Source organism: Streptomyces sp. NPDC090798, assembly GCF_044768965.1.
Taxonomy (GTDB): Bacteria; Actinomycetota; Actinomycetes; order Streptomycetales; family Streptomycetaceae; genus Streptomyces.
This window is the reverse complement of sequence record NZ_JBIVXA010000006.1, coordinates 226,472-283,388: the sequence shown is the minus strand read 5'-3', so window position 1 is coordinate 283,388 and position 56,917 is coordinate 226,472. Positions and strand designations below refer to the sequence as shown.

Annotated in this window: 47 protein-coding genes (1 of these 47 only partly in view); 18 read left to right on the top strand and 29 right to left on the bottom strand. The window is 71.3% G+C overall.

The window, feature by feature from the left end:
- The first annotated feature begins 213 nt into the window (after window positions 1–213).
- Complete coding sequence (locus ACIQTP_RS15950) at window positions 214–1,395, top strand: TOMM precursor leader peptide-binding protein (protein ID WP_403400217.1); 1,182 nt, start codon at window positions 214–216, stop codon at window positions 1,393–1,395.
- Window positions 1,388–2,764: an ABC1 kinase family protein gene (locus ACIQTP_RS15945; RefSeq protein WP_403400215.1), complete on the top strand. Its 1,377-nt coding sequence runs from the start codon at window positions 1,388–1,390 to the stop codon at window positions 2,762–2,764. Before ACIQTP_RS15950 ends, ACIQTP_RS15945 begins: the two co-directional genes overlap by 8 nt.
- Before the next feature lie 39 nt (window positions 2,765–2,803).
- On the opposite strand, the gene ACIQTP_RS15940 is transcribed toward ACIQTP_RS15945, so the two are convergent.
- The 5 genes from ACIQTP_RS15940 to ACIQTP_RS15920 all read right to left on the bottom strand — a co-directional run bounded on the left by ACIQTP_RS15940 (window position 2,804) and on the right by ACIQTP_RS15920 (window position 6,694).
- Window positions 2,804–3,028 (bottom strand): hypothetical protein, encoded by a 225-nt coding sequence (locus ACIQTP_RS15940; protein WP_403400213.1) that lies wholly within the window; start codon window positions 3,026–3,028, stop codon window positions 2,804–2,806.
- A 118-nt stretch (window positions 3,029–3,146) separates the two neighbouring features.
- Window positions 3,147–3,470 carry a hypothetical protein gene (locus tag ACIQTP_RS15935; RefSeq protein ID WP_101400540.1) on the bottom strand — a complete coding sequence of 108 codons (324 nt, stop codon included), beginning with the start codon at window positions 3,468–3,470 and terminating at the stop codon, window positions 3,147–3,149.
- Window positions 3,467–3,835, bottom strand: coding sequence for a WhiB family transcriptional regulator (locus tag ACIQTP_RS15930; RefSeq protein WP_054228178.1), 369 nt, complete (start codon window positions 3,833–3,835; stop codon window positions 3,467–3,469). The genes ACIQTP_RS15935 and ACIQTP_RS15930 overlap by 4 nt, the downstream gene beginning before the upstream one ends.
- A 175-nt stretch (window positions 3,836–4,010) precedes the next feature.
- Window positions 4,011–4,334 (bottom strand): hypothetical protein, encoded by a 324-nt coding sequence (locus ACIQTP_RS15925; protein ID WP_402035540.1) that lies wholly within the window; start codon window positions 4,332–4,334, stop codon window positions 4,011–4,013.
- 164 nt (window positions 4,335–4,498) lie between these two features.
- Window positions 4,499–6,694, bottom strand: a complete 2,196-nt coding sequence (locus tag ACIQTP_RS15920) for an ATP-dependent DNA helicase UvrD2 (protein ID WP_403400210.1) — start codon at window positions 6,692–6,694, stop codon at window positions 4,499–4,501.
- A gap of 226 nt (window positions 6,695–6,920) precedes the next feature.
- Between ACIQTP_RS15920 and ACIQTP_RS15915 the strand changes: the two genes are divergently transcribed.
- Window positions 6,921–7,163 carry a mycoredoxin gene (locus tag ACIQTP_RS15915; RefSeq protein WP_054228181.1) on the top strand — a complete coding sequence of 81 codons (243 nt, stop codon included), beginning with the start codon at window positions 6,921–6,923 and terminating at the stop codon, window positions 7,161–7,163.
- Between the two features lie 129 nt (window positions 7,164–7,292).
- Here the strand turns inward: ACIQTP_RS15915 and nudC are convergent, their stop codons facing one another.
- From nudC to ACIQTP_RS15890, 5 genes are all read right to left on the bottom strand, one after another.
- On the bottom strand, window positions 7,293–8,243 hold the full coding sequence (nudC, locus tag ACIQTP_RS15910) for an NAD(+) diphosphatase (protein WP_402035536.1): 951 nt from the start codon (window positions 8,241–8,243) through the stop codon (window positions 7,293–7,295).
- Window positions 8,244–8,362: 119 nt separating this feature from the next.
- The gene (locus tag ACIQTP_RS15905) at window positions 8,363–9,775 is read right to left on the bottom strand and encodes a dipeptidase (protein WP_403400208.1); all 1,413 of its coding nucleotides are present in this window, start codon (window positions 9,773–9,775) and stop codon (window positions 8,363–8,365) included.
- Between the two features lie 10 nt (window positions 9,776–9,785).
- Complete coding sequence (locus tag ACIQTP_RS15900; protein ID WP_403400206.1) at window positions 9,786–13,391, bottom strand: ATP-dependent helicase; 3,606 nt, start codon at window positions 13,389–13,391, stop codon at window positions 9,786–9,788.
- A 121-nt stretch (window positions 13,392–13,512) separates the two neighbouring features.
- Window positions 13,513–16,944 (bottom strand): ATP-dependent helicase, encoded by a 3,432-nt coding sequence (locus ACIQTP_RS15895; protein ID WP_403400204.1) that lies wholly within the window; start codon window positions 16,942–16,944, stop codon window positions 13,513–13,515.
- Window positions 16,945–17,192: 248 nt separating this feature from the next.
- The gene (locus tag ACIQTP_RS15890) at window positions 17,193–17,558 is read right to left on the bottom strand and encodes an MGMT family protein (protein WP_402035529.1); all 366 of its coding nucleotides are present in this window, start codon (window positions 17,556–17,558) and stop codon (window positions 17,193–17,195) included.
- Between the two features lie 186 nt (window positions 17,559–17,744).
- Between ACIQTP_RS15890 and ACIQTP_RS15885 the strand changes: the two genes are divergently transcribed.
- From ACIQTP_RS15885 to ACIQTP_RS15875, 3 genes are all read left to right on the top strand, one after another.
- Window positions 17,745–20,543, top strand: coding sequence for a YbhN family protein (locus ACIQTP_RS15885; RefSeq protein ID WP_403400202.1), 2,799 nt, complete (start codon window positions 17,745–17,747; stop codon window positions 20,541–20,543).
- 98 nt (window positions 20,544–20,641) lie between these two features.
- On the top strand, window positions 20,642–22,186 hold the full coding sequence (locus ACIQTP_RS15880) for an alpha/beta hydrolase (protein WP_403400200.1): 1,545 nt from the start codon (window positions 20,642–20,644) through the stop codon (window positions 22,184–22,186).
- 137 nt (window positions 22,187–22,323) lie between these two features.
- The gene (locus ACIQTP_RS15875; RefSeq protein WP_403400198.1) at window positions 22,324–23,871 is read left to right on the top strand and encodes an alpha/beta hydrolase; all 1,548 of its coding nucleotides are present in this window, start codon (window positions 22,324–22,326) and stop codon (window positions 23,869–23,871) included.
- Window positions 23,872–24,095: 224 nt separating this feature from the next.
- Here ACIQTP_RS15875 and moeZ read toward each other — a convergent pair whose 3' ends face one another.
- From moeZ to ACIQTP_RS15815, 12 genes are all read right to left on the bottom strand, one after another.
- Window positions 24,096–25,274, bottom strand: a complete 1,179-nt coding sequence (gene moeZ / locus ACIQTP_RS15870; protein WP_095852712.1) for an adenylyltransferase/sulfurtransferase MoeZ — start codon at window positions 25,272–25,274, stop codon at window positions 24,096–24,098.
- A gap of 63 nt (window positions 25,275–25,337) precedes the next feature.
- Window positions 25,338–26,087 carry a spherulation-specific family 4 protein gene (locus ACIQTP_RS15865; protein ID WP_403400196.1) on the bottom strand — a complete coding sequence of 250 codons (750 nt, stop codon included), beginning with the start codon at window positions 26,085–26,087 and terminating at the stop codon, window positions 25,338–25,340.
- Entirely contained in the window at window positions 26,075–27,034 is a 960-nt protein-coding gene (locus ACIQTP_RS15860; protein ID WP_168495319.1) for an NAD(P)-dependent oxidoreductase, read from the bottom strand. Before ACIQTP_RS15860 ends, ACIQTP_RS15865 begins: the two co-directional genes overlap by 13 nt.
- A 156-nt stretch (window positions 27,035–27,190) precedes the next feature.
- Window positions 27,191–28,432, bottom strand: a complete 1,242-nt coding sequence (locus ACIQTP_RS15855; RefSeq protein WP_403400194.1) for a hypothetical protein — start codon at window positions 28,430–28,432, stop codon at window positions 27,191–27,193.
- Window positions 28,432–30,174 (bottom strand): DUF3492 domain-containing protein, encoded by a 1,743-nt coding sequence (locus tag ACIQTP_RS15850; protein ID WP_403400192.1) that lies wholly within the window; start codon window positions 30,172–30,174, stop codon window positions 28,432–28,434. The genes ACIQTP_RS15855 and ACIQTP_RS15850 overlap by 1 nt, the downstream gene beginning before the upstream one ends.
- A 189-nt stretch (window positions 30,175–30,363) precedes the next feature.
- A complete protein-coding gene (locus ACIQTP_RS15845) occupies window positions 30,364–31,944 on the bottom strand; it encodes a dipeptide ABC transporter ATP-binding protein (RefSeq protein WP_403400191.1) in 1,581 nt (526 codons plus the stop codon).
- On the bottom strand, window positions 31,941–32,939 hold the full coding sequence (locus ACIQTP_RS15840) for an ABC transporter permease (RefSeq protein WP_402035511.1): 999 nt from the start codon (window positions 32,937–32,939) through the stop codon (window positions 31,941–31,943). Before ACIQTP_RS15840 ends, ACIQTP_RS15845 begins: the two co-directional genes overlap by 4 nt.
- On the bottom strand, window positions 32,936–34,015 hold the full coding sequence (locus tag ACIQTP_RS15835) for an ABC transporter permease (RefSeq protein WP_403400189.1): 1,080 nt from the start codon (window positions 34,013–34,015) through the stop codon (window positions 32,936–32,938). Before ACIQTP_RS15835 ends, ACIQTP_RS15840 begins: the two co-directional genes overlap by 4 nt.
- Before the next feature lie 4 nt (window positions 34,016–34,019).
- Entirely contained in the window at window positions 34,020–35,738 is a 1,719-nt protein-coding gene (locus ACIQTP_RS15830) for an ABC transporter substrate-binding protein (protein ID WP_403400187.1), read from the bottom strand.
- Between the two features lie 178 nt (window positions 35,739–35,916).
- Entirely contained in the window at window positions 35,917–36,009 is a 93-nt protein-coding gene (locus ACIQTP_RS15825; RefSeq protein WP_312639156.1) for an Ms4533A family Cys-rich leader peptide, read from the bottom strand.
- Window positions 36,010–36,077: 68 nt separating this feature from the next.
- On the bottom strand, window positions 36,078–37,712 hold the full coding sequence (locus ACIQTP_RS15820; RefSeq protein WP_403400184.1) for a DUF3152 domain-containing protein: 1,635 nt from the start codon (window positions 37,710–37,712) through the stop codon (window positions 36,078–36,080).
- An 8-nt stretch (window positions 37,713–37,720) separates the two neighbouring features.
- Entirely contained in the window at window positions 37,721–38,710 is a 990-nt protein-coding gene (locus tag ACIQTP_RS15815; protein WP_403400182.1) for an alpha/beta fold hydrolase, read from the bottom strand.
- Between the two features lie 187 nt (window positions 38,711–38,897).
- Here ACIQTP_RS15815 and ACIQTP_RS15810 point away from each other — a divergent pair, with 187 nt between their 5' ends.
- The 4 genes from ACIQTP_RS15810 (at window position 38,898) to ACIQTP_RS15795 (ending at window position 40,870) form a co-directional block, all read left to right on the top strand.
- The gene (locus ACIQTP_RS15810) at window positions 38,898–39,116 is read left to right on the top strand and encodes a hypothetical protein (protein ID WP_403400180.1); all 219 of its coding nucleotides are present in this window, start codon (window positions 38,898–38,900) and stop codon (window positions 39,114–39,116) included.
- A 198-nt stretch (window positions 39,117–39,314) separates the two neighbouring features.
- Window positions 39,315–39,956, top strand: a complete 642-nt coding sequence (locus ACIQTP_RS15805; protein WP_168495305.1) for a TetR/AcrR family transcriptional regulator — start codon at window positions 39,315–39,317, stop codon at window positions 39,954–39,956.
- Between the two features lie 146 nt (window positions 39,957–40,102).
- Window positions 40,103–40,330, top strand: coding sequence for a DUF3107 domain-containing protein (locus ACIQTP_RS15800; protein ID WP_028801993.1), 228 nt, complete (start codon window positions 40,103–40,105; stop codon window positions 40,328–40,330).
- 270 nt (window positions 40,331–40,600) lie between these two features.
- Window positions 40,601–40,870, top strand: a complete 270-nt coding sequence (locus tag ACIQTP_RS15795; protein ID WP_402035495.1) for a hypothetical protein — start codon at window positions 40,601–40,603, stop codon at window positions 40,868–40,870.
- Window positions 40,871–40,961: 91 nt separating this feature from the next.
- Here ACIQTP_RS15795 and ACIQTP_RS15790 read toward each other — a convergent pair whose 3' ends face one another.
- Window positions 40,962–41,723, bottom strand: coding sequence for a ferritin-like fold-containing protein (locus tag ACIQTP_RS15790; RefSeq protein ID WP_403400178.1), 762 nt, complete (start codon window positions 41,721–41,723; stop codon window positions 40,962–40,964).
- A gap of 472 nt (window positions 41,724–42,195) precedes the next feature.
- On the opposite strand from ACIQTP_RS15790, the gene ACIQTP_RS15785 reads away from it, so the two are divergent.
- Both ACIQTP_RS15785 and ACIQTP_RS15780 read left to right on the top strand, forming a co-directional pair.
- The gene (locus ACIQTP_RS15785; RefSeq protein ID WP_403400176.1) at window positions 42,196–44,622 is read left to right on the top strand and encodes a DEAD/DEAH box helicase; all 2,427 of its coding nucleotides are present in this window, start codon (window positions 42,196–42,198) and stop codon (window positions 44,620–44,622) included.
- A 129-nt stretch (window positions 44,623–44,751) separates the two neighbouring features.
- A complete protein-coding gene (locus ACIQTP_RS15780; protein ID WP_403400174.1) occupies window positions 44,752–45,621 on the top strand; it encodes an alpha/beta fold hydrolase in 870 nt (289 codons plus the stop codon).
- Between the two features lie 42 nt (window positions 45,622–45,663).
- On the opposite strand, the gene ACIQTP_RS15775 is transcribed toward ACIQTP_RS15780, so the two are convergent.
- Window positions 45,664–46,560, bottom strand: coding sequence for an NYN domain-containing protein (locus ACIQTP_RS15775; RefSeq protein WP_403400172.1), 897 nt, complete (start codon window positions 46,558–46,560; stop codon window positions 45,664–45,666).
- Between the two features lie 226 nt (window positions 46,561–46,786).
- Here ACIQTP_RS15775 and ACIQTP_RS15770 point away from each other — a divergent pair, with 226 nt between their 5' ends.
- Window positions 46,787–46,939, top strand: a complete 153-nt coding sequence (locus tag ACIQTP_RS15770) for a hypothetical protein (protein WP_095852725.1) — start codon at window positions 46,787–46,789, stop codon at window positions 46,937–46,939.
- Between the two features lie 120 nt (window positions 46,940–47,059).
- Here ACIQTP_RS15770 and ACIQTP_RS15765 read toward each other — a convergent pair whose 3' ends face one another.
- From ACIQTP_RS15765 to ACIQTP_RS15755, 3 genes are all read right to left on the bottom strand, one after another.
- Entirely contained in the window at window positions 47,060–47,665 is a 606-nt protein-coding gene (locus ACIQTP_RS15765) for a MarC family protein (RefSeq protein WP_075028797.1), read from the bottom strand.
- Window positions 47,666–47,865: 200 nt separating this feature from the next.
- Complete coding sequence (locus ACIQTP_RS15760) at window positions 47,866–48,723, bottom strand: PHP domain-containing protein (RefSeq protein WP_403400169.1); 858 nt, start codon at window positions 48,721–48,723, stop codon at window positions 47,866–47,868.
- Between the two features lie 255 nt (window positions 48,724–48,978).
- Window positions 48,979–49,620 carry a DUF6758 family protein gene (locus ACIQTP_RS15755; RefSeq protein WP_402035481.1) on the bottom strand — a complete coding sequence of 214 codons (642 nt, stop codon included), beginning with the start codon at window positions 49,618–49,620 and terminating at the stop codon, window positions 48,979–48,981.
- Between the two features lie 188 nt (window positions 49,621–49,808).
- Here ACIQTP_RS15755 and ACIQTP_RS15750 point away from each other — a divergent pair, with 188 nt between their 5' ends.
- Window positions 49,809–51,062: an MFS transporter gene (locus ACIQTP_RS15750; protein WP_403400167.1), complete on the top strand. Its 1,254-nt coding sequence runs from the start codon at window positions 49,809–49,811 to the stop codon at window positions 51,060–51,062.
- A 63-nt stretch (window positions 51,063–51,125) separates the two neighbouring features.
- On the opposite strand, the gene ACIQTP_RS15745 is transcribed toward ACIQTP_RS15750, so the two are convergent.
- Window positions 51,126–51,710 carry a suppressor of fused domain protein gene (locus tag ACIQTP_RS15745; protein WP_067368516.1) on the bottom strand — a complete coding sequence of 195 codons (585 nt, stop codon included), beginning with the start codon at window positions 51,708–51,710 and terminating at the stop codon, window positions 51,126–51,128.
- Between the two features lie 583 nt (window positions 51,711–52,293).
- Between ACIQTP_RS15745 and ACIQTP_RS15740 the strand changes: the two genes are divergently transcribed.
- Both ACIQTP_RS15740 and ACIQTP_RS15735 read left to right on the top strand, forming a co-directional pair.
- Window positions 52,294–53,406, top strand: coding sequence for a magnesium and cobalt transport protein CorA (locus tag ACIQTP_RS15740; protein ID WP_403400165.1), 1,113 nt, complete (start codon window positions 52,294–52,296; stop codon window positions 53,404–53,406).
- A gap of 43 nt (window positions 53,407–53,449) precedes the next feature.
- A complete protein-coding gene (locus ACIQTP_RS15735; RefSeq protein WP_402035471.1) occupies window positions 53,450–53,995 on the top strand; it encodes a hypothetical protein in 546 nt (181 codons plus the stop codon).
- A gap of 25 nt (window positions 53,996–54,020) precedes the next feature.
- On the opposite strand, the gene ACIQTP_RS15730 is transcribed toward ACIQTP_RS15735, so the two are convergent.
- Window positions 54,021–54,779 (bottom strand): hypothetical protein, encoded by a 759-nt coding sequence (locus tag ACIQTP_RS15730; protein ID WP_403400163.1) that lies wholly within the window; start codon window positions 54,777–54,779, stop codon window positions 54,021–54,023.
- A 320-nt stretch (window positions 54,780–55,099) separates the two neighbouring features.
- Between ACIQTP_RS15730 and ACIQTP_RS15725 the strand changes: the two genes are divergently transcribed.
- Window positions 55,100–56,497: a magnesium transporter MgtE N-terminal domain-containing protein gene (locus ACIQTP_RS15725; protein WP_403400161.1), complete on the top strand. Its 1,398-nt coding sequence runs from the start codon at window positions 55,100–55,102 to the stop codon at window positions 56,495–56,497.
- Window positions 56,487–56,917: the 5' portion of a DUF1003 domain-containing protein gene (locus ACIQTP_RS15720; protein WP_403400159.1), read on the top strand. It continues 154 nt past the right edge of the window; 431 of the gene's 585 nt are visible here — the first part of the coding sequence; the start codon lies at window positions 56,487–56,489; its stop codon lies off the right edge, out of view. The genes ACIQTP_RS15725 and ACIQTP_RS15720 overlap by 11 nt, the downstream gene beginning before the upstream one ends.

Sequence of the window (56,917 nt, the reverse complement as noted above, 5' to 3'; positions counted from 1 at the left end):
CGACGTTACCCGCTGCACATGGGGGAAGTCCCGTCCCCTGGACGGTTCGATGCCGATCCGCACCCCGTGCGCTTAATTTATACGACGAACACCACCGCCTGTGGACAACTTTCGGCACGGTTCGGCCGGGCCGGGCATGCTGGCATTCGATCGGCGGGCCCGGGACGGACCCCGCCGACACACGGGGATGCTCTACGGGTACGGGGGTCGGTCATGCATCCGATGGTGAAGCCCGCGCTGCGGCGCGGCTGGCGGGATCTCAACACCGTGCAGTTCGGAATGGCGCCCGCGCACGCGATGGTGCTGGGCCCGGTGGACACGGCGACAGGCAGCTTTCTCGACCTGCTGAACGGAACACGCGGGCTGCCGCTCCTTCGCGACCTGGGACGCGCGATGGGCCTGCCCGACGGTCATGTCGACGCACTCGTGGAGCGGCTGGCCCGCTCCGGTCTGCTGGACGACGCGACGGGCGGCGGCCGGGCCGCGGACGCCCTGCGCGAGAAGAAGGCGGTCCTGGACCGGCTCCGCCCCGACCTCGCGGCCCTGTCCCTCGTCGCCCGCGCGCCGGGCGACGCCATGAAGCATCTGGCCGCCCGCGGCTCCCTGCGCGTGCAGGTGCGGGGCGCCGGCCGGGTGGGAGTCGTCCTGGCCTCCCTCCTGGCCGGCGCGGGTGTCGGCCAGGTCGAGGTGCGCGACATCGGCAGCGTCGAACCCTGGGACGTGGCACCGGGCGGACTGCCCCCGGCGTCCATCGGCGAGCGCCGGGAGGAAGCCGCCCGGCGCGCGGTGCGCCGAGCGGCACCGGATAGACCACCACGGCCCGCCGGCGAAGGAGAGGAACTCGGTCTTTCCCTGGTGATCCTCGCGCCCCGGGACGGCCTGGCGGTGCACGCCCCCGATCCCGCCGTCGCCGAGCCCCTCATCACCTCCGGCACACCCCATCTGTACGCGGGAGTCGTGGAGGGAACGGGTGTCGTCGGCCCCCTGGTGCTGCCCGGCGACACCGGCTGCGCGGGCTGCCTGGACCAGCAGCGCGTCGACCGGGACCCGACCTGGCCACGCCTGATCGCCCAGTGGCGCTCCGGCACCTCGCACCAGGTCCCGGCGTGCGACCTCGCGCTGGCGACCGGCGTCGCCGGACTCGCGGCAGGACACGCCCTCGCCTTCCTCGACGGAAGGCTGCCTTCCAGCGCCGGGGCACGCTGGGAGACCTCCGTGCCGGGCTTCGACTGGCATGCGAAGCCGGTGTCCTCGCATCCCGCATGCCCGTGCGGCGCAGCGGAGAAAAGTAAGAAGGGGGAGCGCGCCGCCGAGGACGGGCAGCCGCACGAGACAATGGCGGGGCAACAGCCGCACGCGGCACGGCTGTCTGGGACTTGGAGGGCGCATGTCTGATCTTCCCCGGAAGGCGGTCACCCGTACTGCCAAACTCGCCGCTCTACCGCTCGGCTTCGCCGGGCGAGCGACCTGGGGGCTGGGCAAGAGGATCGGCGGGAAGTCCGCGGAGATCGTCGGCCGCGAGCTGCAGCAGCGCACGGCGGAGCAGCTCTTCAAGGTCCTCGGCGAGTTGAAGGGGGGTGCCATGAAGTTCGGACAGGCGCTGTCCGTCTTCGAGTCGGCGCTGCCCGAGGAGGTCGCGGGACCCTATCGCGCGGCGCTGACGAAGCTCCAGGAGGCGGCGCCGCCGATGCCGACGCGCACGGTGCACTCCGTTCTGCGGGAGCGTCTCGGCGAGGACTGGTCCGAGCTGTTCCAGAAGTTCGAGGACAAGCCGTCCGCGGCGGCCTCGATCGGCCAGGTGCACCGGGCGGTGTGGCACGACGGACGCGAGGTCGCCGTCAAGGTGCAGTACCCGGGAGCGGGCGAGGCCCTGCTGTCCGATCTGACCCAGCTCAGCCGATTCGCCAGGCTCCTGGGTCCCCTGATCCCCGGCATGGACATCAAGCCGCTCATCGCGGAGCTGCGCGACCGGGTGTCCGAGGAGCTCGACTACGCGCTGGAGGCAGAGGCCCAGGAGACGCATGCCACGGAGTTCGCGGGCGATCCGGACGTGCTCGTCCCGGCGGTGGTCCACCAGTGCGACCAGGTCCTGGTGACCGAGTGGATCGACGGGATACCGCTGTCGGAGGTGATCGCCGAGGGCACCCAGGAGCAGCGGGACCGTGCGGGCCAGCTGCTGGCCCGGTTCCTCTTCTCGGGTCCCGCCCGCACCGGACTGCTGCACGCCGATCCGCACCCGGGCAACTTCCGCCTCCTGCCGGACGAGAAGAGCGGCTGGCGGCTGGGCGTCCTGGACTTCGGCACGGTCGACCGTCTTCCCGGCGGTCTGCCCGCCACGATCGGCTACTCCCTCCGGATGACTCTCGAGGGCGAGGCCGAAGCGGTCTACGAGCTGCTGTGCGAGGAGGGCTTCGTCAAGGAGTCCATAGAGCTCGAACCCGACGCGGTTCTGGACTATCTCCTGCCGATCATCGAACCGGCCCAGGCCGACGAGTTCACGTTCACCCGCGGCTGGATGCGCAGTCAGGCCGCCCGCATCGCCGACCCCCGCTCCCCCGCACACCAGTTGGGCAGGCTTCTCAACCTGCCACCGTCGTATCTCCTGATACACCGTGTGACCTTGAGCACCATCGGAGTCCTGTGCCAACTGGGCGCGACGGTCCGGCTGCGCGACGAACTGGAGGAGTGGCTGCCGGGTTTCGTACCGGGAGAGGACCCGACGGAGGAGCTGCTGGACGAGGAGGGATCGGCGGCCGGAGCATGACTCGGACCGCCTTCGACCAGCGGGCCGGCCCGGGCGGGCCTACCACCAGGCCGAGTCCAGCCGTCCCTCGATCGCCCTGAGGTTGCTGCGGGCACAGTTGTCGCAGAAGTAGTGGCGGGTGCCGTTCTCCATGGAGCAGGTCCACGTCAGCGGAGGACCGTCGGCCGGGGCGCCGCAGCGGGCGCACGCGATGTGCCGGGCTTCGGCCGTGTCGGGCCGCGGCATGGAGCCGGTGCTGTCACTGTCCCCGGGAAGACTCGTCACTCGGCGACGATAGCGCCGTGGTCGGCGTAACGCCCGGCACAACGCACCGCGGGGGCCGGTCCGTTCGGACCGACCCCCGCGAGGAGCTGCTTACTGGTAATGCAGCGACTGCTTTCGGCTAGTGCATGACCGCCATGGCCAGCGCGCGCCGGGCGCGCATGGAGGCGCGCTCGGCCCGACGCTGCATCCGACGGGCGGAGGCCAGGCGCACGGCCAGGCGTTCCCGCTCGGCCTCGTGCAGTCGCTCGTGCATATGCGCACGAGCCAGGGCTTCTGGGATGAGTTGCATCTCGCGGGTCCTGTTCTGACGCGAGTCGTTCGCGCCGGTGGTGGTGAAGTCTGGGATGGCGGAGCCTGCGGGCTCGCTGGCGGACGGCTTCATCGGGGCCTGTTTCTTGGGGTCGTGCGTCAGGGGGCGATCGATCGTTCCTACGGTGTTCATGCCGCAACCGGGTTCTTGCGCGGGCGGCCACGCGGCCGCTTGCGGGCCACGACAACACCCTGGACGAAGAGCTCGCCGCCCCAGACACCCCAGGGCTCGCGCCGCTCCTTGGCGCCGGCGAGGCAGGCCTCGATCAGCGGGCAGGTGCGGCAGAGGGACTTGGCGTACTCGACGTCGGCCGGCGACTCGGCGAAGAAGACCTCCGGGTCGTAGGAGCGGCAGGGGACGGGTACGCCGAGGTTCTCGATGGCGTCGTCGAGCGCGGTGAGCGCAGTGAGCGGGATCAAGGTGGAGTCCTCCGTGAGGCCGGGCGGGGGGATCGTTTCGGAAGGCGGTACGGACGGGGCGTGCGCTTCGAGTTGCACGGTTGGTCTTCCTCGTCTGGTCGTGCCGGCCGGGTTGGCCGGTTGGCGGCTGGTACCGGGTTCTTGTCTTGTCCCGAGGCCCCTTCGCTCTGCCGTCCCCGGTCGGGGACAAACAGAAGGGCCGCGGATCCCGGGTGGGGTTCCGCGGCCCTGAAGGCGCCGGCCTGATCGAAGATCAGGCTGGATCACTCCAGGGTTCAGGCCCACGGAAGGCCCACATCGTGTGGTGCTGCTTCGTCTGCTTCAGGGATCCGGCACCGGCTGCCGCAAAGGCATAGGCCTGGGCCTCTGCCACTACTGCCGCTTCCAGTGCCTTCATCGGTCGCTCATTGCGCTCACGGATGGGAAGAACCGCGAGAGACAGAGGGGACGCCGGCCGGACGGCAGCGATGCCGGACAGACCGGTGCCCAGGTTCGAGACGCCGAGCGGGCACGTGGAGACGACCGAGCGATCGGTCATTTTGGCGGTGCTGATGAAGCTGGTGTCGATGCTGATCACTGGAATCGCCTCCTCTCGGCGTCTTGGGGGACTGGGGTGAGCCAGTCCGACGGCTATTAAGTACAGCACGGAACCAGGGCCTCGGAGAAGGCCGCTGCTGCCGTGGTTAAGAACCTATGGGGATTGCTGGGGCATGCGCAAACTATTTTTTCGACGAGTTTGCATCAGTCACCCTCGGCGCCCCCCGCAGGTTCTTGACCAGCACAGATGGCCAGAACATCGGCCCCGAACCGGTTGAACTTGCGGACGCCGACCCCGGGGATCCGCGCCAACTCGCCCTCGTCGTCCGGCGCGGCCTCGGCGATCGCCATGAGTGTCTTGTCGGTGAAGACGCAGAACGCGGGCTGCCCACTGCGCTGCGCCTGTACCGCCCGCCACTCCCGCAGCCGCTCGTAGAGGCCTTCGTCCATGTCGGAGGGGCAGTCCTCACAGCGCATCAGTTTCATCTCGCCGGCGTCGGTCAGCGTGCGCCCACAGACCCGGCAGCGGGCCGGGGTCCGGCTCGTCCGCCGTACGACCGTGCCTCCGCTGCTCCCGATACCGCGCTCGATGCCTCCTGGACCGCCGCCGGCGCTGCGGCCCGCGGTGGCGACGGAGCCGGGGCGCAGCCCGTCGAGGAAGCGGCTGGGCCGGCGGTTGGGCCTGCCGCCGGGTGAGCGGGACAGGGCCCAGGAGACGAGGAGGTGCTCTCTGGCGCGGGTGACTCCGACGTAGAGGAGACGGCGTTCTTCCTCGATCTGCTCGTCGGTCTTTGCGTAGGTGATCGGCATCATGCCCTCCGCGACGCCGACCAGGAAGACGACGTCCCACTCCAGTCCCTTGGCGGAGTGCAGGGAGGCGAGGGTGACGCCCTGGACGGTCGGGGCGTGCTGGGCACTCGCGCGCTCGTCGAGCTCGGCCACCAGGTCGCCGAGGGTGGCGCCCTGTTTGGCGGCGGCGAAGTCCTGGGCCAGATGGACGAGGGCGGCCAGTGACTCCCAGCGCTCTCTGACGGCGCCGGATCCGGCCGGGGGTTGGCTGGTCCAGCCCTCGCCGGAGAGCACCGCGCGGACCTGGGAGGGCAGGTCGACGGCGTCGTCGAGGAGGGAGTCGTTGGCGCCGAAGCGGGCGGCCGCGCGCAGGGCGGCGCCTGCTTTGCGCACCTCAGGGCGGTCGAAGAACCGCTCGGCGCCGCGCAGCTGGTAGGGCACTGCGGCGTCGGCGAGGGCCTGTTCGTAGATCTCGGACTGGGAGTTCGTGCGGAAGAGGATGGCGATCTCACCCGCGGGGATGCCGGAGGCGATGAGGTCACGGATGCGGCGGGCGGCACCCTCGGCCTCGGTGGGTTCGTCCGTGTATTCGGCGTAGACGGGCTCGGGGCCCGGGGCACGCTGGGAGATCAGTTCCAGGCGGTGGTCGGCGGCCCGGCCGCGGGCCTGGGAGAGCAGGCCGTTGGCGAGCTGCACCACTTGGGGTGAGGAGCGGTAGTCGCGGACGAGCTTGACGACGGTGGCCCCGGGGTGGCGGGTGCGGAAGTCGAGCAGGTGGTCGGGAGTTGCACCGGTGAACGAATAGATCGTCTGGCTGGCGTCGCCGACGACGCAGAGGCTGTCGCGCTCGCCGAGCCACAGTTCCAGGAGGCGCTGCTGGAGGGGACTGACGTCCTGGTACTCGTCGACCACGAAGTGCTGGTACTGGGAGCGGACCTGTTCTGCGATGTCGTGCCGGTCCTGGAGGATCGCGACGGTCAGCAGCAGGACGTCCTCGAAGTCGATGACGGCGCGGTCGCGCTTGAGGTCCTCGTACGTGGCGTAGAGCTGCGCGATCTCGGCCGGGTCGCGGGGCGACTGACGGCCGGTCTTGGCCGCGGCGGCCGCGTAGTCGGCGGGGATGGTCTGGGTGACCTTGGACCATTCGATCTCGGCCGTGACGTCGCGCAGCTCGCCCCGGTCGAGGCGGATGCGGCAGGCGGCTGCCGCGTCGGCGACGAGCTGGATCTTGCGGTCGATGAGCCGGGGCAGGCCGCCACCGACCGCTTTCGGCCAGAAGTACTGGAGTTGGCGCAGCGCGGCGGAGTGAAAGGTGCGGGCCTGGACGCCACCGGCGCCGAGCTGGCGGAGCCGGCCGCGCATCTCGCCTGCGGCCCTGTTGGTGAAGGTGACGGCGAGCACGCTGGAGGGCTGGAGGATCCCGGCACGCACCCCGTAGGCGATGCGGTGGGTGATCGCTCGTGTCTTGCCCGTGCCGGCGCCTGCCAGCACGCACACCGGACCGTGCAGGGCGGTGGCGACCTCGCGCTGCTCGGGGTCGAGCCCGTCGAGCACCGCGTCGGCCGTGTCCGGTGCCTGCGGGAAGAGGGTGGAGTGCGTTGCTGCTGTCACCCCGCCATGCTGCCAGGTCGGCGGAGACGCATGAGCCGGTTGTCCACAGGGAGGCCCTTGCAGTCGTACTAATGCGGCAGGCGCTGGGCGTGCTGTTGCTCACCCGTCTGCCGTCAGGTGCCCTCGTGTACCGGGCCGGGGTACCCGGGCACGGGAATGGTGGCCCGCTCGCGTACGTTCCACCTCTGCGACGACGCACCCCCAGCAGCAAAGGAGCGCGAGAGACATGCCGGGCACTGTGACGATGTACAGCACCACGTGGTGCGGTTACTGCACGCGACTGAAGGGCCAGATGGACCGCGCGGGCATCGCGTACAACGAGATCAACATCGAGCAGGACCCGGAGTCCGCGGCCTTCGTGGAGAAGGCGAACGGCGGGAACCAAACGGTTCCGACCGTTCTGTTCGCGGACGGCTCGACGCTCACCAACCCTTCGCTGGCGCAGGTCAAGCAGAAGATCGGCGCGTAAGCGGTTCACCGTTGGTGCGCCCCCGGCGGTTGCCGCGGGCAGTGACAGGGGCGGTCCTTGAATCTGACTCAAGGACCGCCCCTGCTGTGTGACTTGCGTCACTCATGCGAGTGGTGTGGTGTGTGTCGGTCAGGCGGCTGCCGCTCCCGGGCGCGGCAGGGGCTTGCCGTACCAGAGTTCGATCAGGCGGGCGGCGATGGAGATGCCGAACGGAGGCAGCACCTCGCCGGACTCGAAGGCGGTGCGCAGGTCCTCGCGGGAGAACCAGCGGGCCTCGTGGATCTCCTCGCCGTCGACGTTGATCTCGGACGAGGTGGCGCGGGCCATGAAGCCGAGCATGAGGCTGGAGGGGAACGGCCAGGGCTGGCTGGCGACGTACTCGACCTCGCCGACCGTGACGCCCGCCTCCTCGAAGACCTCGCGGCGCACGGACTGCTCGATGGACTCGCCGGGTTCGACGAAGCCGGCGAGCGTGGAGAAGCGGCCCTCGGGCCAGTGCACCTGGCGGCCGAGCAGAATGCGGTCCTCGTCGTCCGTCACCGCCATGATCACGGCCGGGTCGGTGCGCGGGTAGTGCTCGGCGCCGCAGGCGGGGCAGCGGCGGATGTGTCCGGCCGCCGCGATCACGGTGCGCTCGCCGCAGCGTGAGCAGAAGCGGTGCAGCCGCTGCCAGTTCTCCAGAGCGACGGCGTGCACCATCAGGCCCGCGTCGCGGGGTGAGAGCAAAAGTCCCGCTTCGCGCAGTCCCGCCGGGCGGGCCGACTGGTCGATGCGGCCGGGCAGTGCGTCCTTCTGGAGTGCGAAATAGCTCACACCGTCGTCGTCCGTGCCGAGGAAGTAGCGGTGTGCCTCGGTGAGCGGGGCCTCGAAGGAGGGGGTCATGACGAGTTCGGTGGTGCCGTCCGCCGTCTCGTCGATGAGCACCTGACCGCCGGAGACCACGAAGACGCGGGTGGTGGGGTGGCTCCAGGCCGCCGCGAGCCAGGCCTCGTCGAGCCGGTGGTGGGCGGCCCGGTCGATGCCGCTCGGGGCGGTGAGCGAGATGGGACGGTCGGCGGTTCGGTCGGTCCAGGTGGTCACGGGTGCTTCCAACTCCCCCGGTGGAACGGTTATTTCGGCGGGCGGTTCAGCAGGGCGGGTGCGAAGGGCGCTGATCGGGGTGGGGACGGACTTTTCAGGAAGGGTGGAGACGGGCTTCTTCAGTGTGCCTCGTGCCAGTTCTCGGCCAGGTCGCCCCACAGGTAGGCGCTGGTTTCGACGCCCTTCATGAGGAGGTCGAGTTCGACCTTCTCGTTGGGGGCGTGCCAGCCGTCGGAGGGGACGGAGATGCCCAGGAAGAGCACGGGGGCGCCGAGGACTTCCTGGAGGTCGGCCGCGGGGCCCGAGCCACCCTCGCGGGTGAAGCGGATCGGCTGTTCGAAGGCGCGGCCCATGGCGCGTACGACGGACTGCAGGGCGGGGTGGTCCAGCGGTGTGAGGCAGGGACGCGTGGCGGCGCCGAACGTGATCTCGTGCCGGATGCCGGCGGGCAGCCGGTCGGCGGCCCAGGCGCGGACCGCCTTCTCGATGTGGTCCGGGTCCTGGCCCGCCACCAGCCGGAACGAGAGTTTCACGGTGGCCGAGGACGGGATGATCGTCTTGCTGCCGGGGCCTTGGTAGCCGCCGCCGATGCCGTTGACCTCGGCGGTGGGGCGGGCCCAGATGCGCTCCAGGGTGGTGTGTCCGGCCTCTCCGTAGGTGGCCGTCGACTTGGCCGTGCTCAGCCAGCGCTCTTCGTCGAAGGGCAGTTCGGCGAAGAGCTCACGCTCGCGTTCGCTGAGTTCGGTGATGCCTTCGTAGAAGCCGGGGACGGCCACGCGCGCGTGCTCGTCGTGGAGGGCCGCGACGAGGCGGGCGGCGGCGGTGGCCGGGTTGGGCACGGCGCCGCCGAAGGAGCCGGAGTGGATGTCCTGCTGCGGCCCGTACAGCTCGATCTCGCACTCGGCGAGGCCGCGCATGCCGGTGCACACGGTGGGGGTGTCCTCGGACCACATGCCGGTGTCGGAGACGATCACCGCGTCGGCGGTGAGCCGGTCGGCGTGGCTTTCGACGAGGCCGCGGAAGTGCGGGGAGCCGGACTCCTCCTCGCCCTCGATCAGGAGCTTGAGGTTCACGGCCGGTGCGCTGCGTCCGGTGGCGGCGAGGTGGGCACGGACGCCGAGTGTGTGGAAGAACACTTGGCCCTTGTCGTCGGCGGCACCGCGCGCGTGGAGGCGGTTTCCGCGGATCACCGGTTCGAAGGGGTCGGTGTCCCAGCCGTCCTCGCGGGCTGCGGGCTGCACGTCGTGGTGTCCGTAGACGAGAACCGTGGGGGCCCCGGGGTCCTCTGCGGGCCATTCGGCGAAGACGGCGGGGGCGCCCTCGGTCGCCCAGACCTCGGCGGTCGGGAAGCCGGTCTCCAGCAGCTTGGCGGCAAGCCAGTCGGCGCTGCGCGCCACGTCCGCGGCGTGGTCGGGCTGGGCCGACACCGAGGGGATGCGCAGCCACTCCGCGAGGTCGTCGAGGAAGGCCGTGCGGTGGTTCTGGATGTACGTGCGGACGGTGCTGACGGCGTTGTCAACGGGCTTGCTCATGCTCACGAGCCTATCCGCCCACGGAGGCGTGTTCGTCCGGCGGATCTCCGGCAGACGCTTCCTGTGGGTCCGCCGGGTCATGTGTGAGCAGTCGTTCCAGCGCCGCGCGGTCCGGGAGCCCGTCCGGGTGGACCACCTCACCGCTGCGGACGTACAGGAACGCGGCCTTGACGGACTCCAGGGGCACGCCTTGCTGCTCGGCCCAGGCGAGGCGGTACAGGGCGAGCTGGAGGGGGTCGGCCGTGCCGGTGCGGCTGGTCTTCCAGTCGACGATCTCGTACGTCGCCCCGGCGCCGTCCTGAGCCCGGTAGACGGCGTCGATCCGGCCCCGTACGACGCGTCCCGCGATGGTGAGCTGGAACGGTGCCTCGACGCGGTGGGGGGTGCGGTGCGCGTAGGGGGTGCGTTCGAAGGCGTCCTTGAGTTCCTCCAGGTCGCGTTCGTCGGCGATCTCGGCGTCGCTGCCGGGCAACTCCTCCGGTTCCAGCATCGGCAGCCGCAGCTCTTCGAAGCGGGACTCCAGCCAGGCGTGGAAGCGTGTGCCGCGGCGCGCTGCGGGCTGTGGGGGGCGTGGCATGGGGCGCGCGAGTTCCTGTGCGAAGCCGTCCGGGTCGGCGGCCAGGCGCATGAGCTGCGTCACGGTGAGCGAGGCCGGCAGGGGGACGTCGGTGACGCTCGCGCGGGCGCGCAGGAGCTCTCCGGTCAGGGCGTCGAGGTCGCGGTCCCAGGAGACGAGGGTGCGGGCCTCCTCCGGGGTGAGGCGCGCGGGTTCCTCAGGGTGCGGTTTCGCAGGGTGCAGTTTCGCAGGGTGCGGTTTCGCAGAGTGCGGGCGAGCCTCCGGAGCCGGTGCCTGGTGCGGGACCGTCGGACGGTCCTGCGGGTGTCGCGTCGGCCGGTCCTCGGGGCGGTCGGTCGACCAGGAGTCCCAGTCGGAGTCGTCCCCGTCGGGGAAGCCGTCTCCGGGGAAGTCGTCGTCCCCGTAGGGCACGTCGTCGTACGCGGGGTCGTCGTCCTCGGGCGGGGTCGGCCAGTCCGGATCGTCGTACGAGGTGGGGTCGTGTTCGGCCGCGTGCCGGTCTCCCTCCGCCCCGGGGTGGGGCTCTTCGTGGGACGCCACACGCTCCAGGTGGGCGAGTACGGTCTCGGCGGCGGCGCGACGGCGGGCCAGTGCCGCGTCGTCGAGCGGGAGCGGCCACGCGTGGTCGGCGGCCGCCTCGCGCAGGGCGGGGTTCTCCTCGTCCTCGGCGGGCTCCTCGGCCCAGACCTCGATCTCGCCGTGTCCGGCGGCACAGTGTTCGTAGAGGGCGTGCAGGAAGTCCGAGGGGCCGCGCGGCTTCTTCTGGGAGGGACCCCACCAGTGGCCGGAACCGAGCAGGAGCGAGCGGGGGCGGGTGAAGGTGACGTAGCCGAGGCGCAGCTCTTCGGTGTGCTGGTGGTCCTTCATGGCCTCGTGGAAGGCCTTGATGCCCTTGGCGTCCCAGGTGGCGATCTCGGGGAGCGTGTCGGCGTCACCACGCAGCTCGTGCGGCAGCACCTTGCCCTGGGCGGTCCACTTCTCGCGGCCCTGGCCGCTGGGGAAGGTGCCGGTGACGAGCCCGGGGACCGCGACGACGTCCCACTCCAGGCCCTTGGACTTGTGCGCGGTGAGCACCTTGACGGTGTTCTCGCCGCCGGGCAGGGCGTTGTCGAGGCCCTTCTCGTACTGGGCGGCGGTGCGCAGGAAGCCGAGGAAGGCCAGCAGGGTGGCCTCGCCGTCGCCCGCGGCGAAGGACGCGGCGACGTCGAGGAAGTTCGACAGGGTCTCTCGGCGGCGGGCCGCCAGCGCGTGCGGGGACGCGGAGAGCTCGACCTCGAGGCCGGTGACGGCGAGCACCCGGTGCAGGACGTCCATCAGGGGGTCGGCGAGCGAGCGGCGCAGGTCGCGCAGCTCGGCCGCGAGCCGCGCGAACCGCACCCGCGCGTCCGACGAGAAGGGCAGCCCGTCGTCGTCCCCTTCGGCCTCGATGGGCATCTCCAGGAACGTGTCGAGGGCGTCGGCGAGCGATATCACCTCGGCCGGGTCGACCCCCTCGACGGCCGCGGCGAGCCGGCGGTCCGTGTCCTCGTCGGCGCCCACGCGCGCGTGGGACACGAGCAGGCGGGCGCGCCTGCCCAGGAGGGCGAGGTCGCGCGGGCCGATCCGCCAGCGGGGGCCGGTGAGCAGGCGGACCAGGGAGGCGTTCGCCCCGGGGTCCTGGAGGACTTCGCAGACGGCGACGAGGTCGGCGACCTCGGGCAGGTGCAGCAGCCCGGAGAGGCCCACCACCTCGACCGGGATGTCCCGGGCGACGAGCGCGCCCTGGATCTCGGCGAAGTCGCCCGCCGTACGGCACAGCACGGCGATCTCGCCGGGTGCCTTTCCGGTGCGTACGAGGTGGGCGATCGAATCGGCGAGCCACTCGATCTCCTCGGCGTGGGTGCACAGCAGCGCGCAGCGGACCTGGCCGTCGTGCTCGGCCCCTGGGGCCGGGCGAAGGGCCTCCACGCCCTCGTGCATGGCGCGCAGGGGCTCCGCGAGCCCGTTGGCGAGGTCGAGGAGGCGGCCGCCGCTGCGGCGGTTCTCGCTGAGCGCCTGGCGGGCCGCGGGCCGGCCGTCGGCGTGTGCGAAGTGTTCGGGGAAGTCGTCGAGGTTGGCGACGGAGGCGCCGCGCCAGCCGTAGATGGCCTGGCAGGGGTCGCCGACCGCGGTCACGGGATGGCCGGTGCCGCCGCCGAAGAGTCCGGCGAGCAGGATGCGCTGGGCCACCGAGGTGTCCTGGTACTCGTCCAGCAGCACGACCCGGAACTCGTCGCGGAGGATTTCCCCGACCTCGGGGCGAGTGCGGGCCAGGGTGGCCGAGAGGGCGATCTGGTCACCGAAGTCGAGGAGATCGCGCTCGCGCTTGGCCGACCGGTAGCGGCCCACCAGTTCGGCCAGTTCACGCCGGGCCGCGGCCGCCTCGGGGACCTTCCGCAGGTCGGCGTTGGTGAGTTTGGCGCCCTCCAGGGAGCGCAGCAGCTCGGCGTCGTAGGCGCGCAGGTCCTCGGGCCGCACGAGGTGTTCGGCGAGCTCGGAGTCGAGTGTGAGGAGGTCGCCGACGAGGTCCGGGAAGGAGCGGGTCAGCGCCGGGTACGGTCCCGGGGCCTCGCGCAGTACGCGGGCGGCGAGCTGGTAGCGGGTGGCGTCGGCGAGCAGGCGGGAGGTCGGTTCGAGTCCGATGCGCAGGCCGTGGTCGGTCAGCAGACGGCCCGCGAAGGCGTGGTAGGTGGAGATCACCGGCTCGCCCGGCGGGTTGTCGGGGTCGATCACGTCCGGGTCGGTGACTCCGGCCTTGATCAGGGCCTTGCGGACGCGCTCGGCGAGTTCGCCCGCCGCCTTGTTGGTGAACGTGAGACCGAGGACCTGCTCGGGGGCGACCTGTCCGGTGCCGACGAGCCACACCACGCGTGCCGCCATCACCGTGGTCTTGCCCGATCCGGCTCCGGCCACGATCACCTGCGGGGCGGGCGGTGCGGTGATGCAGACCGTCTGCTCCGGGGTGAACGGGATGCCGAGGAGCTCTTTGAGCTGCTCGGGGTCGGTGATACGGGCGGGCATGTCGGAGAGGCTAGCGGCGCCCACTGACAGCGGAGGCCACATCGGCCGCCGGGACGAAAGAAGTGCTGGTCAACACGTGTGGTGCCGTACGTCACTCGCTGACGTGACGTCCTTGGGCTCCTCACTCGACCACGTGACGTCCCTCGGGCCGAGCGCTGCACGATGCCCGGAAAGCGCAGTGCGTGCAGTGTTGTCCCGTGGTCGGTGAGAACCGTTCGTCGAGGACCTTCCCGGCCGCGGTGGCCAGCAGGTCGCCGACCCACTCACCCTCCAGGGGCTCCTGGGCCTGCACCTTGGGGAGGGTCTCGCCGCCGTTCTTCTTGGCGGCACCCTGGCGCAGCTGGACGAGTTCCGCGCCGCCCGGCTCGGGGCGTACGCCGTCGAAGGTGTCGTCGACGGCCCCCTCGCGGACGGCGAGCTGGTAGACGGCGAGCTGCGGGTGGTGCGCCACCTCCGCGGCGCTGGGCGCGTGTTTGCCGGTCTTGAAGTCCACGACGTAGGCGCGGCCCTCGGTGTCCGTCTCGACGCGGTCCATGGAGCCCCGGATGCGCACCTCGTAGTCGCCCGCCTCCAGGGTCACGTCGAAGTCGTGCTCACTGGCCACCGGCACACGTCCCGCACGGACGCCGTTGGAGTCGACGTGCCACTTCAGGAAGCGTTCGAGCGCCACGCGCGCGTGCTCCTTCTCCTGCGCGGACTTCCAGGGCGCGTCGAAGGCGAGCGCGTTCCACACGGAGTCCAGACGCTCCATGAGGACGGCGAGGTCGGCGGGGGTGCGTCCGGAGGCGACCTCGTCGGCGAGGACGTGCACCACATTGCCGAAGCCCTGGGCGGCGGTGGCGGGCGCGTCGGCCTTGACCTCGCGGCCCAGGAACCACTGCAGGGCGCAGGTGTTGGCGAGCTGGTCGAGGGCGCTTCCGGAGAGCACGACGGGCTGGTCGCGGTCGCGCAGCGGCACCTTGCTCTCGGTCGGCTCGTACATGCCCCACCAGCGGTAGGGGTGCGCGGACGGCACGAGGGGGCGGCCGTCCTCGTCGCCGAGGGCGGCGAGCTTGGCCAGGCGATGGGCCGCGGCCTGCCGGAGGGCGTCCGAGACCCGCGGGTCGACCGTGGTGGCGCGCAGTTCGGCGACCAGGGCGGCGACGGACAGCGGGCGGCGGGGGCGGCCGGTGACGTCCCTGGGTTCGGCGCCGAGTTCGGTGAGGAAGCGGGAGGGCTGGTCGCCGTCGTCGGCGGGGGCCTTCACGGCGGTGACGATCAGGCGTTCACGCGCGCGAGTGGCGGCCACGTAGAACAGACGGCGCTCTTCGGAGAGGAGCGCTCCGGGTGTGAGGGGTTCGGCGAGGCCGTCGCGTCCGATGCGGTCGGCCTCCAGCAGGGAGCCGCGGCGGCGCAGGTCCGGCCACAGGCCCTCCTGGACGCCCGCGACGACGACGAGGCGCCACTCCAGGCCCTTGGAGCGGTGCGCGGTCATCAGGCGTACGGCGGCGGGGCGCACCGCCCTGCGGGTGAGCGTGTCGGCGGCGATGTCCTGGGCCTCGATCTCCTCCAGGAAGTTAAGGGCACCGCGCCCACCGGTGCGTTCCTCGGCGCGGGCCGCGGTCGCGAACAGCGCGCAGACGGCGTCGAGGTCGCGGTCGGCGTTGCGTCCGGCCGCGCCACCGCGCCGGGCGGCCCGCTCCAGGCGCCGCGGCCACGGTGTTCCCTCCCAGAGGTCCCACAGCGCCTCCTCGGCCGTCCCGCCGCCCGCCAGGCGCTCCCGTGCCTTGCGCAGCAGCGCGCCGAGGCGCTGGGCTCCCCGGGCGTACGCCGGGTCGTGCGCGACGAGCCGCTCCGGCTCGGCCAGCGCGCGGGTGAGCAGTTCGTCGGAGGGCGGCGGTACGTGGTTGCCGGCGGCGCGCTCCTCCTCGCGCAGCGCGCGCCCCAGGCGCCGCAGATCGGCCGCGTCCATGCTCGCGAGGGGCGAGGCGAGCAGGGTGAGCGCGGTTTCGGTGTCGAGCCAGGGCGCTGCTTGCGCGTCGGCATCCTCAGGTACGTCGATGCCTTCAGGTACATCGGCATCCTCGGGCGCATCGGCGTCTTCAGGTACGTCGGCGTCCTCAGGCGCATCGGCGTCTTCAGGTACGGCACTGTCGCCGCCGGAGGGCGCGGCCGTACCCGACTCCGCGCGTGCCACCGCCCGCAGTGCCGTCAGCAAAGGCGTCACCGCCGGTTCGTGCCGCAGCGGCAGGTCGTCACCGTCGATGTCGAGCGGCACGCCCGCCGCGGTGAGCGCCCGCCTGATCGTCGGGATCGTGCGGGCGCCGGCGCGCACCAGGACGGCCATGTCGCCCCAGGGGACGCCGTCCTCCAGATGGGCGCGGCGCAGGATGTCCGCGATGTTGTCCAGCTCCGTGCCCGCCGTCGGGTACGTGTAGACCTCGACGGTGCCGCCGTCCCGTACCGGAGACAGCTGGCGGTGGGCGCGTACCTTCTCCGCCGGAAGGCGGGTCAGCGGCATGCGCTGGGTGATCAGACGGGTGGCGGTCAGCAGGGTGGCGCCGGAGCGGCGGGAGGTGCGCAGCACCTCGACCGGCGCGGGGCGGCCGTCCGCGCGCGGGAAGGCGTCGGGGAAGTCCAGGATGCCGTTCACGTCCGCGCCCCGGAAGGCGTAGATCGACTGGTCGGGGTCACCGAAGGCGACCAGGTTGCGGCCGCCGCCGGCGAGGGCGTGCAGCAGCCGGACCTGCGCGGGATCGGTGTCCTGGTACTCGTCCACGTAGACGGCGTCGTACTGCGCTGCGAGGCGTTCGGCGACGCCCGGACGCCCGGCGAGCAGCACCGCGCGGTGGACGAGTTCCGCGTAGTCGAGCACTCCTTGGAGGTCGAGAACGTCCAGGTACTCGGCGAGGAAGGCGGCGGCGGCGCCCCAGTCGGGGCGGCCGATGCGCCGGGCGAAGGCGGTCAGGGCGTCGGGGCTCAGGCCCAGTTCACGGCTGCGTGCCAGTACCGCGCGGACCTCGTCGGCGAAGCCACGCGTGGTCAGGCAGGCGCGCAGCTCGTCCGGCCAGCGGACATGGGCGAGGCCGAGCCGCTCCAGGTCGGGCTGGCCCGCGAGCAGTTCGCGCACCGCCACGTCCTGTTCGGGTCCGGACAGCAGCCGCAGGGGCTCCACGAACAGGTCGCTGTCCTGGTGGGCGCGGACCAGGGCGTAGCAGAACGAGTGGAAGGTGGTCGCCCGGGGGGCGCGGGCGGCCCCTATGCGCAGCGCCATGCGGTCGCGCAGCTCGACGGCCGCCTTGCGGCTGAACGTCAGCACCAGGATGCGTTCCGGGTCGCCGCCCCGCGCGATCCGGGCCGCGACGGATTCGACGAGCGTGGTCGTCTTGCCGGTGCCGGGGCCGGCCAGCACGAGCAGTGGGCCCGTGTCATGGTCAACCACCGCGCGCTGCTCTGCGTCCAGACGAGGGGGCCCCACTCGGACCGGCGCGGTACGCACCAGTCGGTACGCGCCGCGGGTCCCCTGCCGCACCTGGGGGTGCGACAGGCGCCTGGTGGAAGAAGAGGAGCTCACGTGGTTCGCCGGTCCTGGAGGTTGTGCTGGTGGGCAGAGCACCGCGCGTTCAGGGCGGTGGCCGCGGGGTGAGGGGGATGCGTGCCGTCGACGCTACGCCGGTGAGCACCGTGGAAGGAGGGCTTCCCCTTCTTCCCTCACACCACGTGCGTCCCCCGGTTCTCGAACGTACGGCATGTCACGGACGTGCCGCGTTTCCCCCGTACGGGCCACAGGTTCCCCATCGCCCCGTCCGATGCCGGAAGCTGTCAGGTGTGACCCTGCGCGCGTTCGCCGCCGTCCCATCGTGCCCGTCTCATGTCGATGCGCGGCAGATGCCCCTCGGAGGCCCTGCTCGCCTCCTTCAGGGGCGTGCCCTCGTCGCGGTAGTGGCCCAGCGCCTCGAGTTCGTGGCCCGGGAGCAGCGCGCCGTCCGCGCGGACGACCCGCCACCACGGGACCGCTCCTCCGTAGAGGGCCATCACCCGGCCCGCCTGGCGCGGTCCGCCCTCCTCGAGCCACTCGGCGACGTCCCCGTACGTCATCACGTGCCCGGGCGGGATCGACTCGGCGACCTCAAGGACCCGCTCCGCGTACTCCGGCAGGGCATCCGTCGGAAGGCTCTCCTCGCTCATCCGCCCCATCCTGCCCCATCCCACCGACAGTGCCACGATTCGGTGACTGTGCGTATCCCTCGCCATGGAGGCGCACTTCGGGCAGACTGTGCGCCCCCGTATTTGCACCCTGATGCCCCCGTGTGTCGGTGGGGCATGCCACCATCGTGCGGGCGGTGACTGGTGATACGAGATCAAGAAGAGACGATGAGGCAGCAGGGCGTGCATCCCGAAGACGCGGAGAGCACCTCCGCGGTCTCGTCGCGTCCGGACACCGGCGACACCACCCCGAAGGACCCGGGCGAGGCGGCGGACGAGCCCACCACGACGGTGGACGAAGAGCCCGTTCCTGACACCCACGGAAGAGCCCTGAAGCGGCTCGGTGCGCAGGACGACTGCGGCGACGAGGTCCACAACGACGAGGTCGAGGGCGACGAACCGCTGCTGCCCGCGCGCGTGCACCGTCCGTCCGATCTGATGCGGCTCCTGGTCGGCGTCCTCGCCATCGCCGTGCTGCTGGCCGTCGCCGCGTTCGCGCACGGCACCACCTCTGGGCTCGAACAGGACATCAACAAGGGCACCGGCCAGGCACCCGATCTGCTGATCAAGATCGCGGGTCTGGCGTCGAGCATCGCGATCCTCCTGGTGCCGGTCGCCTTCGCGATCGAGCGGCTGATCAAGCGGGACGGGCTGCGCATCGCCGACGGCGTGCTGGCCGCGGTCCTCGCGCACGGAGTGACACTCGCCACGGACCTGTGGGTCGCCAAGGGCGCCCCGAGCTCCATCCAGGAGGCGCTCACCCAGCCCTCGCCGGGTGACATCCATGCCCTGACCGACCCGGTGCACGGCTATCTGGCGCCGGTCATCGCATACATGACAGCCGTCGGGATGTCCCGCAGACCGCGCTGGCGCGCGGTGCTGTGGGTGGTGCTGCTCCTCGACGCCTTCTCCATGCTGGTCACCGGCTACACCACACCGTTCTCGATCATCCTGACGGTGCTGATCGGCTGGAGCGTCGCGTACGGGACGCTGTACGCGGTCGGCTCGCCGAATGTGCGTCCGACCGGGCGGACGCTCATGGCGGGCCTGCGGCACGTCGGCTTCCACCCCGTCAGCGCGGCCCGCGAGGACACGCCGGACACCACGGAGAACGGCGACCGCGGTCGGCGCTACTTCGTCACTCTGGAGGACGGTCCGCCGCTGGACGTCACGGTGGTCGACCGTGAGCAGCAGGCACAGGGCTTCTTCTACCGTGTGTGGCGCAACCTGACGCTGCGCGGCCTCGCCACCCGTCGCAGTCTCCAGTCGCTGCGCCAGGCCCTGGAGCAGGAGGCGCTCCTCGCGTACGCGGCCATCGCGGCCGGGGCCAACGCCCCGAAGCTGATCGCGACCTCCGAGCTCGGCCCGGACGCCGTGATACTCGTCTACGAGCACACCGGCGGGCGCACACTGGACTCGCTTCCTGACGAGCTCATCACCGACGATCTCCTGCGCGACACGTGGCACCAGGTGCAGGCCTTGCAGTCGCGACGCATCGCGCACCGCAGACTCGCGGGTGACGCGATTTTGGTGGATCGTTCCGGCACGGTGATCCTCACCGATCTGCGCGGCGGTGAGATCGCGGCCGGCGATCTGCTGCTGCGCATGGACATCGCCCAGTTGCTGACCACGCTGGGGCTGCGCGTCGGCGCCAAGCGCACGGTGGCATCAGCCGTGGGTGTGCTCGGCCCGGACCCGATCGCCGACTGCCTGCCGCTGCTGCAGCCCATCGCGCTGACCCGCTCCACGCGCGCGACGCTGCGCAAGCTGGCCCGGGAGCGCGCGCAGCGCGAACGCGACGCGGTCCTGGATGCCTCCCGGCAGAACAAGCTCACCCGCGCGGAACAGACCCAGCACACCGAGGCCGCGGTGGAAAAGCCCGGCAAGAAGGCCGTACGCGCGGAGCAGCGGGCCGAGAAGCGGGCGATCGACGAGGCACTGGACGAAGCACGCGAGGAGGATCTCCTCACCCAGATCCGCCACCAGGTGCTGCTGATCCGCCCGCAGGCGCCGGTCGAACCGGCCCGCCTGGAGCGGGTGCGGCCACGCACGCTGATCAGTTTCATCGCCGGTGCCATCGGCGGGTACTTCCTGCTGACGCAGCTCACCCACATCGAGTTCGGGACCCTCTTCGACAGCGCCCAGTGGGGCTGGGTCGCCGCCGCCGTGCTGTTCTCCGCGCTGAGCTACTTCGCGGCGGCGATGGCACTGCTCGGCTTCGTACCGGAGCGGGTGCCGTTCATGCGGGCCGTCGCGGCGCAGGTCGCCGGCTCGTTCGTGAAGATCGTGGCGCCCGCCGCGGTCGGCGGTGTCGCCCTCAACACGCGCTTCCTGCAGCGTGCGGGGGTGCGGCCGGGGCTCGCGGTGGCGAGTGTCGGCGCGTCCCAGCTGTTCGGGCTCGGCTGCCACATCCTGATGCTGCTGTCCTTCGGCTATCTGACCGGCACCGAGAAGACGCCGTCCCTGTCGCCCTCCCGCACGGTCATCGCGGGTCTGCTGACGGTCGCCGTACTGGTGCTCGTCGTGACGTCGGTGCCGTTCATGCGCAAATTCGTCAGCACGCGCGTGAGGTCGCTGTTCGCGGGCGTCGTACCGCGCATGCTCGACGTGCTCCAGCGGCCCCAGAAACTGATCACCGGCATCGGCGGCATGCTGCTGCTGACCGCCTGCTTCGTGATGTGCCTGGACGCGTCGATCCGCGCCTTCGGCCACCAGCAGCCCACCGCGCTCAGCCTCGCCAGCGTCGCCGTCGTCTTCCTCGCCGGTAACGCGCTCGGCTCCGCGGCGCCGACCCCCGGCGGCGTCGGCGCCGTCGAGGCGACCCTCACGGTCGGTCTGATCGCCGTGGGGCTCCCCAAGGAGGTCGCCGCCCCCGCGGTGCTGCTGTACCGGCTGCTGACACTGTGGCTTCCGGTGCTTCCGGGCTGGCTGTTCTTCAACCACCTGACCCGCAAGGGCGCCCTCTAGAGCCCCGTACCGACCCTCCCGTACGAGCCCCCGCGCGCCCTCACCCGCACGGCCCGCGCCCCGAGCGCCCCGCCCCGCACGACCGCAGGATGGGGAGCATGCCGAACCCGTCTCCGCCGCGCGCCGCTGCGCTGGCCCTCTCCGTCGCTGTGCTGTCCGCCATGCTGACGGGCTGCAGCGACAACCCGAAGAGCGAGGACCTGCCGGCCCAGAAGCTGAGCTGGAAGGACTGCCCGGCCCCCGCCGAGTCCGAGGGCGGCGGCAACGCCCCCTCTCCCCTGCCGGGCGGCACACAGTGGCAGTGCGCCACCATGAAGGCGCCCCTCGACTGGGCCGACCCCAAGGGCGACACCATCGGGATCGCGCTGATCCGGGCGCGGACGAGCGGCGAGCAGAGCAAGCGCATCGGCTCCCTCATCTTCAACTTCGGCGGCCCCGGCGGCTCCGGCGTCACCACACTGCCCGCCTTCGGCGAGGACTACGCGAAGCTGCGCACCCGCTACGACCTGGTGAGCTTCGACCCGCGTGGGGTCGGCCGCAGCGCGGGCGTGAAGTGCGAGGACGACAGCCGGCTCGACGTGTTCTTCCAGCAGGACGCCACCCCCGACGACACCGCCGAACAGAAGAACCTCCTCACCAACACGAAGACCTTCAACGCGGCCTGCGAGAAGAACTCCGGCCGGACCCTCCCCCATGTGCGCACCACCGACGCGGCCCGCGACATCGACCTCATGCGCCAAGTGCTCGGCGACGCCAAGCTGCACTACTTCGGCATCTCGTACGGCACCGAACTCGGCGGCGTCTACGCCCACTTGTTCCCCAAGAACGTGGGGCGCGCCGTCTTCGACGCGGTCGTCGACCCGACGCAGAACCCGGAACAGAGCGCGCTCGGGCAGGCCAGGGGCTTCCAGCTCGCACTCGACAACTTCGCCACCGACTGCACCTCGAAGACCGAGCCCTGCCCGATCGGCGACACCCCGCAGGACGTCAAGAACCGCATCGCCAAACTCCTCAAGGACCTGGACAGCAAGCCCATCCCCGGCGTCTTCCCACGCCAGCTCACCCAGACCGAGGCCACCAACGGCATCGCGCAGGCGCTGTACTCCAAGGACTTCTGGGAGTACCTGACGGAGGGCCTGGACCAGGCGTACAGCGGTGACGGCAAGACACTGATGCTGCTGTCCGACTCGATGAACGGGCGCAACCAGAACGGCCAGTACAGCAACCTCTACGCGGCCAACGTCTCCATCAACTGCGCCGACGAAAAACCGCGGTACACGGTCTCCGACGTGCAAGCCGGGCTGCCGGCGTTCCGGGCCGCCTCACCGCTGTTCGGCGACTTTCTGGCCTGGGGCATGCTCAGCTGCACCAACTGGGCCGTCCCGGGCGCCGCCGACCACCCGGACGTCAGCGCCACCGGTTCGGCGCCGATCCTCGTGGTCGGCAACACCGGCGACCCGGCCACGCCGTACCAGGGCGCGAAGAAGATGGTGGACGCGCTCGGCAAGGGAGTCGGCGTCGAGGTGACCTACAAGGGCCAGGGGCACGGCGCCTACGACAGCGGGAACAAGTGCGTGCACAACGCGGTGAACGGCTATCTGCTGGACGGGACCGTACCGCCCGCGGGAACCGTCTGCACCTAGAACCAACGCCATCCGCGCTAAGAAAAGTGCAGGTCAAAGGGTTATCCACAGGCGCCCGCGGCGTCGGCTGCGGGCGCCTACCATGGCCTGCATGTGATCCGCGACATCCGGCGGGCCGCGGGCGAGGGGGGAATTTCATGACGCGTTTCGCACGGTGGACGGCCGCGGCGGCCGCCGCGCTGCTGGTGGCAGGCTGCGGCAGCGGCTCGTCGGGGGGCGGCAAGGACGAGGGGAAGAACAGCGGTCGGCCGTCCGCCGGGGCGCCTTCCTCCGGCACCACCTCGGGGCTGCCCGCCTCACTCACCTCGCAGAAGCCCGACTGGGGCCGCTGCAAGGGTTCCTCCGCGCCGGGCAGCGGCTGGCAGTGCGCGACACTCAAGGTGCCCCTGGACTACGCGAAGCCGGACGGCGAGACGATCGGCCTGGCGCTGATCCGCTCGAAGGCGACCGGCGGCCAGAGCAAGCGCATCGGATCACTCCTGTTCAACTTCGGCGGCCCCGGCGGCTCGGGCGTCGACACGATGCCGTCGTACGAGAGTGTCGTCGGCCCGCTCCACGAGCGCTACGACCTGGTGAGCTGGGACCCGCGCGGCGTCGCCGCCAGCGAGGGCGTGCGCTGCCGCAGCGACAAGGCGATCCAGACAGCCGAGTCCGTGGACGCCACCCCGGACGACGCGGCCGAGGAGACCGCGTACTTCAAGGACGCCGCCGACTTCGGCAAGGGCTGCGCGAAGGCCGCCGGAAAGCTGCTGTCACACGTCTCCACGACCGACACGGCCCGCGACATGGACCTGATGCGCCAGGTCCTGGGCGACGGGACGATGCACTACCTCGGCTTTTCGTACGGGACCGAACTCGGCGGCGTGTACGCCCACTTGTTCCCCAAGGACGTGGGCCGTCTGGTGCTGGACGCCGTCGTCGACCCGAGTGCCGACACGGTCGGCCACGCCAAGAACCAGACCCTGGGCTTCCAGCGCGCCCTGGACGACTACCTCAAGTCCACCGGCCAGGACCCCAAGCAGGGATCCCAGAAGATCGTGGACCTGCTGAACCGCATCGACGCGAACCCCCTGCCGACGGCCGACGGCCGCAAGCTCACCCAGACGCTGGCGCTCACCGGCATCGTCCTGCCCCTGTACAGCAAGGAGGGCTGGCCCCGCCTGACCAACGCGCTCAAGGGCGCCGAGGGCGGTGACGGTTCGGGACTGCTGGCCCTCGCCGACGGCTACAACGACCGCGATTCCTCGGGGCACTACGGCACGACGACCCACTCCCAACGGGTCATATCGTGCTTGGACGACAAGCAGCGGCCGACTCCCGCGGAGACGAAGAAGCTGCTGCCCGAGTTCGAGAAGATCTCGCCCGTCTTCGGGGACTTCATGGGCTGGGACACCGCGGGGTGGTGCCACGACTGGCCGGTCGCCGGCCAGTACGACAACCCGGAGGTCAGCGCGCCGGGAGCCGCGCCCATCCTGATCGTCGGAAACACCGGGGACCCCGCGACTCCGTACGAGGGCGCCCGCAGAATGGCCGACGAGCTGGGCAAGGGCGTCGGAGTGGAGCTCACCTGGAAGGGCGAGGGCCATGGCGCCTACGCGAGTGGGAGCGAGTGTGTCGACTCCACGGTGAACAGCTATCTGCTGGACGGGACGGTGCCGAAGGACGGGAAGGTCTGCGCGTCGTAGTGGCGGCTGCGGTGGACGGGCTCGGTCCTGCACCCGGGCCCACCCGGCCGCCGAGCGCCCGCTCGACGCGCACCCGCTCGACGCCTACCCTGCCGGCGAAGACCCGACGCACGGACGACTGGCCGGCAAAACCCCGGCCCACGAGGGACCGGCCGACGGAAAGGGGCCCGGCACGCGCGGTGCCGAGCCCCTCCCGAAAGGCCGTACGCCTGGTACACCGGCGCCTAGTACACCGGCTTCTCCGGCTCGATCTGGTTGACCCAGCCGATCACGCCGCCGCCGACGTGCACCGCGTCCGAGAAGCCCGCGGACTTCAGCACGGCGAGGACCTCCGCGCTGCGGACACCCGTCTTGCAGTGCAGGACGATCTTCTTGTCCTGCGGAAGGGTCTCCAGGGCGGTGCCCATGAGGAACTCGTTCTTCGGGATCAGCTTGGCGCCGGGGATCGAGACGATCTCGTACTCGTTGATCTCGCGGACGTCGATGATCTCGATGTTCTCGCCGTCGTCGATCCACTCCTTGAGCTGCTTGGGAGTGATCGTCGAGCCGGCCGCCGCCTCCTGGGCCTCCTCGGACACGACGCCGCAGAAGGCCTCGTAGTCGATGAGCTCGGTGACGGTGGGGTTCTCGCCGCAGACCGCGCAGTCCGGGTCCTTGCGGACCTTGACCTGGCGGTACTGCATCTCGAGTGCGTCGTAGATCATCAGGCGGCCGACGAGCGGTTCACCGATGCCCGCGAGAAGCTTGATCGCCTCGTTGACCTGGATGGAGCCGATGGACGCGCACAGCACGCCCAGCACGCCGCCCTCGGCGCAGGAGGGGACCATGCCCGGCGGCGGGGGCTCCGGGTAGAGGCAGCGGTAGCAGGGACCGTGCTCGGACCAGAAGACGGAGGCCTGGCCGTCGAAGCGGTAGATCGAGCCCCACACGTACGGCTTGTTGAGCAGGACGCACGCGTCGTTGACCAGGTAGCGGGTCGCGAAGTTGTCCGTGCCGTCGACGATCAGGTCGTACTGGCTGAAGATGTCCATCACGTTCTCGGCCTCGAGCCGCTCTTCGTGAAGGACCACGTTCACGTACGGGTTGATGCCCAGCACGGAGTCACGGGCCGACTCGGCCTTGGAGCGGCCGATGTCCGCCTGACTGTGGATGATCTGGCGCTGCAGGTTCGACTCGTCGACCTCGTCGAACTCCACGATGCCGAGCGTGCCCACGCCCGCGGCGGCCAGGTACATCAGCGCCGGCGATCCGAGGCCGCCGGCGCCCACACACAGCACCTTGGCGTTCTTCAGCCGCTTCTGCCCGTCCATGCCCACGTCGGGGATGATCAGGTGGCGGGAGTACCTGCGGACCTCGTCTACGGTGAGCTCAGCAGCTGGCTCAACCAGGGGTGGCAGCGACACGGGGACTCCGTTGGTCGGTCTATCACTACAGTTGTTCTCCCCGTAACACTGCCACGCCCTTCTTCATTCCGAGACACCCGTTCCGATCCGCGAGACGATTTCGTCCCAGTAGCCGGGCATCGTCTCCCAGGGGTCGACCCGTCCGCCGTGATCCGTGCGGTCGGTGAAGTAGATCGTGGCGGCGCCCTGCCAGCGGGCGATGCGCAGCGCCTCGTCGAGATGGCCGCGCGGTATCCCGTGCACGAAGTGGCAGAAGCGCTCGGGCGGATAGTCGGCGGTCCACTCGGCCACCTGCGACCAGCGGTAGTCGCTCCAGGTGCCGGAGAAGGTCACCAGCTGGTCGGCGCTTTCGGCATAGCCGGGGTAGGGGTGGGTGCCGTGGCCGAGGACGAGGTGCGCGTCGTCGAGGAGCGTGCGGAGCGTGGTGGCTGCCCGGCGGACCTCGGGGAGCGCGGCGCGCTCGGTGGGGCAGCGGTGCAGGAGGAACCCGCCGACCCGGTACCAGTCGAGATACCGGTGTGCGTCGGAGATCACTTCGGCGAAGGCGCGTGCGCCGTACGTCACGTCCAGGTGTCCCAGGACGCGCACGCCCGCGTTGCGGAGTCGGCCGGCGGCCTCCAGGCAGTGCGGGTCGGGGCGGGTGCCGGGACCGTTGGCGACGTTGAGGACGGCCCAGTGCACGGGGGTGCCGGGGCGGGTGAGTTCGCCCCACTCGGCCGGAGCGACGAGGGGGTGCGCATAGCCGGGGACGCCGAGGCCGACCCTCAAGTCCGTGCTCGCGATGTCCGTCGCTGCGCTGGTCAGATACGGCATGCCGCCTCCATCCAGATGTCGGCGAGGGATTCCTCGAGGTTGATCCGGGGCCGCCAGCCGAGTCGGTCGCGTGCGGTGCGCACATCGGCCTGCTGCCAGCTGCCGCAGCCGTCCGGGTAGGGGTAGGCGACCGGTGCCCCGTGATCCGGTTCGGTGCGTGGGTGGCCGATGGACGACCTCATGGGTCCGGGCGGGCCGTCGAGTTCGTGCAGCGTGCCCCCGTAGCCGGCTACCCGGGCGAGGACGGCGGCGGCGTCGCGCAGACGTACGGCGCGACCCGAACCGATGTTGATGACGCCCTGCGCGGCGGAGAGCGAGGCGGCGTGCACGGCGCGGGCGACATCGCGGACGTCGATGAAGTCGCGCTGGACGCCGAGTCCGCCGAGTTTGAGTTCGCCGTCGCCGGACTGCATGGCGCGGCGCAGAGCCTCGGCGAGGCGGCCGAGCGGAGATCCGGCGGGGGTGCCGGGGCCCGCGGGCGAGAAGACGCGCAGGACGACGGCGTCGAGGCCGGAGCCGAGGACCAGTTCGGTGGCGGCGAGCTTGCTGACGCCGTACGGGCCGCCGGGGCGCGGTACGGCGTCCTCGGCCGTGGAGGAGCCTGGCTGGCTGGGCCCGTACTCGGCGCCGCAGCCGATCTGCACCAGGCGGGCGCCGCAGCCACTGCGCCGCAGGGCCTCGCAGACGGTGGCGACGGCGACGGTGTTGTGCCGGGTCAGTTCGCGGGCTCCGCCGCGGGTGGCGCCCGCGCAGTTGATGACGACCCCGGGGTGCACCGCGTCCAGGAAGCGGGTGAGGGCGCCGGGGCTGCCCGAGGCGAGGTCGAACCGTACGTCGGCGTCGTCGCCCCGGCCGAGCGCGGTGAGCTGCACGGCCGGATCGGCGAGCAGTCTGTCGGCGACGAAACGGCCGAGGTATCCGTTGGCTCCGATCAGCAGGACCCTCATCGGGCGGCTCCCGGGGCGGATTCTCCGGTTCGGGAGGTGATCATCTGGCGTTCTCCTTCGGGGTGGTGCCGTGGGTCGGACGGAGCGCCCGCGGTGTCGGCCCCGCGGGAGGGTGCGCCCGGCGCGAGGGCTGGACCCTCGGGCGCCGGTCGCGGCTCATGGCGTCCCGCCCGGTGTGGCGTGGGCCGAGGCCCGGGTCAGGGTGCGGGTCGCGTGGATCAGGAGGACGAGCGCGGCGGCGCCGCACGCCAGTGCCGGGACGGCACCCGGACCCCAGGCGTCGGCGACGGTCTCGACGGGGGTGGCGACGAACGAGCAGCCGGGCAGGCGGGCCGCGAAGACCGTGGTGAGTGCGGTCACTTCGGCCGCGCCCGCGGCGCCGAGGACGACGGCCGGGGCGTGGGTGAAGCCGCGTGTCGTGAGCAGGCGCGCGAGCAGGAGCAGCGCGCCGAGGGCGCCTGCTCCGGCGTACGCCCCGGACCCGTTGTAGGCGCCGGGCTCGCTCGGCGCCTCCCGGCACAGTGCGAGCAGGGCGCCCAGGGCGCAGAGGAACAGGGCGAACACCCCCAGGAGCAGGGGCCGCACAGAGACGGCGAACTCCTCCAGGCCTCGGCTCGCGGTCAGTTTGCGGCGGGCGCCCACGGTGAAGAGGTGGGCGCACCAGGCGGCGGGGGCGCACGCCAGGGCGAGGGCCAGCACGGGTGCGGTGGCCGGGGGCCAGGGGCCGTCGGGGCCGCCTTCGATGCCGACGCTCAGCAGTCCGTCGCCGAGCAGGGCGTACGCGATCAGCCAGCAGGTCCAGGCACGGGTGCCGCTCGTCGTGCGGTGCGTGGTGCTGAGGGGGCCTCGGCGCAGCGCGGCGCGCAGGCCGAGCGTCACGGCGAGGGTGCCGGCGGCGGCGACCGCGAGGCGCGGCTGCCCTTCGGTGAGCCGCAGCCCGGCCACGGTCGCCGCGTACAGGGCGCCGGGCAGCAGGGAGAGCACGGCCCAGCCGGCGCGCGCGCCGGGGTGTTCGGGGGCCACGGGCCGCGGCGCCGGGTCCGCGTCGCGGGCCACGCGCGCGTACATCTCCTCGGCGAGCGAGAACACGTCCCGGTGCCGGAACCGTGCGGCGGTGCGGTCGGTCACCCCGTGCGCCTCCAGGCCCGCCGCGATCTCCAGGGGGTCGACGGCGCGCTCGCAGAGTTCACGATGCCGGTGCATCAGCGCCTTCACGGGGTCCACGGCGCCGCGGCGACCACTGCCGAGGGATTTCCGCGCGCCCCCCGAGTCGCGTCCTGAGTCGCGTCCTGAGTCGCGCCCCGCGTCGCCCCCCGAGTCGCTCCCCCAGTCGGCCTCCGGGTCATCCCCGGAGTCGCCGCGTGCACCGCCCGATGCGTCCCGTACGAGTTCGCTCATCACGCGCCCTCCCTCGCGGGCAGCGGAGCTGTGGCGCGCACCGGTGCCCCCGCCGCCCAGCGCGGGCGTCCCGTGGCCACGAGGCGGGCCTCGGTCCACCGGCCGGGTACGTGGGCCTCGGCCGGCACGCCGAACGGCAGGGGGTCTCCAGCGCCGTCCACGACGAGCCGCCGGACCGGGGAGCGCGAGACGATCTCCAGGTAAATGCCGTGAAATGCCGTGATGTTCTGCTCGACCGTGAAGAGTTCGAGGGCTCGCGCGCGGGCCGCCGCGCCCAGGCGTGCACGCCGTTCGGGGTCGCGCAGCAGGGCCACGCACGCCTCGGCGAGCGCCCGCGGATTGCGCGGCGGCACCACCAGCCCCGTACCGCCGATGACTTCGACGACCGCGCCGACGTCCGTGGACACGGTGGCGCGGGCGCAGAACATGGCCTCGACGAGGCTGATCGGGAAGCCTTCGACGACGCTGGAGAGGACGACCACGGCGCCGGACGCGTACGCCTCCGCGAGGCTCGGGACCTCCGGGCCGCCGATCTCCTCGAAGGACACCGGGTTGTCGCCGACCGCGTGCACGCCCTCCGCCTCGTCGGGGAAGAGCTGGGCGGCCAGCGCCTTGCAGTGGGCCAGGTACAGCGCGCCCTCCGGTCCGTCGGCGGGCGCGCCGACGATCCGCAGCCGGGTCTTCGGCGCCTCCTTGCGCACCTCGGCGAAGGAGTGCAGCAGTGAGATCAGGTCCTTGGCCGGTTCGATGCGGCCGACCCAGACCAGGCTGTCCGGGTCCGCGCATCCGGAGCCGTCGGCCCGCTCGCCCACCTCCGCGAAGCGGGCGGCCTCCATGCCGGGGTAGACGGTGCGCAGTTTGGCGCGGTCGGCGCCGCAGCGCTCCTGCCAGCGGCGCGCATGGGTGTTGCCGGGCGTGATGAGCGTGGCCCGGCGGTAGACCTCGGCGGCCAGCGCGCCGTGGAAGGCGGCGAGCAGCGCCCGTACCGCGGGGGACTCCTCGGCGGCGGAGGAGGCGAGGTAGTGCGCCCGCAGCTGTACGCCGTACTCCGTGACCAGCAGCGGCACCCCGGCGAAGTGCAGGGCGAGCAGGCCGGGCAGGGCGGCCTCGCCGCCGGCCGCCGCGTGGCAGAGGTCGACCGAGCCGAGCCCGTCGTCCTCGTACCAGTCCAGCGAGAGGGGGCGCAGGGCGCGCTCGACGTGGGCGGCGACGGACAGCAGGTCGGGCACGCGCGCGGTACGCGCGGCGCGCAGTGCGCCGGGCGCACGGCAGGCGCGCTCCAGGGCGCGCACGGCCCCCTCGGAGCGCAGCGCCCCGACCAGCCCGCCCTCGTCGCGCGCTAGTTCCGCGAGCCCGTACAGCGCACTGCCGAAACGGTCCGCCTCCACTCCGCAAGAGGCCTCCACCGCGGTGGGTCCGCCGGCGGCCTCCGAGCCGTCCAGGACCGCCGGTGCGGCACACACCGCCGCCGCCAACTCCCCGAAGCACTCGGCGAACCGCCGGCGCGCCCGTCGCCCGTGTACCACGCCGTCGTCCTCGGCCGTCCACAGCGGAGCCGTCCGCACCCGGCTGACCTGCGGCGGCAGCTGGATCCAGCCCTCGTCCTCCTGCCGCTCGCTGCGGCTGAGCGCGTAGATGTCGAACTCGTGCTGCCCGAGCCCGCGCACGAGCCGGTCGCACCAGAGTCTGGCGTCACCGCTCACATACGGATAGCCACCCTCCGTAAGCAGTCCGATGCGCACCAGTGCACCCCCGATCTCCCTATGGGGAGCCGCCGTTGACCCGGCGGCTCGCAGCGGGAAGAACGTATGCGCACATGGCGGTGGCGCGACGGACGGTTGTCCATCGCGCCACCAAAAGGGGTGAACGGTCGTAACTTTCCCGTGCGGGTCGCGTTCCGTCGCGCTACGAGATCAAGCAGTCACGTTGCATCACGCCGCCGTCAGCTGCCTCCGGGCCGTCCGTCGCTCTGTCGCGACCGCAGGATCCAGTGCCGGTACGGCGGCCAGCAGCTGCTTGGTGTACGGGTCCTGGGGCGACTCGTACACCTCGTCGGCGGGCCCGTACTCGACGATCCGGCCGCGTCGCATCACCGCGACCCGGTCGCTGACCTGGCGGACGACCGCGAGGTCGTGCGCCACGAACACGAGTGCGAGCCCGAGTTCCCGCTGCAGTTCGGCGAGCAGGGCGACCACCTGGGCCTGGGTGGTGACGTCGAGCGCGGAGACCGGTTCGTCGCAGATGATGACCCGCGGGTCGGCGGCGAGCGCCCGGGCGATGCCGACGCGCTGGCGCTGTCCGCCGCTGAACTCGTGCGGGTAGCGGTCGTAGTGCGCCGCTTCGAGCCCCACGCGCTCCAGCAGTTCCCGTACGCGCCCCCGAATGCGCCCCTCCTCGTCTTCCCCGCGGGCGCGCAGCGGATCGGCGATCGACTCGCCCACGCTGCGGCGCGGGTTGAGGGAGGAGACGGGGTCCTGGAAGACCATCTGAACGTCCGGACGCACGCCTCCGCCGGGCTTGATCTCCCCCGCCGTGGGCTCCAGCAGCCCCACGAGCATCCGTCCCAGGGTGGTCTTGCCACTGCCGCTCTCACCCACGATCCCGAGGGTCTCGCCCCGGTGGATCGTCAGCGACACGTCGTCGACGGCCGCGAACGCCCGCTTGCCGCGCCCGAATTCGCGCCGCAGGCCGCTCGCCTCGAGAACGACCTCCTCCGTCGCCTCGGAGCCGGTGCGCGGCGCGTCCACGCGGGGCACCGCGCCGAGGAGTTCCTGGGTGTACGCCTGCGCGGGCGCCCCCAGGACGGCGCCGACGAGCCCATGCTCGACGGCCCGCCCATGCCGCATGACCAGGATCTCGTCGACGCTCTCGGCGGCGACGCCCACATCGTGCGTGACGAGGAGCAGGCCCATTCCGGTCTCCTCGCGCAAGGTGTGCAGCAGGTCGAGGATCTGGGCCTGGACGGTCACGTCGAGGGCCGTGGTCGGCTCGTCGGCGATCAGCAGGTCGGGTTCGCAAGCCAGTGCCATCGCGATCAGCGCGCGCTGGCGCATACCGCCGCTGAACTCGTGCGGGCGCGAGCGCGCCCGGCGCGCGGCGTCCGGGATGCCCACGCGGTCGAGCACCTCGACGGCCCGCGCGCGTGCCGCGCGCCGGGAGGCCTTCACGTGCACCCGGTACACCTCGGCGATCTGGTCGCCGACCGCGTAGTACGGGTCGAGGGACGACAGGGGGTCCTGGAAGACCATGGCGGCCTTCCCGCCGCGCAGCCGCCGCAGTTCGGCGTCGGACGCCTCCTGTACGTCGATGCCGGCCACGCGCACCGAGCCGCCGACATCGGCTCCCGTGCCGCGGTGCAGCCCCAGGAGGGCCGAGGCGACTGTGGACTTGCCCGAGCCGGACTCGCCGACCAGCGCCAGGGCGGCGCCCTGCTCCAGGCTGAAGGAGAGGCCGTCCACAGCACGCAGTGGCCCGAACCCGACCGACAGATCCGTCACGTCCACCAAGCTCATACGAGCACCACCCGTCGGTCGGCCACCGCGTACAGCACGTCCGCGACGGCGTTGGCGATGACCACGAAGAAGCCGATGACCAGGACCATGCCGACGACCACCGGCAGGTCGACGACGTTCACCGCGTGCACCAGTTCCTGTCCGATGCCGGGCAGTCCGAAGAGCGTCTCGGTGAGCACCGCGCCGCCGACCGCCGAGCCGACGTTGTTGGCGTTCAGCGCGATGATCGGCGCGAACGCCCCGCGCAGCGCGTGCCGCCCGATGATCGACCGCTCGCCGACGCCGTACGCCCGGAAGGTCCGGATGTGATCCTCGGCGAGGGTTTCCAGCATCGCGGCCCTGGTCAGCCGGGCGAACGCGGCGGCCTCGATGAGGGCGAGGGAGAGCCAGGGCAGCAGCAGGTTCCAGGCCCACTGTTCGGGGTCGTCGGTGAGGCTGACGTACTGCGGGAAGGGCAGCAGTTGCAGCTGGCCGCAGACGACGATCATGAGCACCAGGCCGATCACGAAGACCGGCGTGGCGACGCCCGCGAGGGTGATCCCGGTCAGCACGCGCTCGGTGAGCCGGCCGCGCCGCCACGCGGAGAGGATGCCGGTGCCGACGCCGAGGATCAGCCACAGCACCATCGCGCCGAACACGAGGGACAGGCTGACCGGCAGCTTCGCCAGGATCAGCTGGGTGACCTGGGTGTCGCCCTGGTACGACAGGCCCAGACAGGGCGCCGAGCAGTGTTCCACCGAGGTGCCGGTGGAGAAGTCCTGGCCGACGAGGATGCCCTGCAGGAAGTGCCAGTAGCGCACGTACAGGGGGTCGTCGAGCCTCAGCTGCTGGGCGACCTGGTGCACTTGTTCCGGAGAGCAGCGCGGGCCGCAGGTGATCTGGGCGACGTTGCCGGGGGTGGCGTAGAAGACGACGTAGACGATCACCGAGATGGCGAGCAGGGTGATCACGGTGCCGACGGCGCGGCGCAGGACGAATCCTCCGAAGCCGCTCATGCCTTGGCCTCCTTCTTGGCGCTCGCGTCCGGCGCGGCCTTCTTGGCGCCCGCTTCCGCCGCTGCCTTCTTGGTGCTCGCGTCCGCCTTGGCCTCCCGCTTGCGGCCCGTACCGACGCGCAGGCGCGAGGCCGCGCGCGGGTCCAGGGCCGTGCGGACGCCGTCGCCGAGGACGGTCAGGGCCAGCACGGTCACCAAGAGCGCCCCGGCGGGCAGCAGCAGGTACTGCGGAGCCGCCTGGTACCAGACATTGGCGGCCGTGAGCATCTGCCCCCAGGACGGCGTCGGGGGCTTCACTCCGACGCCGAGGAAGGAGAGCGCCGCCTCGGTGGAGATGTTCATCGGCACGAGGAGCGCGGCATAGGTGATGACGGGGGCGGCCAGTCCGGGCAGGAGTTCGCGGCGGGCGATGTGCCAGGTGTTCCAGCCGCTGAGCCGCGCGGCGGAGACGTAGTCCAGCCCCTTGAGGGTGAGGGTCTGGGCGCGCACGATCTTCGCGGTGTTGCCCCAGGCGATCAGGCCGATGACGAGCGCGACCAGCAAGGGCCGCGGGAAGCTGCTGGGCACGATCGCCAGCAGGGCCAGCGACATGATCATCAACGGCATCGCGACGAAGATGTCGGTGATCCGGCTCAGCAGTTGATCGATCCATCGGTTGCCGAGTGCGGCCGCGACGCCGACCACGACACCGACGAGGACCTGTACGACGGTCGCCCCCAGCGCGACTCCCAGCGAGACCCGGGCGCCGTACACGAGCCGGGCGAAGAGGTCGCGGCCGGTCTGCGGTTCGACGCCGAGCCAGTGGTCGCCGCTGACGCCGCCGAACGAGCCCACGGGCACACCGCCGCGCGCCGAGTCGATGAGGGACGGGTGGTAGGTGGTCGGGTCCTGGCCCTCGATCGCCGTGAGCAGCGGCGCGGCGAGCGCGAGCAGGACGAGCAGCGCGACGACGGCCGCCGCCACGAGGGCGGCGCGCTGCGTGCGCAGCCGCCGCCAGAACAGACGGGCCCCCGAGACCCCCGGGACGGACGCGAGGTCCGTCCCGGGGACCTGAGAGGCGACGATTGCCTCGCTCACGGCGCTACTTCACCGCGACCTGGGAGATGTCCAGCACGCCGGTCCAGTCGCTGATCACGATGTTCTTGACCGCGCTGCCGTACAGGCGCTTGTAGACGGGGTGGAACAGCGGCACGGTCAGGGCCTGCTCGCCGATCTTCTTGTCCAGTGCGCCCCAGCGCTTGGCGGCCTCGTCAAGATTCGTCAACTTGTTGATCGCGTCGATCTCGTCATTGACGGACTTGTCATTGAGGAAGCCGGTGTTGAAGTTCGCGCCGTCCTTGACGATCTGGCGGCCGTCGAAGATCGGGGCCAGGAAGGGGCCGCCGGAGGGCCAGTCGGCACCCCAGTGGGCGAGGAAGAAGCCCGGCTCGGTCTTGACGCTGTGGATCTTGTCCTTGTAGTCGTTGATCTCCAGGCCCTGGAGCTTGACCGTGATACCGGCCTTCTTCAGGGCGTCCTGGAGGGCGGTCGCGATCTCCGGGCTGGTCTCGAAGTCCTTGTCGTTGGAGTGCGTGAGGGTGACGGTGATCCCGTTCGGGTGACCCGCCTCCTTCAGCAGCTCCTTGGCCTTGGCCGGGTTGCCGGACGCGCCCGCCGGGAAGTGGTCGTAGGGCGTGTAGCCGAAGGACTTCTGGTTCGGCAGGTACGTGGTCGCGGCCTCGGCCAGCGACGAACCACCCGCCGCGTTGATCACCGACGAACGATCGACGGCGTACGCGATCGCCTGCCGCACCTTCGGGTCGTCGAACGGCTTCACCTTCGGGTTGAAGGCGATGTAGTTGGTGTAGCCGAAGTGCCCGGTGCCGACGCGTGCCGCCAGCGCCTTGTCACCCGTCACCTTGGCCAGCTCGGCCGGCCCGAGGTTGGTGTCCGTGGTGACGGCGGCGGCATCCGCGCCCTGGGACGAGGACAGCCGCTGGTTGATCACGGAGGAGTCCAGGCCCGACCGTACGTCGATCTTGTCCGGGTAGGCCTTGCGCTCGGCGTCGGTCGCCGCGGACCAGTACGGGTTGCGCTCCAGGGTGATCCGCTCGCCGTCGTTCTCGTTCTTGACGACCTTGTACGGGCCGGAGGAGATCGGGTGCTGCTCGTACTTCGTGCCGTTGTCCTTGGCCTTCGGGACGGGCGTGAACTGGGTCTGCGTGGCGAGGTAGGGGAACTCGCCCTCGGGCTTGTTCAGGTGGAAGACGATGGTCAGGTCGTCCGGGGTCTCGATCGAGGCGAGGCCCTTCTTGTCCTTGTACGGCCCCTGGTAGTCGGCGCCACCGATCAGCCAGTCCCGCAGGTAGGGGGCGCCGCCGGAGAGCTCGGCCGCGAAGGAGCGCTCGATGCCGTACTTGATGTCGGCGGAGGTGATCGGCGTGCCGTCCTCGTACTTGAGGCCCTTCTTCAGGGTGTACGTCCACACGGTCGCGTTCTCGCTCGGACGGCCGGTGTCGGTGGCGAGGTCGGGGACGACCTTGGCGCCGGCGGCGCCGCTCTCGCGGTTGCGCGTGGTCAGCGTACGGAAGACGAGGGAGGGGACGTTGCCGCCGCCGGAGGTGTAGAGGCGCGCCGGGTCGAAGTCCTCCTGCGGGCCCGCGTTGAGGACGGTGAGCGTGCCTCCCTTCTGGGGCTTGGAGTCGCCACCGGCGCCCTTGGCATCGTTGTCCTTCGGCCCGCAGGCGGCCGCGCCCGCTGCCACGGCCAGGGTGACGGATGCCGCGGCCACGCGGCGGGCTATGACGGACGGTTGACGCATCGGAAGACGACCTCTCGAATGATGAGACGGATTGACGAGGAGTGAGACGAAAGTGAACGGACGTCTGCCCCGGCGCCAGGTCGTCAAAAAAGGTCGCGAAGTCGGAAACAAGTGACCAATACGGTCACCTACGGTCACGACGGAAGCGGAAGCACGACGCACACGCCAAGGGCGGGCGTCAGCGACAGTGGATGTCTGCCACGCAGAGCGCGGTCACGCCAATCAGCGCCAGCTCGATGGCGGCGCGACGGACAGCATGACTAGACCACATGCGCAGAAATATGAACGAACTTTCGGAGCATGTCAACGTGGCCCCAGTGGCCCCCCGCGAACCCTCCGTCAACTCCCCGGATAGGGCCAGGGGTTGGCCCGGCAGTGGATTCCGTCATGGTCGAGGAACTTGGTCTGCTGTTGCATGACGGGCGCGAGCTCGCCGTCCTTGTCGCAGGTGACGTGGCCGTATCCGAGACGGTGGCCGACCTCGTGGTTGATGAGCATCTGCCGGTACGGGTGAATCGCGTCACCGTAGGTCTTGGAGCCCTGCGCCCAGCGGTACGCGTTGATCATCACCCGCTCGGTGGAGGCCGAGTCGCACGACACGTTGTCCTCGGTCGTGTCCAGCCCGGACTTGGCGCACCACTCGGCGGTGGTGCCGGGGCTGGCCAGCGTGATCACGAAGTCGGACTTGCCGGAGGAGACCCGCTCGAAGGTACGGGCGCCGCTGTGGGCCCAACTCCGTTTGTCGTTCAACGTCTTCTGGACGGCCTGCGCGAAGAGGGCGGCGTCGAGGCCGAGGCCCTGCTCCACATCCACCCGGTATGTGTACTTCTGCCCCTTTCCGGGCGCCTTGTCGAACCCGGGGACGGCGTCGAACTTCCCCGAGGCCTTCAGGGTGGCACTGAGCGCGTACTTCACACCCATCTTCTGGTCGTACGTCAGCGGTGTCGCGCTCGGTGCCACGGAGGGGGTCGGCCCGGTGCCCCCGGGCGAGGCGGAAGCGCGGGCGTCCAGTCCACCGCCGGCGGACTGCGTCTGCGCGGTGGCGTCGTGCCGGCCGGCGGCCACCTGTCCGGCCACCACTACGGCGAGCACGGTGGTGACGGCGGCCGCGGCGATTCCGGTGAACGCCCGCCCCTTGACGCCCTTGCCCCTCTCCGCCTCCTCGGTCCCCGGCCCGCCGCTCCCGGCCCTGCCCCCGTTCTCGTTCTCACTCTCGCCCTCGCTCTCGTCGAAGGCGTCGACGTAGGCCTGCCGGAGCCCCGGGCCGGGTCCGAGCCCGGCGTCGGCCTCCTGCCGCTGCCGGGGGATGCGCGGTCCGGGTGCCCCCTGGGGCATGCCATGTGGCGCCCCCTGCGGCATGACCTGAGACCCGCCGCCAGCGGCCCCCGCTGTCCGCGGGCCGCCCCTGAACGCGCCCCAGCCACCGCCGGGTTCACGCTGCTCGGGATGTCCCGCACGCGCCTGGGGCACACCACGCGCGGGGGTGCCGTCCGGCGACCGGGGCACATCACGAGCGGGCGTACCGCCGGTCGTACGGGGGATGCCGCGCGCGGGCGTCCCATCGGCGAACCGCGGAACACCGTGGGCCGGCGTCCCGTCCGGATACCGAGGCACACCATGCGCCGGAGTCCCGTCCTGGAGTCGCGGAACGCCCTGCGACGGGGTCCCGTTCACCATCCGCGGGACGCCATGGGCCGGCGTGCCGTCCGGATAGCGAGGCACACCGTGGGCCGGCGTGCCGTCCTGGGGGCGGGGAGCTCCGGGCAGCGGGGTGCCGCTCGGCGTGGGGCGCCGAGGCCCCGGTGGCTGTGGGCCCAGGGGGCCGCGCGTGGCCCCCTGCGGCGAGGGCGCCACCGGACCCGTACCCGGCGCCACCCCTTGAGCCGTGCCCGGTGCGGCACCGGGTGCCGGAACCCTCGGCATCTCCCCCGTGTCGCTCTTACCGGCCCGCCCCCGGCGACTGTGACGTCCCACGCCCTGCCTCAGCTCCCCGCGTCCGCGCCGGCCGGAGACGTCAACTCGCCCGATTCCGCGAGGAGTTCGCGGAACGCCGAGGCCACCGTCTCCGGGTACTCCATCATCGCGACATGCCCCGCGTCCGGCAGCGACAGCAGCCGGGAGTCGCGGAAGGCGCGCGCCGCGCGCCGGGCCATGCGGTAGGCGACGAGCTGGTCACGGCCGCCGTAGACGAGCAGCGTCGGCGCGAGCACCCGCTCGGCCTGGCGCCACAGCCCGTGCTGGCCGCCCAGCGTGTAGGCGTTCACGAGGCCGCGCGACGAACGCGCCATGGCGTCCCAGAAGTAGGGCAGCGCGAGCCGTCGCTCCATCTCCTCGACCGCGTCGCGGAACCCCTCGGGCGTCACCATGCCGGGATCGCCGTAACAGAGCGCCATGACCCCGCGGACGCGCTGCTCGGCGCCCCAGTCCCTGGTGAGCCTGGTGAACAGCCGCGCCACCCCCGGCACCGAGAGCAGCGCGGTCGGCCACGCGGTGCGCTGCGCGCGGATCTCCGGGAGCGCGGGCGAGATCAGGGTGAGCGTCTCGACCAGGTCGGGGCGTACGGCGGCGACGCGCGTCGCGACCGCTCCGCCGAGCGAGTTCCCGAAGAGGTGCACAGGGCCGCGCTCGGCCGCGTCGAGATAACGGATGACCGCGCGCGCGTGCCCGGTCACCGAGTAGTTGCCGTCGTCCGGCGGCGGCGAGTCCCCGAAGCCGGGCAGATCGAGCGCCTCGCTGTCCACGAGCCCGTCGAGCAGCGGCATCAGCGCCGACCAGTTCTGCGAAGAACCGCCCAGCCCATGGACGTACAGGGCGGGCGGCAGTCCCTCGCGCGCGGGCGGTCTCGAACGTACGGTCAAGGTGATCCCGGGCAGACTGACCGATCGCAGCCGCTCCCCCTCCGCCACCCGGACGGTCCCGACCCTCGGCGTGACGGTGGTGGCCAGCGCGGCGGGCAGCTCGGTCGAAGACATGCGGCAATGTTACGAGACGATCACGCAGTGGTTCATGTGTTCGCTGTCACAGATCGTACGCGGATCGTCTAGCGCCTCGATCGGGTGTCTCCTAGGCTTCGAACGAGGGCACTCGTAGGTACATCAGGATCCGAACCTCAGGATCCGTACATCAGGAGCGCGCTCGCACCGCTCGGGAAGAGGAACCATGACAGTCGACCCGACAGACCCCGAGACCTTCGACGACCGGTTCCGGGAGATCGTTGACCCGGAAGCCCCGGAGGCGGACCTCGCCGAGCAGCTCAGCGAACTGGATCCGGTGGACGACATCGACCCGCCCCCCGGTGACCCGCTCAACGCCAACGAGGCCGACCTCGCCGAGCAGGCCAGGGTCGTCCGGCTCAACGAGGACGACTACAGGGGATGACCCCATGTGACCGGACCCCGCCGACCAGCGGTATCCGGTGCGACTTCGCGCCTTTCTCACCCTGTTCGTCACCCTCTGTGTCGTTATCGCACGCGTCCGGTCCGTGAAATTCTGCGCTCGCACCGCGCACAGCGGGGTTACCGAAAAGTACGATGGCGGCGCGGCGCACACCGCATGTGGACAATTTTGGGAGGCGGCGTGACAGCCATCGAGCAGACAGAGGCGGCACGCCCGCGGGGCACTCGCCTGCCGCGCCGTGCCCGACGCAACCAGCTCCTCGGCGCCGCCCAGGAAGTATTCGTTGCGCAGGGGTATCACTCGGCCGCCATGGACGACATCGCCGAGCGCGCGGGCGTCAGCAAGCCGGTTCTCTACCAGCACTTCCCGGGCAAGCTCGACCTGTACCTCGCGCTGCTGGACCAGCACTGCGAGTCCCTGCTGCAGGCGGTACGGACGGCGCTCGCGTCCACCACGGACAACTCGCTGCGCGTCCGCGCCACGATGGACGCCTACTTCGCGTACGTCGAGGACGACGGCGGCGCGTTCCGGCTCGTCTTCGAGTCCGACCTGACGAACGAGCCCGCGGTCCGCGAGCGCGTCGACAAGGTCACGCACGAGTGCGCGGAGGCGATCTGCGAGGTCATCGCGGAGGACACCGGTCTCTCGCGCGCCGAGTCGATGCTCCTCGCCTCGGGCCTGGGCGGCCTCGCACAGGTGGTGGCCCGCTCCTGGCTGCACAGCGACCGCAGCGTCCCGCGCGACCAGGCGGTGCAGCTGCTGACGTCACTGGCGTGGCGGGGTATCGCGGGCTTCCCGCTGCACGGCACCGATCACCACTGACTCACGCCCGACCGTCTCTTTGTTCCCGTCCGCTGTTCGCTCTTGGCGTTCTCGGCCGGAACGTGCACGTCCCCTCACCGGGCTAATGTGTGCAGCGTACGGCGCGGAGAGACGCGCACATGACTGACCGTCGGAGGGACAAAGCCGTGGAGGTCAAGATCGGCGTGCAGCACGCGCCCCGCGAGATCGTTCTGGAGAGCGGTCAGACCCCGGAAGAGGTCGAGCGCGCGGTGTCCGAGGCGCTGGCCGGCAAGTCGCAGCTGCTGAGCCTCGTGGACGACCACGGCCGCAAGGTCCTGGTTCCGGCCGACCGCCTCGCGTACGTGGAGCTCGGCGAGCCCACGCAGCGCAAGGTGGGATTCAGCGCGCTGTAGTTCAGGCGAGCGGAAGGGGCCCGGTGACACTGTCGCCGGGCCCCTTCGCATGTACGGACCGGATCCTTCGCATGTACGGAACCGAAGTTGAACCGAACCTCCGCGGGTACGGAACCGGACCCTCCGCGCGCATCCTTTCGGGCCCGTACAGGCGGTCTCACCACCACGGATGGAGCACAGAACATCCACAGAGGAGGATTGCGTTCCGCACCTCAGGGGTAAGACCGGCTACGACCGATTTGCACCGGCCGTGCGGGAGGGACCCCCACCATGTTCTTGGAAGCGCTCGGCGCCGCGATGCTCGGTCTCGGCCTGGCATGGTGGGCGGCGTACCGACTGCCGCACCGGCTGCCGAACCGCAGCCTGGTCCTGTCGACGGGTGTCGCCGGGGGCCTGTTCGGGGCGTTCCTGACGCACACGGCGCTGGGCTCCGGCCACTTCCTGGTCATCCTCGCCGGCGCCGCGATTGTCTGCGCCGCGCTGCTGTCGCTCCTGCTGCGCCCCGCGGAAAGATTTCGCCGCCGCTCGGCGACGGCGTGACCGAAGCGGGCGACGGCGAAACCCCTGAGGCCGGCAAGCCCCGAGGGAACCGAGGGAACCGTGGAAACCGGGGAAACCGGGGAAACCGGGTCTAGGCCGCCAGGCCCAGTGCCGCCATCCGCTTGGTGTGGGCCTCGGTGATCCGCGAGAACATCCGGCCGACCTCCGCGAGGTCGAACCCGTCCGCCACACCGCCCACGAGCATCGTCGACAGCGCGTCACGGTCCGCGACGACCCGCTGCGACTGCGACAGCGCCTCGCCCATCAGCCGCCGCGCCCACAGCGCGAGCCGGCCGCCCACACGCGGGTCCGCGTCGATGGCGGCGCGCACCTTCTCGACGGCGAAGCTCGCGTGCCCGGTGTCGTCGAGGACGCTGAGCACGAGCCCGCGCGTGTCGGCGTCGAGGCGTGCGGCGACCTCCCGGTAGAAGTCACTGGCGATCGAGTCGCCGACGAACGCCTTGACGAGGCCCTCCAGCCAGTCCGAGGGAGCCGTCTGCCGGTGGAAGCCGTCGAGCGCGGCGACGAACGGCTCCATCGCCGCGGTCGGCTCCGCGCCGACCGCGGCGAGGCGGTCCCGCAGCCGCTCGAAGTGGTGGAACTCGGCCGACGCCATCTTCGCCAGCTCCGCCTTGTCACTGAGCGTCGGGGCCAGCTTGGCGTCCTCCGCGAGCCGCTCGAACGCCGCCAACTCGCCGTACGCGAGCGCTCCGAGCAGGTCCACGACCGCGGCGCGGTACTGAGGGTCGGCCGCGGCCGTGTCCCAGTTCTGCGCGGCGACTCCGGTGGCCGCGGGGGTGGTCTTGCCGGTGGCCTCGGCGGACGGGTCAGCGGCGTTGTCAGGCGTCGTCATGAAGCGCACAATAGCCCGCTCGACGCAACAGGGAAGTCCCTGGTCAATCAGTGTGACGACGACTACGTGACCAAATCGGCCATCGCATATGCGCGATTCCGGGGTATGGTGGTAATGCGCCCGGCGAGTATTCGACGGGCCGCACGAATGAGGATGCCCGGTCGGTGGCCCGATCGGCTCCGACCCGACAGCCCTCCGCGTCCGTACGGCACATTGCGTACGACATCCGGAGGGAACCCTCAGCGGTACGAGAGCTCGAGCGTCGGCAGTGGTCCCATGCCACTCGGCCCGCCCGTCAAGAGCGGCCGACGTCCCCGGCACGGTCCCCGACACGACCCCCGCGCTCGCCTCGCACCGCGCACACAGAAGAGGCAGCACCCTGACTACGACTTTCCGAGAGCTCGGAATCCTTCCCGAGACGGCCGAAGCCCTTGAAGCCGTCGGCATCATCACTCCCTTCCCCATCCAGGAGATGACGCTCCCCGTAGCCCTTTCGGGCTCCGACGTCATCGGCCAGGCCAAGACCGGCACCGGCAAGACGCTGGGCTTCGGCCTCCCGCTCCTCGAGCGTGTCACCGTCCCGGCGGACGTCGAGGCGGGCCGGGCCCAGCCCGAGCAGCTCACCGACGCCCCGCAGGCCCTCGTCGTCGTCCCGACGCGCGAGCTGTGCACCCAGGTGACCAACGACCTGCTGACCGCCGGCAAGGTCCGCAACGTACGCGTTCTCGCCATCTACGGCGGCCGGGCGTACGAGCCGCAGGTCGAGGCCCTCAAGAAGGGCGTCGACGTCATCGTCGGCACCCCGGGCCGACTGCTGGACCTCGCGGGCCAGAAGAAGCTCAACCTCAAGCACATCAAGGCGCTCGTCCTCGACGAGGCCGACGAGATGCTCGACCTGGGCTTCCTGCCCGACGTCGAGAAGATCATGAACATGCTGCCGGCCCGCCGTCAGACCATGCTGTTCTCGGCGACCATGCCGGGTGCGGTCATCGGTCTCGCGCGCCGCTACATGTCGCAGCCCACGCACATCCGCGCCACGGCGCCGGACGACGAGGGCGCCACGGTCCGCAACACCGCGCAGTTCATCTACCGCGCGCACAACATGGACAAGCCCGAGCTGGTCGCACGCATACTGCAGGCCGACGGTCGCGGGCTCGCGATGGTGTTCTGCCGCACCAAGCGGACGGCGGCGGACCTCGCCGACCAGCTCCAGCAGCGCGGCTTCGCCTCCGGCGCGGTCCACGGCGACCTCGGCCAGGGAGCCCGCGAGCAGGCACTGCGCGCGTTCCGCAACGGCAAGGTCGACGTCCTCGTCTGCACCGACGTCGCCGCCCGCGGCATCGACGTCGAGGGTGTCACCCACGTCATCAACTACCAGTCCCCCGAGGACGAGAAGACGTACCTGCACCGCATCGGCCGTACGGGCCGCGCGGGCGCCAAGGGCATCGCGATCACCCTCGTCGACTGGGACGACATCCCGCGCTGGCAGCTCATCAACAAGGCGCTGGACCTCGGCTTCAGCAACCCGCCGGAGACGTACTCCACGTCCCCGCACCTCTTCGAGGAACTGAACATCCCGGCCGGCACCAAGGGTGTCCTGCCGCGTGCCGAGCGCACCCGCGCCGGCCTCGCGGCCGAAGAGGTCGAGGACCTCGGCGAGACCGGCGGGCGTGGCGGTCCGCGCGGCCGCGGTGGCCGTTCGTCGGCGCCGGCGCCCGTGGAGCGCGAGCGTGAGCGCCCGGCGCGCACGCCCCGCCGCCGTCGCCGTACGCGCAACGGTGCCGCGCTGGAGGAGACGGCCACGACGCCGACTCCGGAAGCGATCACCGAGCCCGCCGCCGCGGAGGCCACCGAGCCCCGCACCCCGCGCCGCCGTCGCCGTACGCGCGTCGGGGGTACGGCGGAGCCGGTGGCGGCTGCCGCCACGGTCTCCGAGCCGTCGGTGAACGAGGCCCCTGAGGCCGCGGAGACCGCCGTCGCCACGGCCGAGGCCACCATCGAGGCCACGCCGGAGGAGGCGGTCGCGAAGCCGCGTCGCCGTCGGACCCGCAAGACGGCGGAGGCCGCTCCCGCCCCGGTCGAGACCGTGACCGTCGTCGCGGAGCCCGCGCCCGTCGCGGAACCCGTCGCCGAGGTCGTCACGGAGGCTCCGGCCAAGCCGGTTCGTCGCCGGACCCGCAAGGCCGCCGAGGCCGTCGCCGACACGGCCGAGGGCGTGGTCGAGGCCGCGCCGGAGGCCCCCGCCACCAAGCCGCGGCGTACGCGGGCCAAGGCCACGGCCGAGGCGCCCGCCGAAGCGGCCGTGGACACTGCCGAAGCCGCGGCCAAGCCCGTCCGCCGCCGCACTCGCAAGGCCGCCGCGGAGACCGCCGACACCGTCGCGACCGTCGAGGCCGAGATTCCGGCGCAGACCGCCGCCGTCGTCGAGGCCCCGGAAGCCAAGCCGCGGCGCCGTACCCGCAAGGTCGCGGAGCCCGCGGAGGTCGCGGTCGACGCGGCGGAGGGCGCTGCCGAGGCGCCGGTCGCCAAGCCGCGGCGTACGCGCAAGGCGGCGGTGGCCGTGGTGGACGTGGTCGAGGCCGCGCCGGAGGTTCCCGCCACCAAGCCGCGGCGTACGCGGGCCAAGGCCACGGCCGAGGCGCCCGCCGAAGCGGCCGTGGACACTGCCGAAGCCGCGGCCAAGCCCGTCCGCCGCCGGACCCGCAAGGCCGTCGCGGAGACCGTCGAGGCGGCGATTCCCGCCCAGTCGGCCGCCGTTGACGAGCCGGCGGCCAAGCCGCGTCGGCGTACGCGCAAGGTCGTGGAGCCCGCGGTCGCCGCGGAGGCGGCGCCGGAGGCGGCAACGCCCCGTCGGCGTACGCGCAAGGCGGCGGCTGCCGTGGAGCCCGCGGAGAGCTGATCCTCAGCCCGATGGCCCGGTCCCCCATGCGGTGGGGCCGGGCCATCGGCGTTCTCGCCACCCCTACCCGTCCCCATCCCCACCTGGGGCGGGGATCCGGGGCGGAGCCCCGCCCGATAGCCTCGGGGCATGAGCAGGCCCCCCTCCTTCGCGCCGCCCGCCGGTGTCCGTGCCTACCGTCTCCGCACCACCCGCGGCGAGTTCGCCGTGCTCGACGCCGCGCCGCAGGCGCAGCTGAAGGGAACCGTGCTGCTGCTGCCGGGTTTCACCGGCAGCAAGGAAGACTTCATCGCGCTGCACGAGCCGCTCGCGGCGCGCGGGTACCGTACCGTCGCCGTGGACGGCCGCGGGCAGTACGAGAGCGACGGCCCCGAGCACGACGAATCGGCGTACGCGCAGGACGAGTTGGCGCAGGACGTGCTCGCGCAGACGGCAGCCGTCGGCACCCCCGTGCACCTCGTCGGCCACTCCCTCGGCGGACTGGTCGCCCGCGCCGCCGTCCTTCTCGACCCGGCCCCCTTCGTCTCACTCACCCTCATGGCCTCGGGCCCCGCCCAGATCTCCACCTCCCAGCAGCAGCGCGTCAAACTGCTCCGGGACGCCCTCGCCGTGATGGACATGGCCCAGGTGTGGGACGCCATCCAGGCGATGGAAGCGCCGGAGGAGATCGACACCGCCGATCTCGACGGTGGGCTGGACGACCGCGAGGACCTGCGGCGCCGCTGGCTGCGCACCCGACCGGCCCAGCTGATCGCGACGGGCCGTCAGCTGTGCACGGAGCCCGACCGCGTCGCCGAGCTGGCCGCCGTACGCCTGCCCAAGCATGTGCTGTCCGGCGCGTTCGACGACACCTGGCCAGTGCCGCTCCTGGACGACATGGCCGTACGCCTCAAGGCCCGGCGCACGGTCGTAGCAGGAGCCGAGCACTCCCCGAACACGGACCAGCCCGAGCAGACGGCCCTCGCCCTCGCCCGGTTCTGGGACCACGCGGACCAGTGACCGGGAGGCGGGCCGCAGTAACCGGGAGGCGGGCCGTAGGAGCTAGTACTGCGCCTGCAAGTGCTCCCAGAAGCCGTCCCGCAGCGCGCGGCGCAGGTCCGCCTGGCCCCGCAGGGAGTACTGCAGCAGCCCCTCGGCCTCGACCAGCAGATCCTGGTCGACCGAGCCGGGCAGGTAGGGGTGGCCGGGCAGCAGCTCCACCAGCGCCTCGCGCCCCCGCGCGGCCAGCCACTTCGCGGCGATCTGGGCGCCCACGAACCGCACGTCGTCGCGGGTGGGCCGGTTCGCCGCCGTCGGGTCGTAGGTCGCGGAGGTCCGCCGCGACACGTAGGGCTTGAAGAATTCCAGGTCGAACGTGCGCTGGCTGTCGACCTCCCACAGCAGCGGCTCGGCCTGGTTGCGGCCCTCGGGCGCCTCGATGCCCCAGAGGTGGACCCGCGCCCCGTACCCCTGCGCCGCCTCGACCGCCGACACCAGGTCCTCGTCGCCGCCGAGCAGCGCGGCGTCGCTGATGGCGCGGTGCCGGGCGAGGGACTCCAGGTCGGAGCGGATGAGGGAATCGACGCCCTTTTGCTGGTTGTTGGCGTTGAGGTTGCCCAAGCGGACCTTCACGTCCGGGAGTTCGGCGATCGACTGCTGTTCCGCGGTGTGGATACGGCGGCGTGCGCCGTCGTACCAGTAGACGCGCAGCAGCCTGCTGTCGGCGAAGATGGTGCGGGCCCTGTCGATGAGCGCCTCGATGAGGCCTTCGGCGTCCAGGTCGAAGGCGCGGCGGTCCTCGGTCCCGAATACGAGCCGCCCCGCGGCCGCGTACAGGTATCCGGCGTCGACGAAGATCGCATGGGTCGAGGGCGTCTTCGCCACCTCGGCGAGCATGCGCTGGAGCAGCTCGTTCGTGCGGTCGATGCGGGCGCCGAGCGCCGCGTGGTCGTCGTTCATCACCTCCATTGTCCCGGCGGTCACGCTGCGAACACAACCGGTCCCGTTCAGTCTCGTTCAGACTTCTTACCCGACAGTAATTAGGTTCTCGAAAAATTTCCTTAGCGTAGGGAATGTTTGTAACACGCATGCCGTTGAATACGAACGGAAGCGGGAGCACCGACGTCTCGCGCACCACGCACCAGTAGTTCTCCTCAGGAGGATGACCAGACGAAGGGAGAAGCCCATGCGCTTCGAAATCATGCGACTCGACGATGTCGACGGCACGCCCGTGGACACCACCGTTGTAGACGCCGCCTCCGTCAACCGGATCGTTCAGCAGGCCGCCGCCATCGGGCAGCGACTGTGGATCCGCCCGGCCGAATCGTCCGCTTCATAACAGTTCAGAGCAGTTGAAGAGCCACGGAGCGATTCACCTCCGGGCGGACGCCTTCAGACTTCAAAGCCCCGTACGGCATCGATGCCGTACGGGGCTTTGCGCGTTCTCACGGGCTCACGGTCAGCTCGCCCGGATCACCTGGGTGATCCCGTTGATGATCTGCTGCACGGCGATCGCGGACAGCATCATGCCCGCGAGCCGGGTCACCAGCACGACACCGCCGTCCTTGATGACGCGGATGATCAGCAGCGAGTAGCGCATGACCAGCCACAGGACGACGTGGATGGCGAGGATCGCGGCCCACACGGACACCTGGGTGGCGACGGTGTCGGCCTTCTGGACCGCGAGGATCACCGACACGATCGCGCCGGGGCCCGCGAGCAGCGGCATGCCGAGCGGTACCAGGGCGACGTTGACGTCCTTGGTCTGCTTGGGCTCGTCGGTCTTGCCGGTCAGCAGGTCGAGGGCGATCAGCAGGAGCAGCAGCCCGCCCGCGATCATCAGCGCGGGCACGGACACATGCAGGTAGTCGAGGATCTGGTGGCCGAGGAGGCCGAAGACGGCGATCACTCCGCCGGCCACGCAGACCGCCTGGAGGGCCATCCGTTTCTGCACCTTGGCGGGGCGTCCCGCGGTGAGCGCGAGGAAGATCGGGGTGATCCCGGGGGGATCCATGATGACGAAGAGGGTGAGGAAGAGGGAGCCGAAGACAGCGACGTCGAACATGAGTGAGTGAGGCCTTGCGAAGGTGGGAAGGGCGGCGCGGCGGGATCAGCCGCCACCGCTGGGGAAAGGCGTTCCGCCGGGCGGAACGGAGGCACACGACGGCCGGCGTCGGGCGCTTGGCGTCTTGTCGGCGCTTGGGCGGGCGCCTTGTCGGGCGCCTGGTCGGGCGCTTTGAGGAACCTGGGGCGTGAAGGCGGGCGTCAGGCTCCGCCGGCGCCCGGCACGGGGAACGCCCCGGTCGCCCGCCGGGTGATCTCGCCGTACACCTCGGGGTCGGTGGTGAACTCCCCGAGCACGCAGGTCTTGCGGCTGCCGTGGTAGTCGCTGGACCCGGTGGCGAGCAGTCCCAGGTCGGCGGCGAGGCCGCGCAGCCGGGCGCGGGTGGCCGGCTCGTGGTCCATGTGGTCGACCTCGATGCCGTCGAGCCCGGCGGCGGCCAGGTCGGCGATCGCGGACTCCGGCACGGTCCGGCCGCGCTTGGCGGCGGCCGGGTGCGCGAAGACGGTCACGCCGCCCGCGGCCTTGACGAGGCGGATCGCCTCGAAGGGGTCGGTCTCGTGCTTGGGGACGTAGGCCCGGCCGCCGTCGGCCAGCCAGTCCTCCGTGAAGGCGTCGGAGACGCTGTCCACGACCCCCAGCTCGACCAGGGCGGAGGCGACGTGCGGTCGCCCGACGGATCCGTCGCCCGCGATGCGCGCGACCTGCTCCCAGGTGACCGGCACCCCGAACTCCCGGAGCTTGGCGACCATGGCCCGGGCGCGCGGCACGCGGTCGTCGCGCACCAGCTCGCGCTCGGCGAGCAGTCCGGGCTCCTCGGGGTCGAAGAGGTAGGCCAGCATGTGCATGCTGACGCCGTCGAGACGGCAGGAGAGCTCGGCGCCCGTGACGAGGGTCAGCCCCTCGGGCAGCGCGGCCAGCGCCTCCGCGTATCCACGGCTGGTGTCGTGATCGGTCAGCGCGACGACGTCGAGACCGGCGGCGCCGGCGTTGCGCACGAGTTCGGCGGGGGTGTCCGTACCGTCGGACGCGGTGGAGTGGGTGTGCAGATCGATGCGCACGACGCGGACTCCAGGCGGTGACGGGGTGGCGGGGGACGCTCAAGCATAACGGGAGTTCCGGGCGCCCTGTCACACCCACAAGTGCCGGGCGCCCCCTACAGCCAACCTGCGCGAAGCCCTCCGGGGGCGCGGGTAACCGCGCGCTCAGCCAACGACGACCCGCACGCATCCACCCGCCCGAGGCACCCGCACGCATCCACCCGCTCAAGGCACCCGCACGCATCCACCCAAGGCACCCTGCACCACAGCGGAGCGCTACGGCTCCAGGATCCGCGGCGACAACGCCCCGCACGGCAACAGATCCACCTCCGCCCCCGCATCCCGCAGATCCGTCAGCACCAGCTCGTCGTACATCAGCAACCCCGACTGCTCGGGCCACACCACCGCCCACACCCACAGCCCCAGCGCCTCGCCCGCGAAGACGGCACGGTCGTCGGGGCTGCCGGTCACATGCCAGAGCGGGGTCGGGCGGCCGGCCGCGAGGACCTTCGCCTGGGGTGGTTTCTCGACGTTCATGTACGGCCCCGGGTCGGGTCCGTCGATGCCCGCGTACCGCGCGCCGAGGCCGACGCCGAGCTCCTCGGCGACGAGGATCAGCTCCCCTATGCCGCCGAGCGGTCCGGGGCCCGAGCAGGCCACGGCCGTCGCGCGCCCTCCGCTGCGATCGTCACCGGCGAATGCCGCGCCGGTGAACAGCCAGCCGACCGGCAGCGGCCACGGCATCCACACCGGCACCCGGGCACGGTGCACCACTACACCGAGGGCCTCGACGCTGGGCGGGATCACGGGCTGCAGCGGATACACGGTCCCGTGCACATCGCACTGCCAGGAGTCGGCAAAGAGGCCGGGAGCCCTGACCCGGCCACCACACTTCGGGCAACTGGGTTCGCCCCTCATAGAGCCCCACGGTCCTCCCCGTCTTTCGCCGCGTCAAGGACGATCACCCGTCCGGAGCGTGCCGGTCACCCGATGGAACTAGATGCAACTTGCATTAATTAGCGCTTCTAACTTATTATGTGTATAAGCCAACGATCCAGCATCGATCCATGGCCACCGATCTCTCCCTACGCAGTCGAGGAGCGAGCATGATCAACAACGCGGGAGGTCCCGCCGAGGGGGACACATTCGACGCCGGCGCGGGCAGCATCCTGCGGCAGCCGAAGGCCGTCTGGGCGACCGCCGGCGCGTCCGTCGTCGCCTTCATGGGCATCGGGCTCGTCGACCCGATCCTGCCCTCCATCGCCAAGGGCCTGGACGCCACCCCGAGCCAGGTCTCGCTGCTCTTCACCTCGTACTTCCTGATCACCGCGGTCGCGATGCTGGTGACCGGCTTCGTCTCCAGCCGCATCGGCGGCAAGAAGACCCTGCTGCTCGGCCTCGCGCTCGTCGTGGTCTTCGCGGGGCTCGCGGGCACGTCCGGCTCGGTCGGCGAACTCGTCGGCTTCCGGGCCGGCTGGGGCCTGGGCAACGCGCTGTTCGTCTCCACCGCCCTCGCCGTCATCGTCGGCGCGGCGGCGGGCGGCAGCGCCGCGGCGATCCTGCTCTACGAGTCCGCGCTCGGCCTCGGCATGGCGTGCGGGCCGCTGCTCGGCGCCCTGCTCGGCAATGCCAGCTGGCGCTACCCCTTCTTCGGCACCGCGTTCCTGATGGCGATCGGCTTCCTGTGCATCACGGCGTTCCTGAAGGAGCAGCCGAGGCCCGCGAAGAAGACCTCACTGCTCGACCCGATCAAGGCACTCGGCCACGGCGGACTCGCCTCGGCGGCCGTGTCGGCGTTCTTCTACAACTACACGTTCTTCACCGTGCTGGCCTTCACTCCGTTCGTGCTGAACATGACCCCCTACAAGTCGGGCGCCGTGTTCTTCTGCTGGGGCCTGCTGCTCGCCGTCTTCTCGGTGATCGTGGCGCCGCGGATGCAAGCACGGTTCGGCTCGCTCAAGGTGCTGGGCGGCTCCCTGGTCCTGCTCGCCGCCGACGTGCTCGTGCTCGGGTACGGCAACCACACCGCGGCCGTGGTCTGCACGATCCTGTCGGGCGCCTTCATCGGCGTGAACAACACCGTGTACACCGAGCTGGCGCTCGGCGTGTCGGACGCGCCGCGCCCGGTGGCGAGCGCCGGCTACAACTTCGTCCGGTGGTTCGCCGCCGCGGCCGCGCCCTACTTCGCGCCGAAGATCGAGGAGTGGAGCGACATCCACATCCCGTTCGTGGTCGCCGCGATCACCGCCGCGGTCGGCGCGGTCGTCGTCTACGTACGACGCAACGCGCTCTCCCACGAGGCCGAGGAGCTCCAGCCGAAGCACGCCACCGAGGACAGTGTGGCCGTGTTCGCCGGCTGACTGTTTTCGGCCAGGAAACTGACCTTGTCTCAGGTCGGCGGGAAAAGACGGGGCAAGAAGTACTCAGTCCAGCGGGACGGATCTGCGCGAGGGATCGCGCAGGTCCGTCCCGCCGTTCAGCCAGCGTTCCTGAAGGGCCCCGGCGCCGTGCACGCGCTTCCACGCGGCCTCGTTCGGCGTCATCGGGAGCAGCGGCAGGAACCGTACGGGATCGGCGGGGGCGTCCAGCTCCAGGTCCTCGACCAGGCCACCGGACTCCGCGACCAGGACCGAGGTGAACGGCGCGCCGGGCCACAGCGCCCCGCCCACGTCGAGCGAGGCACCGGGGGCCACGATCAGCCCCTCGACCTGCGGGGACGCTGCGAGCACGGCGAGCGGACGGAGCACCTTGTCGGTGTCGGCGGCGCCCGGGCGGACGGACAGGACCAGCTCCGCGCGCGGGCCCTTCACCGGGTCGGCGAGGACCGCCGTGGGGTCCGCCATCGGCTGGGCGGACATACCGAGCGTGGCGTAGCGGACGACGTCACCCTCTGTGAAGCGCAGCACTTCGATGCGGTCGGTGCCGAGGAAGGTGACCGCGGCCCGGGCGTCGGGTTCGCCCAGCGCGGAGCGCAACCGGGCCTCGACCAAAGGAAGAACATCAGCCATGAGCCGAGCATAGAACTCGTCAGTAACGGGCAAAGCGGCGGCTTGACGCTTCAGTGCGCTGATAGTCTTGGCCGCTGGTCGGGGCAGCACGCAGTAGGGGTACCACCCAGGCCCTCAGGGCACTGGGGGAGTCGCTCCCGAGCCCCGACGCACTGAGACTGACTGTCTTCCCCACGGGGGGAGCCAGCTCCCCCACGGGGGATGGATCGTCCCTCACGGGGGACCGGCCGGAGGAGGTGGGGCTGCAATGGACCGAAGTCGACCTGGCAGTACCACCCGCTCTTCCGGTCGCTGAAGTTCTGTAGCTGGTTCCAGCCGTTCCCTGGCTCTCGTAGCTCTCTGTCGGCTGCTTCCTCCTGCAAACGTGTGCATACGTGTCAGCGTTGTCCCGGTGCACCACGGAAGAGCGCTTCGTTTCCGCCTGATCCATCCGATCTGTCTGATCTGAATCAGTAGCGAAGCTGCCACCGCGACGGTGCGGTGCTCCCCGCTTTGTGGACGTGCCAAACATCCGCAGTCAGGACGTCCCCATTCCGGGTAGTTTCAACCGTCGTCGGTCGCCTCCGTTGCGAAGGAGCCCGTCATGTCGATGATCCGTGACCTGCGTGCCGCGGTCCGCCCCCGTCCCTCGCTGCGCAAGGACAGTGGCTCGTACGACCACACCCGCGCCCCCGGGACCAACTCCGCCGTGGTCGACTGCGCCGTCTACCGTGACGGCGCCCGCGTCCCGACCCCCGAGCCGCTGACGCCCCAGGATGCGATGCGACTGGTGCACCGCGACGGCGGTTTCGTGTGGATCGGTCTGCACGAGCCCACGGAGGCCGAATTCGCCGGTATCGCGGGCGAGTTCGGGCTGCACCCGCTGGCCGTCGAGGACGCCGTCCAGGCCCACCAGCGGCCCAAGCTGGAGCGCTACGACGACTCCCTGTTCACCGTCTTCAAGACCATCCACTACGTCGAGCACGACGAACTCACCGCCACCAGCGAGATCGTGGAGACCGGCGAGGTCATGTGCTTCACCGGGCGGGACTTCTTCATCACCGTCCGGCACGGCGGGCAGGGCTCGCTGCGGGCGCTGCGGCGCCGGCTGCAGGACGACCCCGAGTTGCTCGCCAAGGGTCCCTCCGCCGTGCTGCACGCCATCGCCGACCACGTCGTCGACGGGTACATCGCGGTCGCGGACGCCGTACAGGACGACATCGACGAGGTGGAGACCGAGGTCTTCTCGCCGGGCCGCAAGGGCACCCCGCGCGGCACGGACGCCGGCCGCATCTACCAACTCAAGCGCGAGGTGCTGGAGTTCAAGCGGGCCGTCTCCCCGCTGCTGCGCCCCATGCAGCTGCTGAGCGAGCGCCCGATGCGGCTGATCGACCCGGACATCCAGAAGTACTTCCGTGACGTCGCCGACCACCTCGCCCGCGTCCAGGAGCAGGTCCTCGGCTTCGACGAGCTGCTCAACTCCATCCTCCAGGCCAACCTCGCGCAGGCGTCCGTGACGCAGAACGAGGACATGCGCAAGATCACTTCCTGGGCCGCGATCATCGCCGTACCGACGATGGTCTGTGGCGTGTACGGCATGAACTTCGACTACATGCCGGAGCTGCACTGGAAGTTCGGCTACCCGCTGGTGCTGGGCGCCACGGTCGGAATGTGTCTGTCGATCCACCGGATCCTGAAGCGCAACGGCTGGCTCTGAGCGCGCCGGGTGGCCGCCGCGCGCCCCTGGATAGGCTGGGTCCATGACGGAACAGCTGCTCGACCGGGCCCTCGTCGAGGAGGCCACGAAGAAGTCCGGGCTGATCTGGGTACGGAGCGGCGGCGTGCCGGCGCACGAGGCGCCGGGCGCCGAGGCGCCCACCCGGGCCCTGTGGCACGTGTGGCACGACGGCGCGGCCTGCCTGGTCGGCGACGGGCCCGGTGAGCAGCCGCTGCCCGGGCTCGTCGACGGGGGCGACGCGGTGGTCGTCGTCCGCAGCAAGGACAAGGGCGGCCGGCTGGTCGCGTGGAGCGCGAAGGTGGTCGAACTCGCGCCCGGCTCCCCCGCGTGGGAGGCGACGGTCGCCGAGCTCAAGGGCAAGCGCCTGAACGCGCCCGACGGCGAGGAGATGCCGGCCCGCTGGGCCCGCGAGTGCCGGGTGCTGCGCCTGGAGCCCCGGGCGGGCACACTCCCGCTGCCGGACGGCTCGCTGGCCGCCGCGCCGATCCCGTCCCCGGCGACCACCCGGCAGCCGATCCCGGCCGCCGTGCCGCGCCTCCTCTTCGGGAAGCGGGGACGCCGCCGCTAGGTCCTGTCGCGTACAGGCCCCGGGGCTAAGACGTCGGCAGCTGCTTGCCGTAGTCCACGGTCTCGCCCTTGGCGGGTTCCGCGAGGGCGAAGTTCTTGCCCCAGTCAGTGAGGCTGAGCGTGCCCGCGTCGCCCGCGCGGACCAGGAGCAGCGGGTACGGGGTTCCCTTCAGGGAGACGTCCAGGGTGCCGCCCGCGCCCTTGTCGCCGCTGATTCGGATGGTGCGGACGCCGGACTGCTCGTGGTGGCCGTCCGTGGCGAGGGAGCCGTGCAGGGTCAGCAGACCGTCGAGCAGGACGTCCTTGTCCGTGAAGCTGATGAAGCGCTTGTAGGCCGGGTCCCCGCTCGGGACCTTCACGAACTTGCCGTCGAGCTTGTCGGCGGCCGCGGTGTCCGCCGAAGTGCCGCCGCTCTTGCCGTCCTGGTGGTTCCAGAACTCGGCGTCGGCCTTGAGGAAGAGGTGCCGGCCGACCCGGAGCAGATGGAAGCTCGCCCCCTCCGAGGTGACCGAACCGGTGCCGCCGTCGGACTTCAGCCGCATGTCGAGCTTGTACGTGCGCCCGTTCGACACCACGCTCCCGGCAAGTCGCACCGCCTCGGCGGATGTGGCGGCCTTGCGCGTCTTCGACTGGATCTCGGTGGCGGACAGCTTCCCCACCCCGTTCGTGCCCGCGTCCGGATCCTCACTACCGCACCCCGTCAGCCCCGTCCCCGTCACGACCAGTGCGCACATCGCGCCCACCAGTGCGGCCCTGCGGGTACGGCCCTGGGAAATCGCAGTCACAGGTAGGGCTGCCTTTCATACGGGTGTCCATGCGGGTGTCCAGGCACGGGTCCGTGAGCGGGTCCGTGCGGGTCCGTGCGGGTGCCCATGCCGGCGTGGCCGTGCCGGGTGTCCCCAACGGCGTACGGCAGCGTACCGGTGCCGCGCGTGGCCGGCGGAGCCAGTCCGTCCGGACCGCTCACCAGGGCGTATCCGACCGGGACGGGCTAGCCTGAAGCCCACCTGAGCGGACAGGCCGGGACCAAACGCCCGTACGGAGAAAGCCGGCAAGCGTCCGGACCAACGCGGAACGGGCAACACGGAAAGAAGGAGGCGCGGGCATGGCCGCAGGCGCCACCCGGATCTTCGTCTCGCACCTCGCCGGTGTCGCCGTCTTCGACCCCAGCGGCGACCAGGTGGGCCGCGTGCGGGACCTGGTCGTCATGCTCCGCGTCGGACGCCGGCCGCCCCGGTTGCTCGGGCTGGTCGTGGAACTCTCCACCCGGCGGCGCATCTTCCTGCCCATGACCCGTGTCACCGGCATCGAGTCCGGCCAGGTCATCACCACCGGTGTCCTGAACGTGCGCCGCTTCGAACAGCGGCCCACCGAGCGGCTCGTCTTCGGCGAACTGCTCGACCGGCGGGTCCGGCTCGTCGAGACCGACGAGGAGGTGACCGTCCTCGACGTGTCCGTCCAGCAGCTGCCCGCCCGCCGTGAGTGGGAGATCGGCCGCGTCTTCGTGCGCAAGGGCCGCAGCGGGACCTTCCGGCGCACCAAGGGCGAGACGATGACCGTGGACTGGTCCGCCGTCACCGGGTTCTCGCTGGAGGAGCACGGACAGGGCGCCGAGAGCCTCCTCGCCACCTTCGAGCAGCTGCGCGCGGCCGACCTGGCCAACGTCATGCACCACCTGTCGCCGAAACGGCGCGGGGAGGTGGCCGCCGCCCTGGCCGACGACCGCCTCGCCGACGTCCTGGAGGAGCTCCCCGAGGACGACCAGATCGAGATCCTGGGCAAGCTCAAGGAGGAGCGCGCCGCCGATGTCCTGGAGGCGATGGACCCCGACGACGCGGCCGACCTGCTCGCCGAACTCCCCGAGGACGACGTGGAACGGCTGCTGACGCTGATGCGGCCCGGCGAGGCGGCCGACGTACGACGGCTGATGGCCTACGAGGAGCGGACCGCCGGCGGTCTGATGACGACCGAGCCCATCGTGCTGCGGCCCGACGCCACGGTCGCCGACGCGCTCGCCCGGGTCCGCGACCCCGACCAGTCCCCCGCGCTCGCCGCCCAGGTGTACGTGTGCCGGCCGCCGGACGAGACGCCGACCGGGAAGTACCTGGGCACGGCGCACTTCCAGCGGCTGCTGCGCGACCCGCCGTACACGCTGGTCAGTTCGATCCTCGACGACGATCTCCAGCCCCTCGCGCCGGACGCCGCGCTGCCCGTCGTCGCGGGGTTCTTCGCCACGTACGACATGGTCGCCGCGCCCGTCGTCGACGAGAGCGGCTCACTGCTCGGCGCGGTGACCGTGGACGACCTGCTGGACCACATGCTGCCGGAGGACTGGCGCGAGACCGAGTTCCATCTGCACGAGGACGAACCGCAGGACGGACGTCTGCACGAACCTCAGGACGAGCAGCCGGGTGCACGCGGGGACGACCAAGGAGACGACGAGGAAGGCCACCAGGAAGACGACCGCGAAGGCGTCGACGAAGGGAGGCGCGATGGGACCTGACCGCGAGACCCGCGAACGCGCCGCCACCGGGGCGACCGCCACCACCCGGCCCCGCACCCGCCTCGACCAGCCGATGCCGCCCCGTCGCCGGCTGGTGCCCGAGTGGGACCCGGAGGCCTTCGGACGGCTGTCGGAGCGGATCGCGCGCTTCCTCGGCACCGGACGGTTCATCGTCTGGATGACGGTCGTCATCATCGCGTGGCTGGTGTGGAACGTCTCGGCACCGCGCCATCTGCGCTTCGACCCGTACCCGTTCATCTTCCTGACCCTGATGCTCTCGCTCCAGGCCTCCTACGCCGCCCCGCTGATCCTCCTCGCGCAAAACCGCCAGGACGACCGCGACCGGGTCAACCTCGAACAGGACCGCAAGCAGAACGAACGCTCGATCGCGGACACCGAGTACCTCACCCGCGAGATCGC

What these genes read in the sequence shown, in the direction of transcription:
- ACIQTP_RS15950 (WP_403400217.1), top strand. Translation starts at nt 214, where the DNA reads ATGCATCCGATGGTGAAGCCCGCGCTGCGGCGCGGCTGGCGGGATCTC.
- ACIQTP_RS15945 (WP_403400215.1), top strand. Translation starts at nt 1,388, where the DNA reads ATGTCTGATCTTCCCCGGAAGGCGGTCACCCGTACTGCCAAACTCGCC.
- ACIQTP_RS15935 (WP_101400540.1), bottom strand. Translation starts at nt 3,470, where the DNA reads ATGAACACCGTAGGAACGATCGATCGCCCCCTGACGCACGACCCCAAG.
- ACIQTP_RS15915 (WP_054228181.1), top strand. Translation starts at nt 6,921, where the DNA reads ATGCCGGGCACTGTGACGATGTACAGCACCACGTGGTGCGGTTACTGC.
- ACIQTP_RS15905 (WP_403400208.1), bottom strand. Translation starts at nt 9,775, where the DNA reads ATGAGCAAGCCCGTTGACAACGCCGTCAGCACCGTCCGCACGTACATC.
- ACIQTP_RS15900 (WP_403400206.1), bottom strand. Translation starts at nt 13,391, where the DNA reads ATGCCCGCCCGTATCACCGACCCCGAGCAGCTCAAAGAGCTCCTCGGC.
- ACIQTP_RS15890 (WP_402035529.1), bottom strand. Translation starts at nt 17,558, where the DNA reads ATGAGCGAGGAGAGCCTTCCGACGGATGCCCTGCCGGAGTACGCGGAG.
- ACIQTP_RS15885 (WP_403400202.1), top strand. Translation starts at nt 17,745, where the DNA reads ATGAGGCAGCAGGGCGTGCATCCCGAAGACGCGGAGAGCACCTCCGCG.
- ACIQTP_RS15880 (WP_403400200.1), top strand. Translation starts at nt 20,642, where the DNA reads ATGCCGAACCCGTCTCCGCCGCGCGCCGCTGCGCTGGCCCTCTCCGTC.
- ACIQTP_RS15875 (WP_403400198.1), top strand. Translation starts at nt 22,324, where the DNA reads ATGACGCGTTTCGCACGGTGGACGGCCGCGGCGGCCGCCGCGCTGCTG.
- ACIQTP_RS15865 (WP_403400196.1), bottom strand. Translation starts at nt 26,087, where the DNA reads ATGCCGTATCTGACCAGCGCAGCGACGGACATCGCGAGCACGGACTTG.
- ACIQTP_RS15860 (WP_168495319.1), bottom strand. Translation starts at nt 27,034, where the DNA reads ATGAGGGTCCTGCTGATCGGAGCCAACGGATACCTCGGCCGTTTCGTC.
- ACIQTP_RS15855 (WP_403400194.1), bottom strand. Translation starts at nt 28,432, where the DNA reads ATGAGCGAACTCGTACGGGACGCATCGGGCGGTGCACGCGGCGACTCC.
- ACIQTP_RS15845 (WP_403400191.1), bottom strand. Translation starts at nt 31,944, where the DNA reads ATGAGCTTGGTGGACGTGACGGATCTGTCGGTCGGGTTCGGGCCACTG.
- ACIQTP_RS15840 (WP_402035511.1), bottom strand. Translation starts at nt 32,939, where the DNA reads ATGAGCGGCTTCGGAGGATTCGTCCTGCGCCGCGCCGTCGGCACCGTG.
- ACIQTP_RS15830 (WP_403400187.1), bottom strand. Translation starts at nt 35,738, where the DNA reads ATGCGTCAACCGTCCGTCATAGCCCGCCGCGTGGCCGCGGCATCCGTC.
- ACIQTP_RS15825 (WP_312639156.1), bottom strand. Translation starts at nt 36,009, where the DNA reads ATGTGGTCTAGTCATGCTGTCCGTCGCGCCGCCATCGAGCTGGCGCTG.
- ACIQTP_RS15815 (WP_403400182.1), bottom strand. Translation starts at nt 38,710, where the DNA reads ATGTCTTCGACCGAGCTGCCCGCCGCGCTGGCCACCACCGTCACGCCG.
- ACIQTP_RS15810 (WP_403400180.1), top strand. Translation starts at nt 38,898, where the DNA reads ATGACAGTCGACCCGACAGACCCCGAGACCTTCGACGACCGGTTCCGG.
- ACIQTP_RS15795 (WP_402035495.1), top strand. Translation starts at nt 40,601, where the DNA reads ATGTTCTTGGAAGCGCTCGGCGCCGCGATGCTCGGTCTCGGCCTGGCA.
- ACIQTP_RS15790 (WP_403400178.1), bottom strand. Translation starts at nt 41,723, where the DNA reads ATGACGACGCCTGACAACGCCGCTGACCCGTCCGCCGAGGCCACCGGC.
- ACIQTP_RS15785 (WP_403400176.1), top strand. Translation starts at nt 42,196, where the DNA reads ATGACGCTCCCCGTAGCCCTTTCGGGCTCCGACGTCATCGGCCAGGCC.
- ACIQTP_RS15780 (WP_403400174.1), top strand. Translation starts at nt 44,752, where the DNA reads ATGAGCAGGCCCCCCTCCTTCGCGCCGCCCGCCGGTGTCCGTGCCTAC.
- ACIQTP_RS15775 (WP_403400172.1), bottom strand. Translation starts at nt 46,560, where the DNA reads ATGAACGACGACCACGCGGCGCTCGGCGCCCGCATCGACCGCACGAAC.
- ACIQTP_RS15770 (WP_095852725.1), top strand. Translation starts at nt 46,787, where the DNA reads ATGCGCTTCGAAATCATGCGACTCGACGATGTCGACGGCACGCCCGTG.
- ACIQTP_RS15765 (WP_075028797.1), bottom strand. Translation starts at nt 47,665, where the DNA reads ATGTTCGACGTCGCTGTCTTCGGCTCCCTCTTCCTCACCCTCTTCGTC.
- ACIQTP_RS15755 (WP_402035481.1), bottom strand. Translation starts at nt 49,620, where the DNA reads ATGAGGGGCGAACCCAGTTGCCCGAAGTGTGGTGGCCGGGTCAGGGCT.
- ACIQTP_RS15750 (WP_403400167.1), top strand. Translation starts at nt 49,809, where the DNA reads ATGATCAACAACGCGGGAGGTCCCGCCGAGGGGGACACATTCGACGCC.
- ACIQTP_RS15745 (WP_067368516.1), bottom strand. Translation starts at nt 51,710, where the DNA reads ATGGCTGATGTTCTTCCTTTGGTCGAGGCCCGGTTGCGCTCCGCGCTG.
- ACIQTP_RS15740 (WP_403400165.1), top strand. Translation starts at nt 52,294, where the DNA reads ATGTCGATGATCCGTGACCTGCGTGCCGCGGTCCGCCCCCGTCCCTCG.
- ACIQTP_RS15735 (WP_402035471.1), top strand. Translation starts at nt 53,450, where the DNA reads ATGACGGAACAGCTGCTCGACCGGGCCCTCGTCGAGGAGGCCACGAAG.
- ACIQTP_RS15725 (WP_403400161.1), top strand. Translation starts at nt 55,100, where the DNA reads ATGGCCGCAGGCGCCACCCGGATCTTCGTCTCGCACCTCGCCGGTGTC.